General features: G+C 40.4%; 47 protein-coding genes and 1 pseudogene. 21 read left to right on the top strand and 27 right to left on the bottom strand.

The window, feature by feature from the left end; all coding sequences use genetic code 11:
- Positions 1-761 precede the first annotated feature (761 nt).
- On the bottom strand, positions 762-2057 hold the full coding sequence (tyrS, locus tag ABVT42_RS19635; RefSeq protein ID WP_353897575.1) for a tyrosine--tRNA ligase: 1296 nt from the start codon (positions 2055-2057) through the stop codon (positions 762-764).
- Between the two features lie 283 nt (positions 2058-2340).
- Here tyrS and ABVT42_RS19630 point away from each other — a divergent pair, with 283 nt between their 5' ends.
- Together ABVT42_RS19630 and ABVT42_RS19625 are read left to right on the top strand one after the other, a co-directional pair.
- Entirely contained in the window at positions 2341-3756 is a 1416-nt protein-coding gene (locus tag ABVT42_RS19630) for a peptidoglycan DD-metalloendopeptidase family protein (RefSeq protein WP_353897576.1), read from the top strand.
- A gap of 93 nt (positions 3757-3849) precedes the next feature.
- The gene (locus tag ABVT42_RS19625; RefSeq protein WP_353897577.1) at positions 3850-5016 is read left to right on the top strand and encodes an anhydro-N-acetylmuramic acid kinase; all 1167 of its coding nucleotides are present in this window, start codon (positions 3850-3852) and stop codon (positions 5014-5016) included.
- Positions 5017-5087: 71 nt separating this feature from the next.
- Here the strand turns inward: ABVT42_RS19625 and ABVT42_RS19620 are convergent, their stop codons facing one another.
- The 4 genes from ABVT42_RS19620 to ABVT42_RS19605 all read right to left on the bottom strand — a co-directional run bounded on the left by ABVT42_RS19620 (position 5088) and on the right by ABVT42_RS19605 (position 7868).
- On the bottom strand, positions 5088-5927 hold the full coding sequence (locus ABVT42_RS19620; protein ID WP_353897578.1) for an RluA family pseudouridine synthase: 840 nt from the start codon (positions 5925-5927) through the stop codon (positions 5088-5090).
- Positions 5928-6141: 214 nt separating this feature from the next.
- Positions 6142-6495 carry an iron-sulfur cluster insertion protein ErpA gene (gene erpA, locus ABVT42_RS19615; RefSeq protein ID WP_353897579.1) on the bottom strand — a complete coding sequence of 118 codons (354 nt, stop codon included), beginning with the start codon at positions 6493-6495 and terminating at the stop codon, positions 6142-6144.
- A 157-nt stretch (positions 6496-6652) separates the two neighbouring features.
- Entirely contained in the window at positions 6653-7156 is a 504-nt protein-coding gene (locus ABVT42_RS19610; protein ID WP_353897580.1) for a bactofilin family protein, read from the bottom strand.
- A gap of 10 nt (positions 7157-7166) precedes the next feature.
- Positions 7167-7868 carry a DUF6776 family protein gene (locus tag ABVT42_RS19605; RefSeq protein ID WP_353897581.1) on the bottom strand — a complete coding sequence of 234 codons (702 nt, stop codon included), beginning with the start codon at positions 7866-7868 and terminating at the stop codon, positions 7167-7169.
- A 360-nt stretch (positions 7869-8228) separates the two neighbouring features.
- Here ABVT42_RS19605 and ABVT42_RS19600 point away from each other — a divergent pair, with 360 nt between their 5' ends.
- Together ABVT42_RS19600 and ABVT42_RS19595 are read left to right on the top strand one after the other, a co-directional pair.
- The gene (locus ABVT42_RS19600) at positions 8229-10010 is read left to right on the top strand and encodes a chloride channel protein (protein ID WP_353897582.1); all 1782 of its coding nucleotides are present in this window, start codon (positions 8229-8231) and stop codon (positions 10008-10010) included.
- Between the two features lie 44 nt (positions 10011-10054).
- Positions 10055-10477, top strand: a complete 423-nt coding sequence (locus ABVT42_RS19595) for a CopD family protein (RefSeq protein WP_353897583.1) — start codon at positions 10055-10057, stop codon at positions 10475-10477.
- Positions 10478-10545: 68 nt separating this feature from the next.
- On the opposite strand, the gene ABVT42_RS19590 is transcribed toward ABVT42_RS19595, so the two are convergent.
- Positions 10546-11880 (bottom strand): hypothetical protein, encoded by a 1335-nt coding sequence (locus ABVT42_RS19590; RefSeq protein WP_353897584.1) that lies wholly within the window; start codon positions 11878-11880, stop codon positions 10546-10548.
- Between the two features lie 452 nt (positions 11881-12332).
- Here ABVT42_RS19590 and msrA point away from each other — a divergent pair, with 452 nt between their 5' ends.
- The 5 genes from msrA to ABVT42_RS19565 all read left to right on the top strand — a co-directional run bounded on the left by msrA (position 12333) and on the right by ABVT42_RS19565 (position 19873).
- Positions 12333-12857 (top strand): peptide-methionine (S)-S-oxide reductase MsrA, encoded by a 525-nt coding sequence (gene msrA / locus ABVT42_RS19585; protein WP_353897585.1) that lies wholly within the window; start codon positions 12333-12335, stop codon positions 12855-12857.
- A gap of 18 nt (positions 12858-12875) precedes the next feature.
- On the top strand, positions 12876-13280 hold the full coding sequence (locus ABVT42_RS19580; protein ID WP_353897586.1) for a hypothetical protein: 405 nt from the start codon (positions 12876-12878) through the stop codon (positions 13278-13280).
- A gap of 115 nt (positions 13281-13395) precedes the next feature.
- Positions 13396-14409: an aspartate carbamoyltransferase gene (locus ABVT42_RS19575; protein WP_353897587.1), complete on the top strand. Its 1014-nt coding sequence runs from the start codon at positions 13396-13398 to the stop codon at positions 14407-14409.
- Positions 14410-14464: 55 nt separating this feature from the next.
- Positions 14465-15751 (top strand): glutamate-1-semialdehyde 2,1-aminomutase, encoded by a 1287-nt coding sequence (gene hemL / locus ABVT42_RS19570; protein WP_353897588.1) that lies wholly within the window; start codon positions 14465-14467, stop codon positions 15749-15751.
- Between the two features lie 657 nt (positions 15752-16408).
- Positions 16409-19873: a PKD domain-containing protein gene (locus ABVT42_RS19565; protein WP_353897589.1), complete on the top strand. Its 3465-nt coding sequence runs from the start codon at positions 16409-16411 to the stop codon at positions 19871-19873.
- Between the two features lie 134 nt (positions 19874-20007).
- Here ABVT42_RS19565 and ABVT42_RS19560 read toward each other — a convergent pair.
- From ABVT42_RS19560 to ABVT42_RS19545, 4 genes and pseudogenes are all read right to left on the bottom strand, one after another.
- Positions 20008-20145: pseudogene (locus ABVT42_RS19560) on the bottom strand (GyrI-like domain-containing protein); the annotation flags it as partial.
- A complete protein-coding gene (locus ABVT42_RS19555; protein ID WP_353897590.1) occupies positions 20108-20380 on the bottom strand; it encodes a hypothetical protein in 273 nt (90 codons plus the stop codon). The gene ABVT42_RS19555 and the pseudogene ABVT42_RS19560, both read right to left, overlap by 38 nt.
- Positions 20377-20736, bottom strand: coding sequence for a hypothetical protein (locus ABVT42_RS19550; RefSeq protein ID WP_353897591.1), 360 nt, complete (start codon positions 20734-20736; stop codon positions 20377-20379). Before ABVT42_RS19550 ends, ABVT42_RS19555 begins: the two co-directional genes overlap by 4 nt.
- Before the next feature lie 885 nt (positions 20737-21621).
- Entirely contained in the window at positions 21622-21813 is a 192-nt protein-coding gene (locus tag ABVT42_RS19545) for a hypothetical protein (protein WP_353897592.1), read from the bottom strand.
- 303 nt (positions 21814-22116) lie between these two features.
- Here ABVT42_RS19545 and ABVT42_RS19540 point away from each other — a divergent pair, with 303 nt between their 5' ends.
- The 9 genes from ABVT42_RS19540 (at position 22117) to ABVT42_RS19500 (ending at position 26980) form a co-directional block, all read left to right on the top strand.
- Positions 22117-23067 (top strand): DUF5655 domain-containing protein, encoded by a 951-nt coding sequence (locus tag ABVT42_RS19540; RefSeq protein WP_353897593.1) that lies wholly within the window; start codon positions 22117-22119, stop codon positions 23065-23067.
- A 105-nt stretch (positions 23068-23172) separates the two neighbouring features.
- Positions 23173-23511 carry a hypothetical protein gene (locus ABVT42_RS19535; protein ID WP_353897594.1) on the top strand — a complete coding sequence of 113 codons (339 nt, stop codon included), beginning with the start codon at positions 23173-23175 and terminating at the stop codon, positions 23509-23511.
- A gap of 112 nt (positions 23512-23623) precedes the next feature.
- Entirely contained in the window at positions 23624-24106 is a 483-nt protein-coding gene (locus tag ABVT42_RS19530) for a Tse2 family ADP-ribosyltransferase toxin (protein WP_353897595.1), read from the top strand.
- Complete coding sequence (locus ABVT42_RS19525) at positions 24093-24320, top strand: hypothetical protein (protein WP_353897596.1); 228 nt, start codon at positions 24093-24095, stop codon at positions 24318-24320. Before ABVT42_RS19530 ends, ABVT42_RS19525 begins: the two co-directional genes overlap by 14 nt.
- A gap of 271 nt (positions 24321-24591) precedes the next feature.
- Complete coding sequence (locus tag ABVT42_RS19520; protein ID WP_353897597.1) at positions 24592-24957, top strand: L,D-transpeptidase family protein; 366 nt, start codon at positions 24592-24594, stop codon at positions 24955-24957.
- Positions 24958-25002: 45 nt separating this feature from the next.
- Positions 25003-25521 carry a hypothetical protein gene (locus tag ABVT42_RS19515; protein WP_353897598.1) on the top strand — a complete coding sequence of 173 codons (519 nt, stop codon included), beginning with the start codon at positions 25003-25005 and terminating at the stop codon, positions 25519-25521.
- A 113-nt stretch (positions 25522-25634) separates the two neighbouring features.
- Positions 25635-26207: a hypothetical protein gene (locus tag ABVT42_RS19510; protein ID WP_353897599.1), complete on the top strand. Its 573-nt coding sequence runs from the start codon at positions 25635-25637 to the stop codon at positions 26205-26207.
- Complete coding sequence (locus tag ABVT42_RS19505; protein WP_353897600.1) at positions 26197-26697, top strand: hypothetical protein; 501 nt, start codon at positions 26197-26199, stop codon at positions 26695-26697. Before ABVT42_RS19510 ends, ABVT42_RS19505 begins: the two co-directional genes overlap by 11 nt.
- Positions 26660-26980, top strand: coding sequence for a hypothetical protein (locus ABVT42_RS19500; protein WP_353897601.1), 321 nt, complete (start codon positions 26660-26662; stop codon positions 26978-26980). Before ABVT42_RS19505 ends, ABVT42_RS19500 begins: the two co-directional genes overlap by 38 nt.
- A 617-nt stretch (positions 26981-27597) precedes the next feature.
- Here ABVT42_RS19500 and ABVT42_RS19495 read toward each other — a convergent pair.
- Entirely contained in the window at positions 27598-28437 is an 840-nt protein-coding gene (locus ABVT42_RS19495) for an AraC family transcriptional regulator (RefSeq protein ID WP_353897602.1), read from the bottom strand.
- A 459-nt stretch (positions 28438-28896) separates the two neighbouring features.
- Between ABVT42_RS19495 and ABVT42_RS19490 the strand changes: the two genes are divergently transcribed.
- The gene (locus tag ABVT42_RS19490; RefSeq protein WP_353897603.1) at positions 28897-29409 is read left to right on the top strand and encodes a sigma-70 family RNA polymerase sigma factor; all 513 of its coding nucleotides are present in this window, start codon (positions 28897-28899) and stop codon (positions 29407-29409) included.
- The gene (locus ABVT42_RS19485) at positions 29402-30118 is read left to right on the top strand and encodes a DUF3379 family protein (protein WP_353897604.1); all 717 of its coding nucleotides are present in this window, start codon (positions 29402-29404) and stop codon (positions 30116-30118) included. The genes ABVT42_RS19490 and ABVT42_RS19485 overlap by 8 nt, the downstream gene beginning before the upstream one ends.
- Before the next feature lie 80 nt (positions 30119-30198).
- Here ABVT42_RS19485 and ABVT42_RS19480 read toward each other — a convergent pair whose 3' ends face one another.
- The 11 genes from ABVT42_RS19480 to glyA form a co-directional block, all read right to left on the bottom strand.
- On the bottom strand, positions 30199-30705 hold the full coding sequence (locus tag ABVT42_RS19480; RefSeq protein WP_353897621.1) for a GNAT family N-acetyltransferase: 507 nt from the start codon (positions 30703-30705) through the stop codon (positions 30199-30201).
- Positions 30706-30783: 78 nt separating this feature from the next.
- The gene (locus ABVT42_RS19475) at positions 30784-31530 is read right to left on the bottom strand and encodes a retropepsin-like aspartic protease family protein (protein ID WP_353897605.1); all 747 of its coding nucleotides are present in this window, start codon (positions 31528-31530) and stop codon (positions 30784-30786) included.
- Entirely contained in the window at positions 31521-32003 is a 483-nt protein-coding gene (locus ABVT42_RS19470) for a phosphatidylglycerophosphatase A family protein (protein WP_353897606.1), read from the bottom strand. Before ABVT42_RS19470 ends, ABVT42_RS19475 begins: the two co-directional genes overlap by 10 nt.
- A 127-nt stretch (positions 32004-32130) precedes the next feature.
- Positions 32131-33087, bottom strand: a complete 957-nt coding sequence (gene thiL / locus ABVT42_RS19465) for a thiamine-phosphate kinase (protein ID WP_353897607.1) — start codon at positions 33085-33087, stop codon at positions 32131-32133.
- Between the two features lie 213 nt (positions 33088-33300).
- Complete coding sequence (nusB, locus tag ABVT42_RS19460) at positions 33301-33735, bottom strand: transcription antitermination factor NusB (RefSeq protein ID WP_353897608.1); 435 nt, start codon at positions 33733-33735, stop codon at positions 33301-33303.
- Complete coding sequence (gene ribH / locus ABVT42_RS19455) at positions 33736-34203, bottom strand: 6,7-dimethyl-8-ribityllumazine synthase (protein ID WP_353897609.1); 468 nt, start codon at positions 34201-34203, stop codon at positions 33736-33738. It lies immediately after the preceding gene.
- 184 nt (positions 34204-34387) lie between these two features.
- Complete coding sequence (ribBA, locus tag ABVT42_RS19450; protein ID WP_353897610.1) at positions 34388-35503, bottom strand: bifunctional 3,4-dihydroxy-2-butanone-4-phosphate synthase/GTP cyclohydrolase II; 1116 nt, start codon at positions 35501-35503, stop codon at positions 34388-34390.
- Positions 35503-36156 carry a riboflavin synthase gene (locus ABVT42_RS19445; RefSeq protein WP_353897611.1) on the bottom strand — a complete coding sequence of 218 codons (654 nt, stop codon included), beginning with the start codon at positions 36154-36156 and terminating at the stop codon, positions 35503-35505. The genes ribBA and ABVT42_RS19445 overlap by 1 nt, the downstream gene beginning before the upstream one ends.
- A gap of 4 nt (positions 36157-36160) precedes the next feature.
- Positions 36161-37309, bottom strand: coding sequence for a bifunctional diaminohydroxyphosphoribosylaminopyrimidine deaminase/5-amino-6-(5-phosphoribosylamino)uracil reductase RibD (gene ribD, locus ABVT42_RS19440; RefSeq protein WP_353897612.1), 1149 nt, complete (start codon positions 37307-37309; stop codon positions 36161-36163).
- 40 nt (positions 37310-37349) lie between these two features.
- Positions 37350-37808, bottom strand: coding sequence for a transcriptional regulator NrdR (gene nrdR, locus ABVT42_RS19435; RefSeq protein ID WP_353897613.1), 459 nt, complete (start codon positions 37806-37808; stop codon positions 37350-37352).
- A 148-nt stretch (positions 37809-37956) separates the two neighbouring features.
- Positions 37957-39210, bottom strand: a complete 1254-nt coding sequence (glyA, locus tag ABVT42_RS19430; protein WP_353897614.1) for a serine hydroxymethyltransferase — start codon at positions 39208-39210, stop codon at positions 37957-37959.
- Between the two features lie 512 nt (positions 39211-39722).
- Between glyA and ABVT42_RS19425 the strand changes: the two genes are divergently transcribed.
- A complete protein-coding gene (locus ABVT42_RS19425; RefSeq protein ID WP_353897615.1) occupies positions 39723-41603 on the top strand; it encodes a type IV pilus assembly protein FimV in 1881 nt (626 codons plus the stop codon).
- A gap of 92 nt (positions 41604-41695) precedes the next feature.
- Here ABVT42_RS19425 and ABVT42_RS19420 read toward each other — a convergent pair whose 3' ends face one another.
- From ABVT42_RS19420 to ABVT42_RS19400, 5 genes are all read right to left on the bottom strand, one after another.
- Positions 41696-42865: a DUF1513 domain-containing protein gene (locus tag ABVT42_RS19420; RefSeq protein ID WP_353897616.1), complete on the bottom strand. Its 1170-nt coding sequence runs from the start codon at positions 42863-42865 to the stop codon at positions 41696-41698.
- Positions 42866-42944: 79 nt separating this feature from the next.
- Positions 42945-44120 carry an imelysin family protein gene (locus ABVT42_RS19415; RefSeq protein WP_353897617.1) on the bottom strand — a complete coding sequence of 392 codons (1176 nt, stop codon included), beginning with the start codon at positions 44118-44120 and terminating at the stop codon, positions 42945-42947.
- Positions 44121-44135: 15 nt separating this feature from the next.
- Positions 44136-45701, bottom strand: coding sequence for a di-heme oxidoreductase family protein (locus tag ABVT42_RS19410; protein WP_353897618.1), 1566 nt, complete (start codon positions 45699-45701; stop codon positions 44136-44138).
- A gap of 1 nt (position 45702) precedes the next feature.
- Entirely contained in the window at positions 45703-47493 is a 1791-nt protein-coding gene (locus ABVT42_RS19405) for a di-heme oxidoreductase family protein (RefSeq protein WP_353897619.1), read from the bottom strand.
- A gap of 155 nt (positions 47494-47648) precedes the next feature.
- Positions 47649-49100 carry an imelysin family protein gene (locus tag ABVT42_RS19400; protein WP_353897620.1) on the bottom strand — a complete coding sequence of 484 codons (1452 nt, stop codon included), beginning with the start codon at positions 49098-49100 and terminating at the stop codon, positions 47649-47651.
- Positions 49101-49771 lie beyond the last annotated feature (671 nt).

Genomic DNA, 49771 nt, shown 5'->3' with positions numbered 1-49771 from the left:
TGCTTTCGCTTTTCGTTGAAGCGGGGCGCGCATTATACAGCGCCTTTCGCCCTTGTCAACACTTTATTGAAATCTTTTTTCTTCAATAACTCGTTGACTTGCCAGAAGATTTTAGTCTTTCTCAATCTCCCGAAGTGGCGCGCATTATACAGTGCCTTCGCCACCTGTCAATCATTTAATGTCATTTATTTTTGCATTAAATCATTGCCTTTAAACTTCCAGTTCGTTTCTTCGTTTCCCCTCGAAGTGGACGCGCATTATAGGCACTCCTCACAACTTCGCAACCTTTTTATGAAACTTTTATTAAATTATTTTTATTCTGTTCAATTATCATTCTAGAAAACAATTTTTCGCTCAAAAAAGGTACAAGAACTGCTGTTAATTCGACCTTGGGAGATCATACAGAGTACTTTTTGAGCGAACAAACCTTGGATAATTTAAACGACTGCGCGACTGATTCGTTTAATAAAGATGTGAAATTTTTATTTTAATTCTCTAATTGTTGTTTTTTAATATCTAAACATCGCGATAAGCGCTAATCAATTCAGTCAATTTTCTAGCCTGGAATATTTTGGGAAAGAATAAACACGGAGGTATAGCTGTTTTATTAACCAGCCAACCTCTTTTTGCTTTAATTAATTATCCGTGACTTTTCGACAAACGCTTTTAATTGAATCTTTTTCAATTAATTTGGGTCTTTGGGAAAGAAAACCGACTGTTCTTCTCCGTTATCAGGCACATAAAAATCTCGTACATAGAATTTAAAGCGTAAATAAGTGATTTTTCTTGCGTCCCAGTTTAACCATGAAGAATCGCCCAAACAGTGCTTTATCTGCCGAGAAGCATTGATGGCTGTTCATATTGTCTTCAGCGCCCTTGGCTTCACCATTAATCTGTACTGCATTTCGACCCAGAGCATCTTTCACTTCTCTACCAGCTTTGACCATGCCACATTCCGCCAATAAGGTAGTTAAAGGTTTTTCTGCAAAATCAGCGGGTAGCTGACTTGTGGGCAACCCGTCTAGTGCAAGTTGCTCCAAATCATTTTCATTTAAATCTGCCAAAGTTCCCTGAAACATCGCTTCGGTAATACGCTGTGCAGCACTTAATCCTTCTTCTCCGTGCACTAATCGGGTTACTTCATTTGCCAAGATCCCTTGAGCTTTTGGACGTTCTCCTGAATTTTTATCCGCTTCTTCAATCGCTAGCACTTCACTTTCACTTAAAAAGGTGAAGTAGCGTAAAAACTTATAAACATCAGCATCAGCGGTATTTATCCAAAACTGGTAGAAAGCATATTGACTGGTTTTTTTCGGATCGAGCCAGATTGTACCCGTTTCAGTTTTACCAAACTTGGTACCGTCAGCTTTAGTCACTAATGGCAACGTTAACCCAAACACTTGCTGTTGGTTCATACGCCTGGTCAGATCAATTCCTCCAGTAATGTTGCCCCACTGATCACTGCCGCCAATTTGAATTGTACAATCGTGCCTTTTGTTGAGTTCGGCAAAATCATATGATTGTAGAATCATATAAGTGAATTCTGTAAATGAAATACCCGCGCCTTCACGCTCTATACGCTGTTTAACAGATTCTTTCTGGATCATAGCGTTTACAGAAAAGTGTTTACCGACATCTCTTAAAAAGTCAAGAACATCAACACCTTTAGTCCAATCAAGATTGTTGGCCACTACCGCTGAATTGTCGCCGCAATCAAAATCGACAAATCGACTGACCTGACGCTTTAAGCTTTCAACCCACCCCTCAACAACGTCTTGCGAGTTTAGCTGGCGTTCAGCCGCTTTGAATGATGGATCACCGATTAATCCGGTTGCACCACCTACCAATGCAATTGGCTTGTGTCCATATTGCTGAAAACGTTTAAGTGCCAGTAATGGGACCAAACTCCCAATATGCAAACTGTCTGCTGTAGGATCAAATCCGCAATAGACAACTTTCATGCCCTCTGCCAAATGTGCCTTAAGCTCATCTTCCGCAGTCATTTGCTGGATCATGCCTCTCCAGCCCAAATCTTGAATTAAATCTTGTTGTGCCATATTTTTACCAAAAGGAATTTATTCGAGTTAAATTTGTCAACATACTACAATTTTAATAAAACTCACTCAATGAGGAAATTTTATCATCGGATAACAGTCTGTTATGATTGTGCCTGATATCGCAATTTATATTTAATGTCGGTCTAAAGTAGATGAGCTGCCAGCAATATAAACATCAATATATCAGGCAAGATAACTCGTGATATAACAAGTTCATTTTTCAAAACGTTAAACTGACAATCCATACTCTAGCCATTGTGGCGAGTTAGATGATTTAAGCTGTATGATAAAACAAGATTACAAACCACAAAATAATAATGCGCTCTCTAAACGTTCGCATACTTTTAAAATACCAACCTGGATGACTCATCCGTTTTTGATTGGCGGCATGGCCGTATGTGTTTTAGCACTTGCCTGGGTGTTGTCAGTTGAACCGAGTGAATCAGAATCAATGTTAGTGGTTGAACAGGTAAATCAAGTCGTTGAAGAAAACAAACTATATAGCTCCCCTATCGAAATCGACCTCTCGTTAGAAAATAGTCAATCTTTTATACAAGCATTACCTGAAGACTCAGCCTCAACTCCGTTTATTGAAGATAAATGGCAAACAGAAACGATTAAAAAGGGAGATAATTTATCCCTGATTTTCAAGCGAATCGGACTCACCCCTCAACAGGTTCATCAAGTAATCTCGCTGGATGAAAATACCCAGTTACTGAAAAAGCTTATTCCTAGCAAAACCATTGCCTACAAACTTGATGATAACAACAATCTACAGGCATTAAAGTATATTATTAACATTCAGCAAACTTTGTACATCGATTCACAAAATGGGGAGCTCACCAGTAGAATTGACAATAAGGCTATAGAATATCGAACAGCCTATGCCTATGGCACCATTGATGATTCGTTATTTACCGCAGGTAAAAAAGCTGGGCTAACCGACTCTCAAGTCATGCAATTGGCAAATATTTTTGGTTGGGATATTGATTTTATTCTTGATATTCGCAAAGGTGACTCCTTTTCAATGTTGTATCAAGAAGAGTATATTGAAGGCGAAAAAATAGGTAATGGTGATATTTTAGCTGCTGAGTTTGTCAATCAAGGAAAGAGTTTTCAGGCAGTCAGATACATCGACAGTCGAGATAACAACAGTTATTACACACCCGATGGTATGAGTATGCGTAAAGCATTTTTACGTGCGCCGCTTAAATTTGCTTATATCAGCTCAAACTTTAAACCACGACGTTTTCACCCAATTTTGAAAAAGTGGAAAGCTCATCGGGGTATTGATTACCGTGCGCCAACCGGCACCCCGATACGTGCCGCGGGAGATGGGCGGGTGATTGCATCAAGCTATTCAAAGTATAATGGCAAGTATGTATTCATCCAGCATGGTCAAGGTATTGTCACCAAGTATTTGCATATGTCTAAGCGGGCAGTCAGTAATAATAAACGAGTTAAGCAAGGTCAGGTTATCGGCTATGTTGGCGCAACAGGACTGGCTGAAGCCCCTCATTTGCATTATGAATTTCTAGTTAATGGTGTTCACCGCAATCCACGGACAGTCAAATTACCCAAAGCAAAACCAATTGCCAAAGATGAAAAAGATCGCTTTTTAATCCATACTCGCCCTTGGATTGAGCAACTAGCTTCACGTAATCAATTAGTCAACAACACACAAAATATTGCCCCTTAATTATCCGGTATACTACTGAAATGATGCAACAGCCCAATAATATCGAAGCTGTTTTTTCACAAAGCTTGTCTACCTTATATACAGGACTCAACGATGCATCAACAAATTGATTCTCAATCAGAACGCTATATTGGTTTAATGTGTGGCACCAGTATTGACGGAGTGGATGTTGCGTTAGTCGATTTTTCAACAGGCCAGCCTCGCCTAGTCGATGCTTACTTACACCCAATTTCATCATCAATTAAGTCTAAACTACGTGCATTATGCAGCCTTGCCTCTCGTGAAAATCACTTACAGCAAGCCGAACACCGAATTGAGCTCCTTGGCGAGCTTGACCATGTGATGGGCGAAGTTTTTGCTGACTCAGTGAATGAATTTTTATTGCTTAAAAATATTGCCAAAGAATCAATTTGTGCCATTGGTAGCCACGGTCAAACAATTCGGCACCAACCGACCCTTCAATCCCCTTTTACGTTGCAAATCGGCGATCCCAACATTATTGCCTATCAAACCGGAATTATCACCGTTGCTGATTTTAGAAGGATGGATATGGCTGCTGGTGGTCAGGGAGCCCCATTAGCGCCTGCTTTTCATAATGCGACAATGCGTTCTTCACAAATTGACCGTTTAATTTTAAATTTGGGAGGTATTGCCAACGTCACCTGGCTGCCTAAAGATTCGGCCCAACAAGTGATAGGTTTTGATACTGGCACAGCCAATACGTTAATGGATGTTTGGTATTTACACAATCATCCGCAAAGTGAACAGGAATTTGATCAAGACAGTCATTATGCACGGCAAGGTCGATCACATCCCACATTACTCAAGCAACTACTTAAGGATCCTTATTTCGAATTACCGCCACCTAAAAGTACAGGCAGGGAATACTTTTCAATTGAGTGGTTACATCAACAGTTAAAGCAAGTTGGTGAAAATATATCGGCCGCCGATGTACAACGAACATTAATTGATTTCACCGCAATAAGCATTCGGTGGGCAATTGAGCAATTGGCGCTTCCTCATTATGAAATTTACAGTTGTGGCGGCGGCACACACAACCACTTTTTAATTGAACAAATAGAACAACAATTATCTCAAAAAATTAAGCCTACCGATGATATTGGTATCAGTGGAGATTATTTAGAGGCGATGACCTTTGCCTGGCTCGCCCGTCAACGGCTCAATCAACTCCCGGGTAACTTACCATCAGTTACCGGCGCTTTGGAAAAGAAGGTTTTGGGTGCGGTTTATTTACCCTAATCGATGTCATGATTTCCACCAATAAGTCGCTGAAAATTTGGTAGGCCACCAAGTCAACTGACGGCGTATGCTTAACTAATGTCAAAAGTTTTAACTTCACCTGAAACCGGGCAAGTAAACCTTAAATAAACTGAACGTAGCTGTAAATCTAGAGACTCAGAATCATCCTTAACATTTGCTACTGGCATTTGTGATTGGTAAAGACGATCACCAATAATTGGAAATCCGGCAGCAAAAAGATGCTGTCGAATTTGATGTTTTCGACCGGTTTCAATTTGCAGACGCAGCCAAGTTTGCTGCTTTGAATAGTCGTGTTTTATCTGTAAAACTCGGGTTAAGGCAGGCTTATTGTCAAGCGGCGAATCCAGCGTTATTAAACTTTCAGGCCAAAGACCGGCAACATTTGCCAGATAATGTTTTTCAACTTGTCGTTGCTCAAAAGCGTGTGCCAGCTGGCGGGCAATATTTTTTTGATGTGCAAGAATTATCAAACCACTGGTTGCTCTATCGAGCCGATGAACAAGAAAAGATTGGCGTTCAGGAAACTCATTGAGTTCAACCCACCGTGATATTGCCGAATGATCACCCCACTTTGTGCCTTGAGAAAACATACCAGCAGGCTTAATCCAGACACTGTAAGCGGCCTCATCGCTCAGTAGTTTAGCTGGGGGAACAGATAAAAATAAAATAGCCGTATCAAAATATAAATGAACTTCACTCCCCGCAGGAAGTACTTTTTTTGCGCGGCGTACACGCTGAGTCATTCGACCATTTGTTACCCAACAGGCACCATATTGCATAGCCAGCTTTAGTTTTTGTCGAGAAATCTGTGGCAGATTATTGGCAAGCACATCGATAGCTTGTTGCTCGTGTGCCAACACCCAGTGTTTTTCAAAACGCTCGGATTCCAAAATTCAGCAACCTGATGATGAGATTCTAATAGTATTAAATGAAGAAAGCATGGTGCAAATCAATTAAAATATTGCTCAATAAGCATTCAACGAGTCTCATGCTAGTCAATTTATACGATTGCCGAACAAGGCCAGCCATTGAAGTCATTAGCGCAGCGTTAAATGCCGTTGAATATAGAAAGATTAACGTAACAGTTAAGGTTAAGCTTTGTTGCTAAATTGAAAATGATGAGCCACAGCCACAGGTTGTTGTCGCATTTGGATTCTCCACAACAAATCGAGAACCATCCAAATCTTCTTTATAGTCCACTCTAGACCCAACCAAATACTGAAAACTCAGTGCATCGACAACTAACGAAACGCCATCCTTTTGAATAATCATATCGTCTTCGGCTTGTTTCTCATCGAATGAAAAGCCGTATTGAAATCCCGAGCAACCACCACCAGTTACATAAACTCGTAGCTTTAATGCTGCATTCTCTTCTTCGGTTATCAGCTCCTTGGCTTTTGAGCTGGCAGCCTCAGTAAAAATAATAGGACTGACTTTTGCTACGCCTGCATTTGACATTATTGGCTCTCAAATAAAATCGTGTCAAAGTTAATTATCGGAATTATTCCCTAAACATAAGGGTTTCGCAATGAGGAAATTACAGATCATAGCATTAAACTATTGATCTGCAATTTAACTACCAGAGAAGAATGAAAAATTAATTTTTTATCTCAAATCATTGATTACTGGCGTCAGCAGTAACTTCAGATTGCGGCTCACCCTTTATACTATCTTTTTTAGCGTCTTCTTTAGCACTCTTTAAATCTACTTTACCGTCTTTTTTCTGGTGTGAAATGAGTTTTGGCTTTTCTTCTTTGTGCAGCATTTGGCCGTTAACCTCTGCCCCCATCGCCATCTCAATCAATTTGTAGTAGACATTTCCTTCAATTCGCGCATCAGACATTAATTCAACATGCTCAAGTGCATGAACATCACCCTTAACGCGTCCAAAGATTAAAATATGCGGTACATTAATTTCACCTTCGATAAATCCGTTTTGCCCAACGGTTAATAGTGAGCTTTCAAACTCATCAGCGGTGACGTCGCCTTTTACATAGCCATCAATATAAAGCACACCTGTAAAATTAACATTACCAAGAATTTTGGTCTCTTTACTAATTAAAGTATCTGCCGCACCCGCTTTGGCGCGTGGAGAAGACTTTTTATTTCGACCGAACATTCGCTCTCTCCTAACTGTTCCAGTTAACTTGTTTTTGAACGGTTTGATTTTTGCGCAACCCGCGGGTTTTAGCCTGAATAAATACAGATTCTGCGGTGAAGCCTTCGGGCAATGAAAGCTCTCCTTCAATATTTTGAAAATATCGAAATTGAAACTCAAAATCTTTTGCTCCAAAAGCACCTAATTCATCAAATGTATATTCTTTATCAATACCTTGTAATTTACCGATAAGCCGAAGCTTAACTTCCCCTTTAAGAAATTGTTCCTGCTTTCCGGCCTGAGTAAGTACCAGTTTAAATTTAGGTACACCAGTCACCGTTTTATCAACATCAAATTCAGCAATTGTTAGCCCTTGAGCATCCAATTCAGGTGCCATAATGTTACGATAAAAACGTAGTTCAGACTCCAGTTCTTGCTGAACTTGCTGTAAATTTTTTACTGTTTCAACCAACTGTTGATTCGACAGGTTGTCGACTTTGGCTGATTGGGTCTGCATCACTAAGTGTTCATTGACTTCTTGATAAGCCTGCTGAAATTTTTTCAGTTCTTTTTCGAGGAAATTAGCTCTTTGACGAGCATTTTCCTGTTCAGCAAGCGCAAAATATTGTCCTAAATAGTAACTGATAACCAATAAAATCAGCGCGATCAAGCCAAAGCCAACGTACCAGCCCATAGTTTTTTGTTGGGTAATTATCAGCCCTGAATGTTTCATTCTTTACCTTTGAATATCCAAACTCGATATGTAACGTCTAAGTTTAACCTGAATAGCTAACAAAGCCTATGACTGTTCGACAAAAATCACATAAATTAATAGAATTCGCCGTTTTCATTTGTCTTTTTTATCAATAGGTTATATGCTCTTCTTAAAGTTAATTAGATAAATCATACATTTTGTAGTGATTTTTTATTTTTATTGTGACCCGTTGCGATAGCCCGTGCAGTAATAAATCGAACGATAAAATTTATATTTCGCTTTAATCCTGGACCGCGTCCCAAAAAAAATACGTATAATTGTTAATATTTCTGACAAAATCAACTTTAACAGACAAGAATTGTACAGATAACCAAGTCAATGCCTTTGATTGAAACCATAAGATTAAAGCTCGGCAGCCTAAACGCCCTCCCCATTCTGGCAGTCATGGGATTAGTCAGTGGCTTGTTGGCTGGTGGTGTGGTTATTTTGTTTCGACTATTTATCGAAAGCGGTGTTATTTTATGGCATCGAGGCGATGGCAATGAAAAGCTCGAGTTCGCACCTTGGTGGATACGCCTGTTACTACCGTTAATTGGCGGTTTTTTAGTCGGCTATGTATTACATAAAGTTGGTAAAGAACGCCGACAAGTTGGCGTAGGGCACGTCTTAGAAAGAATGACCTTTCACCAAGGCTACTTATCCTGGCGCAACGCTGTCGTTCAGTTTTTGGTGGGGGGATTGACCATCGCCACTGGCCAATCAGTAGGGCGCGAAGGCCCCAGCATTCACCTTGGCTCAACTGCCGGGAGCTGGCTCGGTCAACAAATGAATCTGCCCAACAACAGTATTCGAATTCTGGTCGGCTGCGGCACAGCGGCAGCCATTTCAGCAAGTTTTAATACGCCCTTAGCGGGAGTAATTTTTGCAATGGAAGTGGTGATGATGGAATATGCCGTTACCAGCTTTATTCCACTCATTTTAGCCTCGGTTTCTGCCGCCATTTTATCACGAATCGTCTTTGGTAATGATGTTGCCTTTATCGTGCCCTCGCTTGATTTAGTATCACTCTGGGAAATTCCCTACTTTATTTTTCTCGGATTAATAATAGGCTGTGTCGCCAGCGTATTTATTATTGCAACTCGCATAGTCGCCAGCAGAACCATAAGTTGGCCCAGTTGGCTAAAATGTGGTACCGCAGGGACTTGTGTTGGCATACTCGCCTTAGGCGCACCACAAATTATGGGAATTGGCTACGATACGGTTAACTCAGCATTGCATTCAGATTTGTCTATTCAAATTTTAGCCATTGCCTTCATTGGTAAATTACTCGCCACTATTATCTGCTCGGGTTTATCACTTCCTGGGGGAGTCATTGGTCCAGCTATGTTTATTGGCGCAATGATAGGTGGATTGCTTGGTAGTCTTGGTGGATTGATTTTACCGGAGTATGCCTCTGAATATGCTTTCTATTCAATGATTGGCATGTCGTCAATGATGAGTGCGATTTTACAAGCACCCTTGGCAGCATTAATGGCGCTACTTGAACTGACTAACAATCCTAATATTTTGCTCCCGGGTATGTTGGTGCTGGTTATCAGTAATCTGGTCGTTTCACAGTTATTTAAACAGCCTTCAATATTTCAGTCTCAAATGAAGGTAAAAGGGTTAGATTTAAAAGTCAGCCCTCTTTCTCAGTTTTTGCGCAGCGTTGGTGTTGCCGGATTAATGGAAAGAAAAGTTGCTGTGAGTAATCGCATCATTTCATATCAGGAAGCCGAAAGTCTACTTGATACCACCCCTCGTTGGATTTTAATCAAAGAGGACAATGCGCCAAAATCACTCATGGCGGCCAACGATTTAGCTCGATATTTTATCGCTCAAAAAGAAGCAGATGAACAAGCCCGGCAAAAAGCTGAGGAGCAAGAAGAAGAATTTAAGTCGGAATTAGGTGATATTGATTTATTAAGTATTCCAGCAGACAGACAAGATATTGCTTCAGTTTATTTACAAGGCAATCTGGAACAAGCACTCGACACCATGGAGCGAGAGCAAGTCGATGCCGTGTACATTTTTAGAACAACCACCCCAACAACGGACAAAATTTATGGTGTATTAACTCGTGAGGTTATAGAATCCCACTACAGTTACAAAAGTAGCTAACGTGATAAGATTAGCAAAATCAATTTCAAAGTGACGAAATCACAATGAGTTATCTGTACATCAAAGCCTTTCACATCATTTTTTTCACATGTTGGTTTGCCGGATTATTTTATTTACCCCGTTTTTATGTCAATTTGGCAATGATTGACAACGATACAACTTATCAACACTTATTGGTAATGGCGCGCAAGCTGTACCGCTTTATCACACCTTTTATGCTGATTACCATTGCCTTAGGTGTCTGGATGTTAATACTAAATCCCGGATTAATGAAAGCAGGATGGATACATGCAAAGCTCACATTAGTTGTCATTTTAATAGGCTATCATTTTTTGTGTGGTCACCATTTAACCAAATTCACCCGATTAGAAACCACCAAGGGCCATGTATTTTATCGCTGGTTTAATGAGTTTCCGGTATTAATTTTATTTGTGGTCGTTATTCTTGCCACAGTAAAACCTTTTTAGTCATAAACTTTTTTAATCAGCTTATCACCAGAAAGTGCCGCATTTTTTTACAATGCAAACTGATGTGTTTATTGGATTTGAGGCTCAGGGTCTTTTTTATACACTTCCAAGCGTTTCACTCTGACTCGATCGACCGGGATAATCACTTCACCACTCTTTTCTCTAACACTAATCCAAATGGTTTTTGCGGAAACTTTGTTCAATCGGCCTTCATATAGTGTATTATCATCCCGCAATAGTTTTGCACGATAGTCTATATACTGTCCGGCCTGTCTAACACTAACGGGTTGGAAAGAATAAGTGACAGTAATAATGTTATAGCGAGATGACTTTTCCGGATCTTTTTGGGCCAACTTTAATAATTCAATTTCAGCAATATTCGCAAACTTTTGACTGCTCCAATTTTCAACAAATTCTTCAACAGGTTGATTATTAACACTGACTTTTAGCCCGGTTTTGTCGATAACTTCATCCAACTTATAGTCTGCAATTTTGTGCCAGTTAAACTCCTCTTCTGGCTGAAGAAACCAGTGAAAAGTACTTTGTGGTTTAATCAAGTGAGTGTAACCACTTTTCAACGAATCACTTAAAGTCATACCTGCCTCAGAAAACAGTTCACTGACTTTATTCACATGACCTTGATAGTATTCATCAACAGTGACTTGCTGTTGCTTGGCACAATACTGTGCTTTTTTCTCAAAGAATCCGGCGTCTTTGATACGCAAATCAAACAATGACAAGCGCGGCGCAACCACTTCGCTGGTAACTCCCAGTGCATTATCCTGAACCGATTGCACCCAGTTAAGCACTCCCGCAATATTAATTTGATAACTAATATTTAAGAATTCTTCTATTTCTGCATGCCCATTTAATATCGCACTGCCACTATACTTATCGAGCATGTAAAAGTCTTTGCTGGAAAATGCCAAATAGTCATATCCCATTGCTTCAAATTCATTCATTCCTAAATGATCGATATCACCACAATAAGCTGCGTCCAAAATATCGATCGTTGTTGGATTGGCATCAGATTCAAAAACATTCATTAAGGCAGGTGTAAAAGGTATGAGTACATTTGAAATAAAAATATGTGCCTTTTGCGGGAGCTTATTTTGACGGATATCTGATTCAAAAAAGGCCAGATCAAATAAATTACCTGCTTGAAAAATGATTTCACCAATTTCAACTGTACTTGATAAAGAATCAATATACAGCGAAATAGAACTAATTTTGACTTCTCCCGACATCCCTATTCGCGCCGACTCATAGCGGAAGTCTGCATAGGGACTAATTACATCGGCAAATGAGCGGATATCCTTTTCAAGCTTCCATTGCGCAGTCAATAGGGTAATTGCCCCTAAAACGATGACCAACAATAAAAATTTTATTAGAAATCTAAGCATTTCAATTTAATCCTAATCCGCAATCAATTTTTCGTTATTAAGCGTGTTTCATTTTATTCAAGCAGTATTTATTTAAGCAATGTTTAATTCGGTCATAATGTCTTGTTCGACTTTAGGTTTAATTTCGTTTTCCCTAAGTTGGTGTCTTAAATTTGATTAGACAAAATTTAACCCGATAACATTCACTGTTTTATCACCGCGTTGCTTTAAGCTTGATATAATCGCCATCAATATTAGCTACCAACATTTTATCCTTTAAGCTGACCGATTTAACGGATTTCTCTCGTCAGATGAAATACGCTCTGCAGAATTCTCAGCTATGATTTATTCGATAGTTAATATTTTAGTATAACCAATTAATTATATTGAGTTTTTCTTAATTGGTTACAACATCGTACCTTGTTAGCCCAATAAATACAAAATTTGAACTTATCAGATGTGAGGATTGTGAAATGGGTAATAAAAATTGTTCAATCATTCTTGGCGGTGGATGCTTTTGGTGTATCGAAGCGGCATTACAGCGGCTTGAAGGCATATTACAAATTACCTCAGGTTATGCGGGTGGCTTTGGCGACTCACCCGACTATCGCAGTGTATGCAGCGGGCAGACAGGGCATGCCGAGGTGGTTTTAGCCGAATGGAACGCCGCTCAAATCTCTTTAAATGAAATTTTGACCTGTTTCTTTGCGGTTCATGATCCGACCAGTCTCAATCGGCAGGGTAACGATGTGGGGACGCAATATCGCTCATTTATTGGATATTTTACTGATGAGCAATTACGTGTTGTCGATGCATATATTGGAAAACTCAATCAACAGCTTAATGCTCCGATTGTAACCGAGAAACAACTTGCTCCCACTTTTTATCCAGCAGAAATAGAGCACCAAAACTACTATAATTTAAATTCTCAGCAGCCCTATTGCCAAATCGTCATCAGACCCAAAGTAGAAAAGATCGAGCAAATACTCAAAGGTTAACAAATCAGCGAGGCATCATTGGATAACAAGCAGCTATTTAAAAATTTAAAAGCACTGGAAGATGCCTCATTTCCTAAATATTGTTCAAAATGCAAAACTGAATTTGCTAATGAGCAAGACTATATTCAAAATACCATCCCCTGCACCGCAACCTCGGGACTATCAGCCTCTACCGACGATAAGGGACGTGCTTTTGTCAAACTCAAACGCCAGTGTCGTTGTGGCCAGCCTATTTTAGATCATTTCAGTGATCGGCGTGATGTTTCACGGCAAGGTGAGCTAAGACGTCAAGCATTTGAAAAAGTCATTCAAAGTTTACTCAAAAAAGGACTGTCACGAGAACAGGCCCGCAAGGAATTACTTAACTATATGAATCACAAGAAAAGTAGCATCCTTGAAAAAATGGGTATTTTTAATCGGTAAAATAAGACCGGCCACCACAAAATCGACAAGCAAATTGCGATTATGGCAGGTGAACTAGGCATTGTGATGAAAAGGTAATAGAATACCGCCAATCAAATCAGCGAGGTTTTTACACTTGAAACTAAAAGGTCAACACCTACTTTCCGTTAAAGATATCTCTTTAGACCTAATTGATGAATTATTTATTGTTGCCGAATCGATGCGTCCCTATGCCGGTCGACAAAAAGTAACTCGCGTATTAGAAGGTGCCGTATTAGGCAACATGTTTTTTGAACCTAGCACTCGAACCCGAGTCAGCTTTGGCAGTGCTTTCAACCTGTTAGGCGGTGAAGTGAGAGAAACGACCGGCCTGTCCAATTCAGCACTGGCCAAAGGCGAATCCTTATACGATACTGCCCAAGTACTTTCGGGTTACAGTGATATTATTGCTATGCGACATCCTAAAGCCGGCTCAGTTAAAGAGTTTTCACTCGGTAGCCGTGTTCCGGTCATTAATGGCGGAGATGGCCCTAATGAACATCCGACTCAAGCTTTACTGGATTTATTTACCATTAAAAACGAATTGGCCAGACAAAATAAATCGATCCAAAACTTGAGCTTAACCTTACTCGGCGATCTCAAACATGGCCGAACGGTCCATTCACTTTGCCAATTGCTCGCGCTGTATCGCAACTTAAAAATTCAGTTAATTTCACCTGCCGAATTGGCAATGCCAACGAAATATGTCGATCTTTTAGTCAATGCAGGCCATCAAGTTGAAGTTGGTACAACCTTAGAGCAAGGACTGCCACAAGCCAACATCATATATCAAACACGCATTCAAGAAGAACGCTTTAGCTCACAACAAGAAGCCAATTTGTATCGCGGATATTTTCGCTTGAACAAACAAATATATGCCCAACACTGCCAGCCAGATGCAGTCATTATGCACCCACTGCCACGCGACTCGCGTAACGAAGCCAATGAGCTGGATAATGATTTAAACGCCATGCCAGGACTTGCAATTTTTCGGCAAACAGACAACGGTATACTCGTGCGAATGGCACTTTTTGCCTGTATTTTAGGTGTCGAAGACATTATTCAAAATTATGAGCAAACGGTTAACTGGTATAGCGGCTTACGTAAATAATGGCCGAAAAACCCAACCGTTCACACTAGCAACGAATACAACAGAGACCAATTGAATGACCAAATCTGAATCTTTATTTAATCAAGCGAGTGAATTTATTCCGGGCGCGGTAAACTCTCCGGTCCGCGCATTTAATGGTGTGGGCGGCACGCCCGTATTTATTGAAAAAGCCGATGGCGCTTACTTTACTGATGTTGATGGCAAAACTTATGTTGATTATGTTGGCTCATGGGGCCCAATGATTCACGGTCATAACCACCCGAAAATTCGCGAAGCGGTCATTGCAGCAGCTAGCAACGGATTGAGCTTTGGCGCGCCAACCGAAATAGAGCTGATCATGGCTAAAAAAGTCTGTCAGCTTATTCCATCGATTGAACAAGTCAGAATGGTAAGTTCCGGCACCGAAGCAACTATGTCAGCCATCAGACTGGCACGCGGTTATACACAAAAAGATAAAATTATTAAGTTTGAAGGCTGCTATCATGGCCATGCCGACTGTCTATTGGTTAAAGCCGGTTCAGGGGCGTTAACGCTTGGCGAACCCACCTCGCCAGGTGTGCCAGCAGATTTTGCAAAACACACACTCACCGCAGAATTTAATAATTTGCAAAGTGTCGAACAATTACTGCAAGCCAATGCAAACGAAGTTGCCACGATTATTGTTGAACCCATTCCAGGCAATATGAATTGCATCCCTCCCTCCCCCGGTTTTTTACAAGGACTGAGAACATTGTGTAATGAGCATCAAGTCGTCTTGATTTTTGATGAAGTGATGTGTGGCTTTCGTGTTGGTCCAGGTTCGGCTCAACAACTTTACAATGTGACTCCCGATCTGACCACGCTAGGAAAAATTTTAGGCGGTGGAATGCCGGTTGGCGCATTCGGCGGTAAAAAAGCCATTATGCAACACTTGGCTCCTGCGGGTCCGGTTTATCAAGCCGGTACTTTATCAGGTAATCCAATTGCCATGACGGCAGGTTTAACGGCATTGACGTTATTAGAAGCAGAAAATTTTTACGCACCTCTTTATGATTACTGTGAAAAGCTTATGCAAGAATTACAGCAACTTGCCGATAAACATCAAGTACCATTTACCACAAATCATGTGGGCAGTATGTTTGGTTTATTCTTTACTAAAGAAAAACAAATTACCCATTTTTCTCAAGTTGTAGAATCTAATCAGCAAGCGTTCAAGCAGTTTTTCCATGCAATGTTAAATGAGGGGATTTATCTTGCGCCTTCAGCATTTGAAGCGGGCTTTATTAGTGCTGCGCATGATGATGAGACTTTTGAGAAAACTCTTGCTGCCGCAGATATTGCTTTTGCAAAAGTCGCCAAGTAGCCTTGTAATTTTTGTTAAATACCCACACCATTGCATGGGCATTTAACAAGGCAAAGTTGCTAATTAAATATTTGAATAATTGATTAGTCACCCAAAATTTTAGTGCTTAAGTTACAGCTTTGAGCAAAGACAAACATTAAAAGAGAGTGTACTTTAGCCGAGTTGAATAATCGCTCGGCTTTTTTACTATCTATAATTTACTTTAAATATATAACTTGCAACTCTGAAAAACTTATTATCTTGACGCCCCCAAAGTAATCAATGATACCGCAGAGCGCAATTAAAATATTTGTTAAAAGCTCATCCGATTAAGCAACAGAAAATCCTTCGGTTAATCAACACAAACAGTAAACTTTCAATTATCGTATATGTGATTCTAATCATTAGATTACAATTACCAACACTTTCCTAAATTACTTTCCTGATTTTTATTCCATCTGATTCATTTTTTCTGCGTTTACGGTCAAGTTTGCTTCTCTTTCAAAGACTTTTAGAAAATATTTGATCAGTCACACGTGCATATTTACATATTAATTTTGTGTACAATAAATGATTTATAGCTTATTTTTAAAATAAGTCGATCACCTTGATAGATTTATTAGACTTTTAATTTATTAATAGTGTTCAAAAAAACAAAAATAGAGTAGGAGAAATAACATGTTGCTTCATACAAAGCTTAATAAGCTTGCTATCGCACTGCTGGCATTAAGCCCCGGGTTAGTGATTGCAGGTGAAAAGCATTCCCCCCCCCAATCAGATAATTACCATTCCATATTAGGTATGCAATCAGCGCCCGTTAACATCTGTGGCACAGATAAAAATAACCAGGACTGGTCATTACTACAAAAAAATAATGCTAGGGCATTGGCAGACAAAGGGAGTTTTGCTAATAAAATCTTGAACCAATTAACGTCAGCTAAAATAAAATCGATGGCGGTTGCAGGAAATGGGGAACCAGGCAGATATTACATTCCCGTAGTTTTTCATGTTTATGGTTCAGAATTTAACTGTAACAATGGCGGGGTCTGCCTAACAGACGAAAAAATCATTGATGCACTAAAAAAAACCAATGAAGATTTTCGAGGACTAAACACCCAAGACGGACCTATTGATCCGCTCTTTCAAGCCGTACGAGAAAATCTTGATATAGAGTTTGTGTTAGCTAAAAAGGATCCTAACGGTAATCCAACCAACGGTATTGTACGCCGCGCAGATAAAAGGGGTTACGGTGACGATGAAAAGAAAAATAGCGAAATAGCAGCTGACTCCTGGGATAACTTCAAATATATGAATATTTATATTATGAAGGATCTTTATGATGATGGCTCAACTAACAACTCAGGGGTGGCCTGGTATCCTGATGTTAATATGTCGCAAGCAGGAACAGCTCGCGTCGTATATAACGGCAGCTATCTTGGCACCAATACCGATGAAAACTTTCGTTCGGTATTAACTCATGAGTTTGGTCACTGGCTCAACCTTCCACATACCTTTGATGGAGATACCTGTTCAGTACACAGCGAAGCTTTCTGTGCCTCAACGGGTGATAGAAACTGTGACACACCACAAATCAGCGCCAGCTTTATTCAAGATAACAAGCCTAACTGTGTGGGTCAAAAAACCAATACAGAAAACTTTATGCACTACTCCAATAACTATGCCATGTTCACCAAAGGGCAAGTATCACGAATGGTGGCAGCTTTACATGGTCCTGCCCGAAAAACTTTATGGAGTAATAACAACCTGATAGCAACAGGCTTAGAAGATCTAACCAGCAATTCCGATCACCCGTGGGATGGTTCAGGTGTCGATATCGAACCTCAGGGAACCATTATTCAAGAAGTTAATAATATTTCTGCACAAAAAGGTGAAATCAAAAATTTTCAAACCAATGTTCCTAGTGGAACCGAAGCTGTTGCCTTTTATCTTAGCGGCTATACAGAAGATCCTGATATGTACGTATCAAAAGGGACTGCCCCAACAAAAAATGGCGATAAGTGGAATGCCGATTATATTTCCTTTATGCCTACGGGTACGCCAGAACTGGTTGCAGTGACAGCACCGTCAGCGAGTGTGACTTATCACACGGCAGTAGATGCATTTTCATCATTCAGTAATGCCAATTTTAAGGTGATTTCAGCCGAAGATCCAACTTTATGCGATGGTTGTGAGCGTGTTTTCTTGATGGAAAAGTCTGGGTTGAGCGGTAACAAAGGCGATGCACCATTGAGATTTGAATTTGATATTCCCAGTGATGCAACTCGCACCGTAATCGCAATCCCCGGTGGATATCTAGGCGAAACGGCATCTGACGGCAGCGAAATCAAATATGGCGATCCTGATCTCTATGGACGTATCGGTCAAGCACCAACAACAACAGAAGGTGAATATGATTGCCGCCCTTGGGCCGCGCCAAAGTTAAGTGAATTCTGTGAGCTAGACTCCGCAGCTTCAGGTAAAACACTACATGTCATGATTGATCCTTATATTAATTATAAAGATGCCATGCTAAGAGTTTACTATGAACGCCCAATTACCTCAGGCTTACCCATAGCACAAGCTAATGGCCCTTACACTGTGGCTGCTGGTGATAGCTTGCAGTTAAGTAGCAGCGGTTCAAACGATCCTGACGGTTCAATTACCGATTATAATTGGAATTTTGGTGATGGTAATTCCAGTTCACAACCCAACCCTCAACATACCTACCGTCAAGCAGGTAGCTACAATATAAAACTGACTGTCACAGACAATTCAGGTAACCAGGCATCAGACGTTGCGTCTGTAACAGTAACAGCCAGTAATGACAAAGCGCCTGTTGCAGAGGCAAATGGTCCTTATAATGGCAGCATTAACAAAGATATTGCATTTAGCAGTTCAGGTTCCAATGATCCTGATGGATCAATTGTCAGTTACGCTTGGGACTTTGGAGATGGCGCAAGCAGTAATAGTGCTAATCCAACCCATGCGTATACAAGAGCAGGCAAGTTCACCGTTACACTAACCGTGACTGACAATTCAGGCAATACCAACCGAGATAGCGCAACCGTAACAATTACTGACACCCCCGAATATTGTGAAGTCAGTGGTAGTACGCAATATGAGTGGATATCCAAAGTTGTAATTGGCGCATTTGAAAATACCAGTGGTGCTTCGGCCAGCGGTTATGAAGACTTTTCATCTAAAACGGTTGCTCTAAAGGTTGGCGACAATGTGGCAAGTTTAACCTCAGATGGCGGCTATAGTGAAAATTGGACGGCTTGGATTGACTTCGATGGTAATGGCCTTTTTGACAGTAGCGAAAAAGTGCTCCAAAACCTATCAGGTCTAGGAGAAGTCAGTGGCAATATTTCTGTTCCAGCGAGCGCAAATGGCATCACAACCAGAATGCGTATTAGCATGACTTACCAAACTCAGGCTTCATCAGCGTGTGGTAACTTGGGCGACTCAGAAACCGAAGATTACACCGTCGTTATCGGTTCAGATACTAGCAACCAAAAACCAATTGCCAATGCTAACGGGAATTATCAGGCTAAAGAAAATGAGTCGATTCAGTTTAGCAGCCGAGGCTCAAATGATCCTGACGGAACAATTACACGATATGATTGGGATTTTGGTAATGGTGACATCAGTACACAGGCAAACCCCACTTATCGCTATTCAACGGCAGGCAATTATACCGTTACACTGAAAGTAACTGACGACAAAGGAGCCACCCACTCAGATACGGCAACTGTGACTATTGTAAAAAATGATACACCTACGAGCAATGTACCTGATGCCTGCGCCACAGAATCACCCATTAGCAGTGGTACGAGGCTTGTCGCTGGCCAGGCGGTCTGTTTAGGTCAACAAGACAGACTAGGTCTATACATTGCTAATGTTAGCGCTCATCAAAGTATTGCCATTACCAGCGCACATGGTCAGGGTGACTTAAAGTTAACCTATCGAAATGGCGGCTGGCCAACAAACACTAACTATGATGGCATATCAGATACGGCAGGGAATACAGAGTGTATCTATTTAACCGGTAAAAATAGTTCTTATTGGTCATATTTATATGTAGAAGGGAATGCAACAGGCGCCAGTCTAATTGTTGAATTTGACACGGATGCATGTCGCTAGAAGCATTTTAGTTTGCAACTAGCAATACCGCTGTAAAAAGAATACCAAGCTTAATTGACTGGTATTCTTTTTTTTTCTTTGAATAGTTCATCGATTGCAAAGGCTAAATACAGCCTCCTGTATGTAATATTGATTTATTTAATCGGAATATACACTTCAGTTCTCAAATTTTCAGGCTTGGTTCGACGCGGATCACGATTCAAATACTTTTCAAACGGTGGCAAATCACGCAGTTCATATTGGCTTTCGGGTAACCATTGATAAAACAAATATTGATAAGTCGAATTTAATTGAGCATAAGCCCCCTTCTGTAGCGCTCTGGCATAAGAACAGCTTAAGCAGGCAGCCTAAGTAAAGCTTAAAAATACCAGCAATATTGCGAGAATAAATCAGCGTTTGGTAGTACTGTCGATTTTGCAGTTCAAGCCGATTTTGCAGGTTATTCTGGCTTTGCAGTTCAATCTGGCTTTGCCGGTTTGGTTGGGTGTTTATGGTTTCTTTTTTCATAAGGCAGTGATGTCTTTGTTGGGTTGTTGGCTAAATACAATGGTGTTGCAGGTAATTTCGGCCAGCACTATGTGTTTGAGTTGTTGCAGTACACTGGCGGCGTTTTCACTGTAAATGGGATTGGTTGTGTTTATGCCCAATAATTGCAGTTGTTCATTGAGTTGTTTTTCCAGGTTAAAATAGTTGTTGGCTGTGGCATAAATTAATTGGTGATGCCTAATGCTGCGTGAGTCATTTAAAAACTGACAAATGCTTTGTGCGGTTAAACCAAAGTGGTCGCGTGATAAGGTGAGTGTGTCGATGAGTTGCTTGACATTACTTTGGGTTAAGCTAATGTGGTCGTAGTTTCCAGGCATAGTCTTGGGCTTCCTTTTGCATTTTTTTCAATTTAAATTTGAAATATCTTTAATATAAAAAACTGGCCGTACAACGGATGAAGTGACAAGCGTGCAATGGCGACAGGCAAACGTTCGCCGTGTTTTTAAAACGCATGATTTTAAACGCATGACTTTAAAAAACTTCATCTGGCCAGAAAGCTCGTGCTTTTTTGTAGCGCTTACGGCTTAACGGATTGTTTTTAACCTTTCAAACGTTCACCCAATTCCTCAAACTGGGTTAAAACTGACCAAAGAATTGTTAAGCTTTTAAGAATTTTGGGCATAACAAAACTTTATTTGAAATCTCAAATGTCAATTAATCAGCTTAAAAGTGATGGTTAAAATTAAAGAAAAACTACTTTTTCTTTAAGAAACAATAGGTTAAACGTAAAGCATAAAAAGAAGTGACTATAGAACAACCCCTAAAGGGTTTGAGAAACCGGGCTCGCGCTGATATTAGCAACGTTGTATAATTTAAAAACGTCATTGTTGGTCTCCTGTAGAGAGATTAACCTTGACCAATTCTTGAGGGAGTTGGCGCTCTCTCTTGAATGGCCGCTAACTGAAAGGTTGGCGGTTTTTACTGACCTGCTTTTCGCCGAAACAATTAAATTAAAAAATAATCGATTGATTCAGTTTTTTAATCAATCATTTTAATCAATTATTCCTTCACAAGTCGGCTTAACCTTTTCCAACCGTAAGCTTAGTTAGACTATCATAAAAAGCCATTTTGTGCATAACATTTTGTGCATAAAAGATGGGCTGAAAAAATAAAAAAGTGAAATGACTTTTTATCTTTTATTTTAAAAATATTGTTTCTTTTTTTAAACTTAAACACCTTAATTAAATTATGGATAAAATGAATTAAAGATTATCCAAAGGACTTAAAGTGCCAGTTGGATTTCTATTGAGTACATGCGTGTAAATTTGAGCCGTCCTCACATCTGAATGCCCCAGTAATTCTTGAACCGTTTTTTCTGTTTGGAGTGAGTAATTTAAAGCACGAATTTTATTTCTAACTTGGGTAAGTCGCTTGGTTTTTTGTTGACTATTCATGGTGAAACATCCTTGTTTTAGATTATTTTATACCACTTGAATAAGTTGTTACGTTCAAGCGATTGCATGATACATTGCTTAATTATTTTTTAACTGATTGAAAATAAAATTATATTCTTAAATGCGATTGTTGTTTATAAGCAGTAAAGCAACCTTTCCGCACTTTGCTAATCGGTTAATTTAAGGTAAACTTTTGAAATAATTAATGAATTTCAAAATGAAGTGAATGTCTATTGCAGATTATATTGCTTTGGTGCATTTAATAAGCGTTAGAAGCCAAAGAGACTATGGAGTAATCATCAAATGCCGATTTTCGACATGTCAGGAGACAAGCTATCTGCCGTAGAGCAGAAAAATTTTGCGCTAGAAAAGGATTTGCAGTCCCTGATTGAGAAAAACCTCGAAACGGTCTTCAATTGCAGATTCGTTGCCAGTGAATTTTCAACCGGTGCTCAACATGCAGGGCGAATAGATAGCCTTGCCTTATCGGAAGAAGATAATCCGATAATTATCGAATACAAGAAAGTCGAATCATCTGAACTTATTAATCAGAGCCTTTTCTACTTGCACTGGATTCAAGATCACAAAGGTGATTTTGAAATAGCAGTACAAAAGCAGTTGGGAAATGGTGTAAAGGTCGATTGGTCTGATGTTAGGGTTATATGCATCGCTCCAAACTATAAGAAATATGATTTGCATGCCGTTCAGGTAATGGGCGCAAACATTGAACTATGGAAATACCGCTTATTTTCAAACGACTCTCTTTATCTGGAAGAAGTTTTTCATACTGTAAAATCATCGGCAGTAAGAACTTCTTCGCCCACCTCTGATAATGGATACAAAAATCCTGTTATGGTCGAGGCGGGTAAAAAAGCCGCGCTAACCCGAGCCACGGCAACCTATACCTTTGATGAAAGGCTCGAAGGAAAAAGCGAGGAAATCCAAGAGTTAACAGCGATCATACGAGAGTTCATCATTGGACTAGATGAATCAATTGAAGAGGTCCCCAAAAAATTCTACGTTGCTTACAAAATCTCCCAGAACATCGCGTGTATGGAAGTTAAAGGTAAGTATATCAAGCTGTTCTTAAAGCTCAAGCCTTCGGATATTCCAGAGGGCACTAATAACTATCGAGATGTAACATCAATAGGCCATTACGGTACTGGTGATGTTGAGTTGACTGTATCTTCGGAGGCGGATTTTGAACCAGTTAAAGAGTTTATAACAATGGCATATAACAAGGTTGGTGGCTGATGGCTTCTAACAAGTTGCTGCTAGGGACAAACCTACGCTGCGTTTCGGTTTGCCCCAGAGCGGAACGTTAGACTACAAATTTTTAATTGGAGGGTATTCGAAAATATGAGAAGTATATTAATTAGTACGGCTTTAGCATTAAGTTTCTTATCCAGTGTTGATGCTAGTGATATGCACAATGCTGTAATAGAGAAAATGATGGTAGATACAGCTAATGGTGAAGTACTTTTTATAAAAGCTGCTGGTGATGTAAATGCTGCCCCTAGCTGTTCGACTAATCAGGGTTGGCAGTATGTTTTACCTCTTACATCTGATTTAACTAAAAATAATATGATGTCTTTGCTTCTAAGTGCTCGTATGGCAGGTACGAAAGTTAGATTGCTTGGTAAGGGTGTGTGCGATGCATATAGCTCAATCGAAACACTTCAAAGAATTGAGGTGTAAAATAAAGTCTAACAATAAATTGCAAAATATTCAGGTTAAAATACAGCCTGAATTTTTGAATTGAGCGTTAGGCAGTAGAACCTTCTGCAATTGATAAAACTAAGGAGATAGTATGATTACGTTAGAAGAGATAATAATTTCGAGAGGAGATTTGGAAAAAATATATCGTTCCAATATCTCGTTGACGTTATGGCGAGCGGTTAATAAGTCGGGAGCTCAACCATCAAATCCGCTTTACCCCGACTTGAAAGAAAGAAATCTACCTAATGGCAGAGTAAGATTGGCAGATGTAGCTACCTACTCAAAAGATGGAGTTCTTTACGTTAAATCTGAAGAAAGTCGAGGTACCTCCCTATCTGATAAAGAAGGTCTATTTGGCCACAAAAATTGGGATTATGTAGTTATACCTGCTGGTACAGTTGTTCCCCCAGAACTGGTAATTACAAAAGACCACTATATTCCCAAGAAAAAAAGTTGGCACTATTCAATCTCTCCAAATTTTGATATGCCGGTTACGAAATTCTTAAAGGCTCTGGATCAGCTGGCAATAAATGCCAAAATTAAACTAAGGGCTCGTTCACATGCCAAATATTGATATAAGAACTATTTCGGTGTGTATCCAAGCACTCGAAGACGCCATTCGTTACTACGATCTTCTTTCTCAGTCTGAAACAACCGACAGTGATGATTATGAAGAGTGTAAATACATGTATGAAGTGGAGCTAAGTAGAATATGTGAAATCTACTCAAAAGAAGAAGAAAAAGGTTTGGTACCTGTCCCGCTCAATAAATTACTAAAAAATGCCTAACACATATGAGCCATTCTCGACCCCTTTAACCGCAGAGCAACGTAGGATTCGAGAGCTTGAAAAGCAATTACGCCAAGTGGAATTGGAGAAAGACATTTTAAAAAAGGCTACCGCTCTCTTGATGTCGGACTCAATGAGAGGTTCCAAATAATAGTTGAATATAACAAATCAAATCACGCGGACTTGGTAAAGCTGTCACTTTTTTGTTCCAAAAAAGTCGCCAACTCTACCATTCCGGTGTTTAAGGCGTTGTAAGCTCTAAGGAAAATAAATGAAACTTTATCGCGATGGAAACATTGGAGCATTTCGCTGCTTAGGTAAAAAAGGTGTCAGATACCCCAAAGACCTTACAATTAATCCGGCCCTGCCAAATGTTAAGCGTCACCCTTACTTTAGTCAGGAATATGTTTGCGATTATCCCGGCATTGGGCAGATTGGTGTGCCTTGCCGAATGAATTATTCTATTTTAATTTGGGGGCAGCGTGGAATATATATTCATGAATGGCCAGGAAGAGCCACGTACGTGGGGAACGGAGGATCAACAGCAGGTTGTATTCACGTTGAAGTGGGTGATGCCAAAAAAATATACGACTGGGTTGATTCAAAAACAAGGATCGTAATTAGCTACCCTTGGTAATTGATTTTATTTCAAAAATAACCCGTTCGATAAAGGTTTAATCAAATGCTTATTTCCAGGTCTTTTATAGGTAAAACAATACGTATTTTAGTTGCTATCGCCATTCTAAATGGGTGCGCGACTACAAAAAACACTAGCATTGAGGATTATATTGGGCTGTATGAAATTGTAAATTCGGAATGTGAAGTGGCTCCAGATGGTTTCAATCCATGTAAAAATACACTATTTTTTGAAATATTGAGGGGGCAGTTTATAGGGGTTAAAAACGATGAATTAGCCTATGTTTTTTGGAGCGGTGATCCAAAAATAGACTCCGAACTTCAATACACATCCCATTTGATAAAAAATGAAAATTTAAAACGTATAAATAAAAATAGGTATTTCTTGGATAATGATTCTGAATCCCAAGAATACCTAGAATTTAATGGTGGGAGGTTAATTGGGTACTACGTTGCATATAACTCTGGAGATGGATATAGGCATCGTACTATTCACTACAAACTAAAACCTGTGCGACGTGGTAATTTGCCACAAGTTCGTCTGAATTATCCGGGGAATGAATGATGGCTTACGGCTCAATTTATCTGTGTGCAAGTGCTAACAAGTTTGTCAAAAGGACGCTCCTATCATCGCGCCTTTTACAAAAGCGTTAGATTTAAATACATATAGGAGAAAGAATGGCTACTAAAAGTGGAAAATACTGGGTTACATGGGCTAATGCCCATGCAAAAAACAGCAACAAAGTTGATGATCTCGAAGTCACATTTAGAGCTGCTGTAAAAGCGTTTATAAAAGCATTAAAAGATGCTGGTGCTACAGTGGATGTTTCAACAACAAAAAGAAGTGATAAAAGGGCCTATCTTTTTCATTGGTCTTGGAAGATTTCACAGGGAAAGTGTAAGCCATCCGATGCAAAGAAAATGATTGGAGTTGACATAGAGTGGAATCATGGAGACTTGGCCAAGAGTAAAGCAGGTGCACTTGAGATGGTGACTGGATTTGGCTTAGCTGTTCCACCAAGAAGCATCAATCCTCCATCTTTAACAAGTAATCATATAAGTGGTAAGGCTATTGATATGACCATAATATGGACTGGCACCATCAAAATCAAGAAAAAGGATGGAAGTGAGGTTTCAGTTACATATTCTCCAAATGTAAACACCAATACGGTACTTCACTCTATTGGGGATTCCTATGGCGTGAAGAAACTTAAAACGGATGCTCCTCACTGGTCATATAATGGACGATAAAATGAAATTAATTTTTTCCTTCGTAATAGCTATATTGGTAGCATCCTGCTCATTGGCACCAAAGGTGAATAGCGATAGTTTGGATAGTGAGGTTGGCTGGTTGCATGGAAACTGTCTTGCTATAAAAAATGCTAATGTCTTCCCTGGTTCTCAACTTACGTTGATGTATCTTGATAGCGAGAACATTTCTGAAAAGGCAAAAATTATAAAAAAAGCAACTGACAGCGAAGAGTGCTACCCACTTTCAGATGATAGAGTCAGCGTTAACAAGAGTGCTGGATATTTTTTTTATACAGTTAAATCAAAGAAACCTGTGAATTTAGCAATCGGAATATTTAAGCCGGAAGAAGTATCGGTATATAAACTTAAATTTTCTTATTGTAATACTACAGAGGGGATAAACTTTTCAATATCAAAAAGTAATTCTAAAATTTGGGAAGGTTATTATTATCTTGGGTATGAATCAGAGCCAACATGCACGCCTGAATAAATTTGAGTTTGCAGAATATAGCTTCTGTGGTGGAATAGATGATGGCTACACGATATTTATGTTTGTACATCCTGAAGATGAAAATCAAGGTTTTACTCTTTCTTTGAGGGATCATGAAGGTTTTGATGATCATGATGATGTCAATTTTGAAGGTGATTCGGCAGTGCCAGAATACTTGAAGAAAGGCATTCTTGAAAAGCTGAGAATTACGATGGAAGAGCAAAAGGATGATGAAGAAGTTTTCAATATCATTAATCGTTGCGTACTTGGAGTAAGTCCATAACAAAACGCGTTTATCAAAAATTTACACCACGTTTCAATTTCGAAAACGCTAAGCGTTAGTGATCAAGATTAAATATGGATAGAGATGCAATAACTCTACTAGTACTTGAAACTGCTGACCGAAAAGGTTCGGCTGATGTTAAAATGTTAAAGCATATGGACAGCGGTTAGATTCATGTGAATCCGAAGAACTATATTATGGACTGTTTCAGATATTTCTTAGCGATGATGGCGATTATTTTAATCGACAGCAGCTGGCTGAAAAGATATTGCATAAAATAAAACCTAGGTTACATTTTGATTTGGTGAGAGATCTTAAAAATTGTTTAGAGACATACAATTTAAGCATTGAACAGTTACCACTTTACTATCGTGATCTTATTGGAATGAAAAGGCTTAAATCTACAATAAATAAGGTGGAGTCTATGGTTCTCAATGAAAGAGAAGCCGCAAGTATGAACGCAATAAAGTTTTGGCTACGCTTACATAATAATCACTAATCGGGTAGCTGAAGCTCTCCAGTCTCCAAACCACCCTGTAAGCGGATCTGCACAGGACGGTTCATTTAACTTATCCGTTAAGATACTCAACATTTCAGAAAAGTCGCCCCAACAAAACTTAACGCATAACCGGAATATATACTTCAGTTCTCAAGTTTTCAGGCTTGGTTCGGCGCGGATCGCGATTTAAATATTTTTCAAACGGTGGTAAGTCACGCAACTGGTATTGACTTTCTGGTAACCATTGATAAAACAAATATTCATAGGTTGTATTTAATCGCTCATAAGGACCTTTGTGTAGCGCTCTGGCATAAGTCCCCCCTTGAATGATGCTGTTGGCCAACTCTCCCGAAACGGTTAATTGCTGATCATTTGAAACACAGGCATCATAACGAATATTATCAGGTTCGGTCACAGAAGGATCGTCGTAGGTAATACCAAACATCCGAGTCTGCTTTTGCATGTATCGATTTGAATACATAAAATGCATTAAACAACTCCATGCCTGATTAGCCGCAGTTGCATAGTCTCCTCGTCCTCGAGCAGAAATAATTGAAATGGGCTGTAACTGAATAATATCGACTTGCATTGTTTTTACCTTATTTGTCAGATGTGAAGGTGAACAATGTAAATTTTTTTGCTGTCGGCACTGAGTTGGTGTTTGCCCAAACATTTGCCGAAACGCTTTATTAAATGCTGATTGATTTTCATAACCGGCATTTAAAGCAATTTCAGTGATACTTTGCTGACTATGAACCAGTTGCTTAACGCTTCGTTCAAGCAACAAGCGCTTTTTATACGCATAAACACTTTCGCCAAAATAGGCTTTAAATAAACGATGAAAATGAAATACCGAATAACAAGCTTGTGCAGCCAGTTTTTCCACCGACAAATCTTCGTCAAGTGACCGTTCAATATACTGTTCTACTTTTTTGATGCGTAACAAAGTATTATTCATAAGCTATTTATCATTGACCTGAAAGTCGAGGTTAGTACCAATTAGTCACGGTTAGCCAAGGCTATCAAATTAACATTGTTCAAGATGTTTCAGTTGAAATATACCTTGGCAATCCATTAAAAACTTATCCAAAGCTGCTATTTTAAACAAGTCATTTATTAAGGTTAACCTTTTCTATTTGCCGAATAAAGCTTGACCACCTACCGAGTGCTAGCGTTTTATTTAACAGAAACAACAAATTTCTATCAGTTTGCATTGTCTATCACTTTGTTTTATAAGCTAATATTAAAAAACATTGATTTATTTGAAAGAAATCAGCTTTGTATTGGGTCTTTTACTGTGAACTGAAATAAATTTGAAACCAAAGCGCGACTAGTTAATCGCCTTCAAGGAGAAGCCATGCATATGAGTCAGATAACGCTATCAGGCCCCTACAACCATGAGTTAAGTTGGTAAACCGTGTCCAATAAAGATCAGCAATTTGAGAGTCTGGTAAAAAGCTTTTATCAACCGCTTTTTTGCTATGCTTTTTGGATTTGTAAAAATCATGCTGTAGCCGAAGATCTGGTTCAGGAAACCTTTACTCGAGCCTGGAAGAGTTTGCATCAGCTCAAAGATATTAAGGCGGCAAAGTCCTGGTTATTTACTATCTTAAGCCGAGAAAATGCCCGTCGGTTTGAAAGAAAGCAATTACCTGTGAGTGAATTGAATGATGATTGGCAACTTGAACAAATTTCAGATAACAATCAAGCCATTAATCAGATGTTGCTAAGAAGAGATATATTCAAACTTGATGATCACTTTAGAATTCCTTTAGCGCTACAAATTATTGGCGGCTTTTCTACTGACGAAATTGCGGAGGCTCTGAACACTAACGCCAATACAATTTCAACGCGCTTGTTTAGGGCGCGCGCTCAGTTAAAAAAGCAATTAACTGATTCATCCACTTCGCAAGGAGAAAATCATGGATGAGCTTGAAAAAAAACGTGCTCAAAGAGTTGATCCATTAACTCAGCAACAGCAAATTGATAATCAGACTTATCAACAAATGACGCCCGCACAGCAGCAACATCTTAGGGATGAGCAACGTTTTGAAAAACAATTACAGGATGCATTTAAATTTGAAATAAATCCTGCGCTTGCGAATAAAATTTTATTTAATCAGCACTTACAAAACCGTAAAAAGCTTGGTGTAAAATGGGCGATAGCCGCTTCAATTGCCTTCATTTCAATCATGACATTCTGGCAAGCCAGCAACATGGATGACTTACCTCCGATGCAAGTAGCGCAGCAAAATGTGATTTTAGAAGATGCCTTATTCCATGTGCAAAATGAAAGCGAGTATCTTGCATTAGAGTCACTTATGTCGCCCGAAGATATCAATCGTCAATTATCACGCTTAAATATTGAACTCACCGGCTTACCTGACAAAATTACCTTTGCGACAAAATGTAAAGTTGCCGGAAAAACAGCGCTCCACATGATTGCTCAAGTCGATGGTGCGCCGGTGACTTTATTTATTGCACCGAAAGCAGTCTTTTCGCCAACCGATTTGCCTCAATCATTTTCAAACCCAACGTGGCAAGGCGAACTGCAAACATTTGCAAACAACGGTATTATTGTCATTGCCAAAGATCGCGCTGTGATTAAACCGGTACTCGAGAGAATTAAAGACGTTTAAGCAAAAGTAGTTTAAATGACTCTTAGTTTCAATAACTCTTAGTTTAAATGACTCATAGTTTCAATGACTCTCAGTTTCAATTAGTCAGTGCGAATCAATCGATACTGTTGCCAGGTCATCTGATTTTCAATAAAAGTCTGCTCTGGCTTAAAACCAAGCTTGGTAAGTATGCGATGGGAGCCGATATTTTCATTCACAGCTCGCCCAATAATAGAAGCCAATTCGTATTTATTAAATGCCAACTCAACTGTTTTTTGTGCCGCTTCGGTTGCCAAGCCTTGATGCCAAAATGCTCGTTGCAAGCGATAACCGATATCGGTTTCGCCAGACTGTGCATCAAAGCGTAACCCGCAAAATCCAATATATTGCTGACTTTCTCTTAAATAGATTGACCAGCGACCATAACCATATTGTCGATAATGGGAATAATTTTCGATAAATTGCGCCGCCTCATCCACCGACACAAATGGCTTATCGCCCGTGTATCGAAGTACTTCAGGATCAAGATTCATTTGATAGAATCCTGGTGCGTCAAACTGAGAAAACGCTCTTAATTCTAAGCGAGGGGTAATTGCGATGAGCGGCATAGTTGTCAATATTTTTCAGCTTTTTAATACTTATGTTTAGTGAAAGGAACGTTTGTTAGGCAATAACAACCCAGCCAATTAATATTGCTGAATTAACTCTAATGTCGCACCTTCATTGACTAATTTGACCCGGTTAATAAACGACATACCCAGCAAAACATCCCCCATGGCAAAGTTATCACTGACACCTGCTCGTACATTATAGAGCTCGATATCGCCCACCCGAACACTATCAAGCGTCACGATCCAGGTCCTGACTTCACCATTAGCCGTCGATGCTCTGCCTTCGATTCCTTTTTGCAAATAAGGAATCCCTAATCGATTAGCAACATTCCGACTCATCGCCACATAAGTTGCACCAGTATCCACTAAAAAATTGACTAACACGCCGTTGATTAATCCTGGTGTTTCATACATGCCATTTAAACCACGCTGTATTTTAACTACTTTGCTGGTGCTAGTTGTAGATTGTGAATTCACCTTGTTTACCAAATCAGCATTTGCCAAAGCGGCATTTGCCACCGCATTGTCTCCACTAAACATCAACGGCTTATGCAGTGTCAGAATTTGTTCTTTACCATGAATGCTAAAAGTGGCGGAGTGTGTGTCGGCTTTAATTAATTGAATATCTGCATTAATTTTTTGCCCTGCCCGATACAGTTTTTGTTTACCGGCAAAGTCAACCATTGCGGCATTTTTAAAAAGACCTATCACGCGCAGTTCATTTTCTTGCGGAGATTGTGCTAAAATTTTTTGCGGAGCAAACAGTTGAAAGGCTAACGCCAGTATCAATCCAATAAAGTAGTTTGATGTTTTTAAGGCCATAATATCCTCAATCCATAAAGGCTAATCCAGGCAAAAATACCTGCAATTATATCGTCCAGCATAATCCCCACCCCACCAGAAACCTGTTTATCTATCCAGCGAATTGGCCAAGGTTTAACAATATCGAAAAACCGAAATAAAACAAAACCTAACATAATATTTTGCCAGCTAAACGCAACTCCTGCCATGGTTATCAAAAAACCGGCGAATTCATCCCAAACTATTGCAGGATGATCATGAACGCCCAGCGCATCAGCAGTATAACGACAAAAAAAGATACCCGCTAAACAACACACTAAACAAACCAGCAGATAAATAGGCCAACTAAATGGTGCAAGTAAGCAGTACAGCGGCACGACGGCAAGCGTTCCGAATGTACCCGGTGCAATTGGCGCTAACCCGCTACCCAGCCCCATCGATAAAAAATGTATCGGGTTGGTTAACGCTAACTTTAGCAGTGTTTTGTCAATCATGAATACTGGCTCAATAACCGCTATCAGGAATAGTATAGTGGCAATAAAAGTTGTGTTTCTCTGATAAGCTAAATCAGCGCTCAGACCAGCCAGTTATCTTAGCCAGCCATAAGCTTAGTCATATCAGCTAAAAATGGGTGTAACCCAACTCGTCAAATGTCATTTCTTGTTTGTTATCTAATATTTTTACGCCAGACTTTCCGGTTAACCGGCCAATCGGAATACATTCGTTACCAACGGTTTCCAATGCATGTCGTGTGGCTTCTAAGTCATCTTCATTGACGGTAAAGCACAATTCATAGTCGTCACCGCCTGACAATACCGCTTTTTTTAACAATATTTTATCGTCAATGGTTTGCGCTGCAGCTGATAACGGAATTTTATCCCAACGTAATAATGCGCCCACATTACTACTTTCACTAATGTGAAAAACATCGGCCAATAATCCATCTGAAATATCAATAACCGCGCTGGCTCGGCCTCGCAGCGCAATACCAGCAGCAATTTTTGGGTATGGCGTAAAATATTTTTTGAGTAACTGACTGGCAACATTTGGAGGAACCTGCAATTCATTTTGTGCCACTTTCAATCCTAATGCAGCGTCACCAATAGGCCCTGTGACACATATTAATTGACCAGGCTGTGCTCCACTCCGAGTATGAAAAACCGTTTCAGGCACAAAGCCGTGCGCTTGAATGGTGATTGAGAGTGGTCCGCGGCAGGTATCGCCACCCACAACTTGAACACCAAAAAAATTAACAATCCGTTTTAATCCAATATGAAATGATTCGAGCCAATCCTCATTATATTCTGGCAAGGTCATCGATAGTGTGATCCAGGCAGGCTCAGCACCTGCGGCTGATAAATCACTTAAATTAACCGCCACCGCTTTGTGTGCAACATCGGCAGCATTGGTTTCTGGTAAAAAGTGAACGCCCGAAATTAAGGTGTCCATCGACACCGCTAAACGCTGGCCTCGCGGAACTTTTAATAAGGCGCAATCATCGCCGATTCCTTTTAAAACATCTTTTCTCTTGCCACTATCAACCGCAAAATAGCGATCAATAATTTCAAACTCGTTCATGAATATCCTTCAGAATAATAAACTGATTATCGGACCTTCTGATACGCTGAGGATTAAATAATAATCGACTTCTTTGCCAATCTACAGCAGTGATAAACAACATGACAGCTCAACAACATTCGTGCTCTATGTGTCTATTTTGTCGGTTATTTGTTACCCATAATTTTTCTGGTAAAAATAACCGACAACAAGGTCAGATAAACTATCTTTTGATTAGGTGGGTTTAGCTTCCAAGGGCCTGGTTTTTCGGGCCAACTTATCCAAAATCCCATTGACAAACTTATGACCATCAGCTGCGCCAAAAGTTTTGCTTAATTCCAATGCTTCATTAATAACCACTTTGTAAGGTATATCCATACGCTCTGTCAACTCATAACAGGCTAGTCGCAAAATGGATAGTTCAACGGGGTTTACTTCACTAAAGTCCCGATCTAAAAAAGGTTTAAGCTGTTCATCCAGCTGATTAATCAGGCGCAAAGTATTGACTAAGATCTCGCGAAAATACTCAACATCTACCTTTGCCTGATTCATTGACTCAAGAAATTGCAATTCAATTTCTTCAATCCCGGAACCACTCATATGCCATTGATAGAGCCCCTGAATCGCATAACGTCGCGCTTTTTTTCGAGTTGATGGTTTTTGGAGCATTTACTTATCCAGTTCGTTAAATAAGTTAACCATTTCTAATGCGCTTAATGCGGCTTCTGCGCCTTTATTACCCGCTTTAGTGCCTGCACGTTCAATGGCTTGTTCGATGCTGTCTACGGTTAACACACCAAAGGCAACAGGTAAGTTATGATGCAGAGAAACTTGCGCCAAGCCTTTAACACACTCACCCGCAACATACTCAAAGTGAGGCGTACCGCCACGAATCACTGCGCCAAGCGCAACTATAGCGTCGTATTTTTGTTTTGCCGCGATACGCTGTGCAGCAATTGGCATTTCAAATGCGCCAGGTACACGCACAATATCAATATCTGACTCTGCAACACCGTGTCTTTTGAGCGCATCAATTGCTCCTTCAACCAGACTTTCTACAACAAAACTATTGAATCGGGCTACCAACAATACAAATTTGCCGCCCTGACCAATCATATCACCTTCAAATGTCACCATTTTCTCTCTCTTTTGTATTTGTTTTAATTACACCCGATTAAGGGGTTAGTTTAAAACTGAATCAAGTTAAAACTTGCGATTGCAGCCTGCGTAGGCTGTATTAATCTGTTGCTGCTTTTATCCGGTTTGTATCATTGAGCTTAAATCATTAAACTGCCTGATCAAACTTTGTCATTCAACGTTATTATTGGTCTTCAATGTATTCGACAACTTCCAACTTAAACCCTGACAGAGCGATAAACTTTTTCACCGGACTGAGTAGACGCATTTTATGTACCCCAAGCTCCATTAAAATCTGTGAGCCAATCCCGACCGTGCGTGATGCTCTGCTGGCTTTTGCTTGTGCTTTTGGACTAATAACTTGTTTACCTGAAATTACGGCAATGCGATCAAGTAGCATGTCTGGAGAAGCATGATAACCTAAAAGTACTACCACTCCCTTGCCTTCTGCTGCTACTTTTTCAATTGCTCGGCGCAGGGTCCAGTTACCAGCATCGCGTTTTTCTCGAGCCAGCAAATCCGAGGCAACATCAGCCACATGCACGCGTACCATCACCGTTTCATCAGGTTGAATGTCACCTTTCACTAAAGCTATATGAGTTTGTCCATCAATCTTGTCGCGAAATGCATGAAGTTTAAACAGTCCAAATTCTGTGGGCCATTCAACACATTGAACTTGTTCAATAGAGTGTTCTGTATTCATGCGATATTCAATTAAATCGGCAATCGTACCGATTTTCAAATTATGCTGCTCAGCAACTTTTTCTAGATCCGGACGGCGAGCCATAGTGCCATCTTCATTTAAAATTTCAACTATCGTCGCGCTAGGCTCGAGCCCAGCCAAGCGCGCTAAATCGCACCCGGCTTCAGTATGTCCCGCTCGATTTAAAACACCACCAGGCTTGGCCATAATCGGAAAGATGTGTCCCGGTTGAACAATATCTTCGGGCTTGGCATCCGCCGCAATAGCAGCCTGAATAGTTCGTGCACGATCTGCCGCAGATATACCGGTAGTAACGCCCTGTGCGGCTTCAATCGATAAGGTAAAATTAGTTTCAAATGACGCAGAATTCCGTTCTACCATTAACGGCAAACGCAATTGTTCACAACGTTCCTGAGTTAATGTCAGACAAATTAATCCACGCCCATAACGTGCCATAAAATTAATATCTTCCGGCCGAACCATTGTCGATGCCATCACCAGATCACCTTCATTTTCGCGATCTTCATCATCCATCAAAATGACCATTTTACCGGCGGCGATATCCTCAATTAGCTCTTTAGCTGTATTTAATTGCATTATTTAATAAACCCACTTTTTACCAGTAATTCATAGTTTAGTCTGTCAGGTTGAGATTGCGCTTTCCCCTGTAACAAACGTTCCAGATAACGCGCCAGCAAATCGACTTCTAAGTTGACTCGATGCCCCACTTTGTAGTGGCTGGCAGTAGTCTCTTGGAGTGTATGTGGCACTAGATTCAGTTTAAAAATATCCTGCTCAACTTCATTTACAGTGAGCGAAACTCCGTCCACTGTAATCGATCCTTTTTTGGCAATATATCGCGCTAAATCGGCGGGCGCTTGAATATCGAATTGCACACTACGTGAATCATTAGCAATACCGACAATCTCACCAATACCATCAACATGTCCACTAACAATATGACCGCCTAATCGAGAACTCGGGGTCAATGCCTTTTCCAGATTCACCGGTGCACCAACTTGTAATGCGCCTAAGGTGGAAAGTTTGAGTGTTTCGCCAGAAACATCTGCAATATAAGTGTTTTCATTAAAATCAATTGCCGTTAGACACACCCCGTTACAAGCGATACTGTCACCTAATTTAACATCGCTCATATCGAGCTTACCAACATTGATTGTCAATACTTTATCGCCACCTCGCGATTCCATTTTGGCAATTTGCCCTGTTGCTTCAATTATTCCAGTAAACATTTTTTCACCCTGTCTTATTCACTTGGTAGATCAAACGAATATCTTCACCCAGTTGGCGAATATCTTGCAGCGCCAATTGCGGCGTATTTTGCATGTGTTCAATATTGAGTTCAAATAATCCTTTGGCGTAATTTCCCATGAGTTTTGGCGCCATATAAATATGTAATTCATCAATTAATCCCTGTTGCAAAAACCCCCCCGCTAACTGATGACCCGATTCCAGCATTAAGTAATTCATCCCTTTTAAAGCCATTTGTTGCAGCAGTGAATAAAAGTCAGACTGATAATCCAGTGTGTTCACCTGTTGGCTAGCGTGTTGCTGTTGCTGCTGGTTAACCCAATATACTGATGCATCATCATTAAAGACTTTTGCCTGTGGGCTCACTCGCGCCTGAGGATCAATAATCACTCGAGCAGGCTGTTTAAATTGCAGCTTATTGGTTGAGTGCTGCATAGGTAAGTCAGATAACTCAGTCAACCTGACAGTTAAACTGGGATTATCAAATGTCACTGTGCCTGCACCTGTAATAATGGCATCTTGGGTTGCGCGTAAACGATGTACATCCTGGCGGGCCGCAGCGCCGGTTATCCATTGACTTTCTCCGGACGCCAATGCAGTCCGGCCATCAAGACTCATAGCCAACTTGCAGGTAAGCCAAGGAAGCTGACGCAACATTCGAGAACAAAAGCCTCGATTGAGTTGTTGAGCCTGATCTTCATATAAACCATATTCCACGGCTATTCCCGCATCGAGTAGTCTTGCAAAACCTTTACCTGAAACCAGCGGATTTGGATCTTCCATTGCACAGATTACTTTACCAATTCCGGCTGCAACTAAAGCCGTGGCACATGAACCCGTTTTCCCCTGATGAGAACAAGGCTCAAGAGTGACATAACAGATTGCTCCTTTAACATCAGCTCCGTTAGCTTTAGCAGCAGTCAGTGCATTGATTTCGGCATGTGCCATGCCTGCTTTTTCATGCCACCCCTGGCCAAGTATTTGGCCATCTTTAATAATGACACAACCAACTAACGGGTTTGAGCGCACGGTATAACGCCCTTTTTTTGCCAACTGTAAAGCCAGCGACATCCACTCACGATCTTGAGTAGACCATTGTCTCGTATTTTTAATGAGTAAGTGTTCAGGCTGCATGATTGGCTATAACGAGTGTTTAATTAAATGGCACATTAAATCATGAATCTTTCGATTCCAGGCGAGCGATTTCATCTCGAAAATCACTCACATCCTTAAATCGTCGATATACTGATGCAAACCTTACATAGGCCACCTGATCGAGCTTTTTAAGGGCATCCATCACCATTTCACCAATCACTTGTGCTGAAACTTCGCGTTCCCCTAAGGCTCGTAATTTCGATTGAATACTGAGAATTGACTTTTCGACATCTTCAACAGAGACAGGACGTTTTTCTACTGCTCGCAAAATACCCGCTTTTAGCTTGTTATCGTCAAACGGTTGGCGAGTACCATCACCTTTAATGACTTTTGGCATCACCAATTCGGCACCTTCAAAAGTAGTAAACCTTTCTCCGCATTCGTTACATTCGCGGCGACGGCGCACCTGATCGCCTTCGGCAACCAATCGAGAATCGATAACTTTAGTATCTTGAAAAGAGCAAAATGGGCAACGCATGGGTAGCTCCATAAAAAACGTACAAATAGAAATAAAAAAAGCCATTCCGACTATGTCGAAATGGCTTTGCTATTATAACACTAACTTAAGACTAAATTACACGCTTAGTCTTTTTAACGCTATCTTTTTAACACCGATTCGCGTCAACTTACTTTGCATATACTGGGAAACGCGCAGTTAACTCCAGTACTTTTTGCTTGGTAGCCGCAATAACTTCCTGGTTAGTAATATCATCTAAAATATCACAAATCCAGCCAGCCAGCTCTGCCGCTTCGGCTTCTTTAAAGCCACGAGTGGTGATTGCCGGGCTACCTAGACGTAAACCGCTGGTTACAAATGGCGAGCGAGGCTCATTTGGTACGGTGTTTTTATTAACCGTGATATAAGCTTGACCTAGTGCAGCCTCAGCATCTTTACCAGTAATGTCTTTATCGATTAAATCTAACAAGAACAGGTGATTATCGGTACCACCAGAAACAATTTTGTAACCACGCTGCATGATAACATCGACCATTGCACGTGAGTTAGCCAGTACCTGCTTTTGCGTTGCTTTAAACTCATCGCTTAATGCTTCTTTAAAGGCAACCGCTTTACCAGCAATCACATGCATTAATGGACCACCTTGACCACCGGGGAATACCGCAGAGTTAAATTTCTTTTCCAGCTCTTCATTGGCACGCGCTAATATCACACCACCACGAGGACCGGCCAGGGTTTTATGTGTTGTAGAAGTAACAACATCTGCATGAGGAACCGGATTAGGATACAGTCCAGCAGCAATTAGTCCGGCAACATGTGCCATATCGACCATAAAATATGCGCCTACTTTATCCGCAATTTCACGGAAACGGGCCCAATCAACAACACGCGAATAGGCAGAAAAACCCGCTAAAATCATTTTAGGTTTGTGCTCAAGCGCTAATGCTTCAACCTGCTCATAATCGATATAACCTTTTTCATCCAGACCGTACTGAACAGAGTTGTAAAGCTTACCCGAAAAGTTAACTGGTGATCCATGAGTTAAATGACCACCTTCGCTCAAGTTCATACCTAAAACGGTATCGCCAGGCTTTAGTAAAGCCATATAAACAGCCGCATTAGCTTGAGAGCCAGAATGTGGCTGAACATTGGCATAATCAGCCCCAAATAATTCTTTTACTCGGGCAATGGCTAAATCTTCAGTCACATCAACAAATTCACATCCGCCATAATAACGTTTATGAGGATAGCCTTCGGCATATTTGTTTGTTAACACAGAGCCCTGTGCTTCCATTACTCTGGCGCTGGTATAGTTTTCTGATGCGATCAACTCAATATGTTGTTCCTGGCGTTGCTTCTCCGCTTCAATGGATTGCCATAATTCTGAGTCATATTCTGCTAAAGATTGTTTATTATCTAACATGAAGCTAATTCCTAAAGTTGTAGTTTTAAAATTCGATGTTTGAAAGCAGCGTTCAAATTTCGAGCGTATTGTATAGCAAATCATTTGGTGTGTCGCTGATTCACCTAGGGATCGACATACCGATTTCGCATTAGAACCAAAGTGACTATTGTTATGCACTTAAGCATTAATTTTAAAATTTCTTAAGCCAAACGTGTATTTTATCGATCAAAATTAAGAAGACACTAATTATTTCTCTAGTTTAGCCATAAGTGGCCGATTATTAGCGATATTGATAGTTTATCGTCTGATCAAAATTTTTGTGTAACGGTTTACCCATAACGGTAGCGGCGATGTTTTATTAGTTTCAATATCAAACCAACTGTTAATAACCAATTGTTATTAAATAATGAGGACGAACCGAGTGTTAGCGGCCATAATTAGAAATAACAGAAAAAACTCACATAGAGATTAATCGAATAAGGCTGTAAGTATCGATTAAGGCAGTAGTTAAAAGTCAGGAGATGGCAATTATGCCCCGATTGAATTTATTGTCGCTAGCGATTGCTGTTTCGCTGACGACACCAACAACCAATTTGCTTGCCATTGGTTTTGGTAATCCCGATACTGCGGCAATACTTAATCGGCCACTGAATATCAGCTTGCCGATCATTGCCACTGAATATGAATTGCATGATATTCGTGCCCGTATTGCCAACGAACAACAACATAATCGATTTGGTCTGAATTATCCTTTATGGATACCTAAACTCAAATTTAATGCCGTTGAAACCAATTCGGGGCCAATGTTGCAAATTACCAGTCACTATCCAATTAAAGAGCCTGTCGTTAATTTTGTCGTCGCCATTGATTACAAAGGCACCACTATTTTCAAAGAAATAGCGCTTTTTATGGATCCGGCGGAATTGTATGCCAATAATCAACGCTTGGCGAATGTGACCAATTCGCAGCAATCCACCGCAGCGAATGCTCAGACTAATCGAATTACAACCAATCATAACCTGGCGAAAGATATTGCAGTCAATCAAGATACGCCGAAAAATACTTCGATAATTCCCCAGCAAACGCGTTTAAATCAGCCTTCAATTGTCGTTGAGCAAGGACAAAGTTTGTGGCGTATCGCTCGGAGTTGGGAAGTTGAACACTTGACCCTAACTCAAAAAATGCAGGTGATTTTTGACAATAATCCTCATGCTTTTTTAAATGAAGATAAAAACCAGTTAAAACTTGGGGTGACCCTGTATTTAGATACAAATGCGCTCGACTCGCATAGCCCCAGTGTAAACGAACCGAATTTAAATAAAACCAATATAAATACACCAGTCGCTAAGCAACAGCTTGCTGCAAGCAGCCAACCTGTCGATCAACAGCGATTAGCAAACCGCACCGTATTTATTGAGCAAGAATTATCTAGTCTGAAAGCCGATATAGAATATGAGAGAGCGCAAAATGCGCAAATGAAACAGCAACTGGCCAAATTGGAAGGCTTAATCGCTCAATTGCAAAATCCACAGCAAATGCGCCAATATACAGCTCAAATCGATCCCATGCCTGCCTTTAAGGCTATAAAAGATTTGTCTCACTCTGCTTTATCGGTCATTAGTGAATCTTCCGCAGAAACACCAGCAGAGACAGATGGCAGCAATAACCAATCAGCCACTCAGCTTAGTACCAATGCTTCGACCAAAGCAGAAACAGTCAACGACAAGCCGCAAGTCGTTCAAATTGAAAATGCGGAAAATACTACTTTAAACAATAGTAGCAATAGCGCGTTGTCAAATCGGAATAATCTGGTACCTTCTCCAGCCAGTCAAAATTCTGATCAGACATTGACAACTTCTACTGATAATGGGCCATCGTTTTGGCAAACTTTCAGCTGGTTAGTTATTGCATTACTTCTGGCATATTTAGGTTCACGCTACACCACTCGGCGCAAGGTTAAGCGCTTTACTCAAGAACTTGATGATCAACTGGAAACCATTGCCAGTAACCAGCAGCAAGATCAATCCAAGCCACCATCGGTACGTGAATTATCTATTCCTAAAAATGTGTCGACTTCGGCACAGATTAAATATCTTCGCTCAGCCGCTGACTTTTATTTGAGTTGCAATCGCTACGACCTGGCTAAAGAATTAGTTAATGAAAGTTTAATTCAGTATTCTGGCAACACGCGAATTGTGCAAGCCTTACTAGATATCCGTAAAAATATTTATACCGAACTAGACAGTAACTTAAAAACCAATATAGTCGCAAAACTAGACACTCACGGCAAAAATGATCAGTCTATCGACAATTCAGGCTTAGTATTCACCGACGATGAAGATGTTGACTTGGATACACTCAATGATGAATTTATTCGAGAGTGGAACGAAAAAGTATCCTCTTTTAAATAACACAAGCGCCTGCTTTTCAAATTTAGTATGCCGGCGAGTCTATCTCGCCAGTGCAATTTTTAAATAACGATTTGGCTTTCCATCAAAATAAATTAAACGGATACTGGTACCACATGGTTATCCCACTTGAGCTTGATTTGCTGTGAGCCAGTTAAGGATTGAACTCCCGCTTGTTGCCCACCATACTTGGAAGAATTTAAATCGCGAATTGAGGATTGCTTACCTTGTTGTGGTTGATGTGCGTATTCATAAATATTACCATATCCATTAGTCAGCAAGAGCCTGTCACCATGCCGATCATAGGCAACACCAGCAGAATCTTTTAACTTCAATGAATCAACCAATGTTTTATTGGCAATATCCCACACCGTAACCAGATTACCTCGTGGTGCAGTTAACACCGCTTGATTCGCTACCGGATTAATTGCCACACTGGCAACATACTGTCGCATAGCCATCAATACTTCAGGGGGCGCCTTCATAATCTGTAACTGATTTTCACCTCGATGGGTTAATGCCAGTGGGACTTGATGAAAACGATCGCCCTGGTATTGGAGTCCCATTACCACCGTATCATCAGTAGATACCGCTAAATGACGAATGCTTAACTGGTGATGTGGAGGCTGATAGCTATCAATAATTTTGCCCGATGCCAGCTCAAGATAACTCAGATTGGGTTGCATCGTATCCAGATTAAGTTTTTTTCGACCTTGTTCTGGATGGGTTAATATACCGCCATTAGCAACAACCAAAATATTATTTTGGCTTAATGGGGCCGACTCATGTGGGCCAATACCTCCACTTTGGTATTCAGCGACAACCTGATAAGTTTGGCTATCGCGAATAACCATCAGCCCCTGCTGGTTAATATAATTATTTTCAGATGTTATCAAATATTTGCCATCTTTAGAAAAGCAGCCGTGCCCATAAAAATGATGTGCTGACTGAGCATTAATTTGTTGAATAACTTCACCCGTTTGTAAATCAAGTTCCAGCAAAAATTGTCCTGGCCTTCGTGCAAATACGATTGCCGTTTTATTGACAGGATGTGGGGCAAATCCGTGGCAACGCCCCGGCACTGTCGTCTTAAATTGAATTTCACCGGCGTGGCTAAACAGAGCGACAAAGTGTTGATCTTTTCCTTGGGTGCAAGCACTCAAAAAACCATTTACCGATTGCGATTTTTGTTGAGTATTACAGCCAACCAGGCTAGCAGCAGCACCTGCCAACAGCGCTCGATATATAAATTCTCGACGGTTCATCATTTCTCCTGACTTGTTCAGTTCGATGTAGACATTTGCTTGTTAAACTAAATTTCTTTTAACACAAACCTTCAAACTATCAATCGCCATCATTACCATTAAAACCAACAGTTGCATTCATTGCCTTGGCTAAGTCACCTTCCAGCTTTACAATCAAAGACTGCATTAACTCAACCAGCTGACTTATTTTTTCTCGTTCTGTCTGCGAAGCTAATGCCTGCGAATAGGTTCCTTCTATTTGCTCACTGATATCGACTAGCTGTTGTAATCGCTCTTGCATATTGGCATCTAATACATCGGCTTCAACCACTTCATTTAAATATCGGCTAAATCCGAAGTTATTTTCACCGTAAACAACCTTAAAGGCTTTCAAATTATTCACCAGATTAGCTTTAGAATACTCGCTACGCCAAGACTCAGCCGCTTGTGTATAACCAGGAATATTATCACCTAAAGGCGCTTGTAATTTATTTAATAAAATAAACTGGGCTTGCTCGATCAAAGTATTGACGACATCACTGACCATCTCATCCAGCTTCGAAGTATCGCCACTACCCGCAATACCTTTTCCGGTAAAATCACTGATAAAATCTTCACCCGAAGCCAACCATCGGTCGACCAAATCAGCCGTAATAGTCTGCAGGTTTAAAGTAATAGCATTTAACAGCTGGCAACGGCGAGCCGCAGTATTACTGTCGCTAAATTCAGCAAGTACTTGCTCATCTGCTTTAAAGATCAAATATTCGATAGCAGGTAATCCCTGTGCGCCAACACTGGTATTTGCCACAACTGACTCGGTGATAACCTGTGTACCAGATAACAGGTTTTCAATATTATTTGTGACTGCATTATTGTCATCTGGCCAAAACTGAATTCGATATTGGTAGTTATTTTTTACGATCGGACCAAAACGCATAATTTGTAATAACTGCCACTTATCCATAACGGTTAACCAAGCATGTCGAAGTTGGCTCAATTCGGTTGCACTTAAAGATGACGAACTACAAAAAACCTGAGCACTATTTACCAGCTCAACAGAGGCCTGGGCAAGTGATTGATACCCAGGAACAAACACATCATTACCAAGGTAACGTAACAGCGCAACTTGCTCATCAACTTTATTACTGCCTGCGGTAAAATCATCATCATTTGGCTCACTACCGCCACCACCACCGCAACCATATATAAAACTCAACATGAGCAGAGCTGCAGCCAAGCTCATACTGCTGACTAAGTTTGCACGAAAATTAAACATAAAAAACTTCCCCAATTAAATCGAATTTAAAAAATATAAAAGTGCATCTCTTTGTGATTTTTGGCTACGTATAAATTGATTACGCGCATTAAGTGCTTCGCCACCATGCCATAAAATAGCTTCGCTTAGACTTCTCGCCCGACCATCATGCAAAAAGGCATTTTGTCCAGTGATTCGCTGTTGTAAACCAAGTCCCCACAAGGGGGGAGTTCGCCACTCTCGACCGGTTGCCAAATATTCGCCCTGATTATCTGCCAGTGCATCTCCCATATCGTGTAACAATAAATCGGTATAGGGATAAATCACTTGTCCATCAGCCAGTTGATAGCTGGCAACATGACAAGCTTCACATTGCATTTGTCGAAATAGTTGTTGCCCTTGCTTAAACTGTTTACGCTGCTGATTACGCAGCGGCGGGACTCGCAAGTTTTCCGTAAAAAAAACAACCTGTTGTAATAAATCGTCAGCAATGTCTAATATGCTGTTTTTTGAAGCTAATAACTCCCTGTGTTTTTGCATCTGGCAACCAGTTTGCTGGTTAGTACATTCTTCTTGCGGATACAATGAGGAGGTTATTCCCATATCATGGTTAAAGGCAGCAGCAGTTTGCTGTGCCACACTCGGCTGCGCCGCTTTAAAACCAAAACGTCCCAAGGCTAATTCATCGTGTTTAATTGAGCGCACCCAATTTGCTTTTCCCGAGATTCCATCTTGGTTTTGATCCAACAAATCTTGACGTTTTAAAATTTGCTGTGCTGAAATTTGTTGTAGCAATCCCATGCCAATCAAAGGTGGAGCTAAACGCGGAGAAATTTGTGTTGATGATTTCATTTCGCCATAACTTAAATGGCTCACCTGATAGCTAGGCGAACACAAAGAATAAGCTTCGCCATCAGCAAAGTGTCCAGATTTAATGTCACAAATTCGCTTAACTCGTCCCTCGGCCAGTAATACTTTTTTATCTGACAATTCGGCTAAATGATACGTTTGCTCATTTGCAGTCAAGGTTGGTTCTGGTGCAATCCCCTTGGCAATCTGCCGATGAATACTGCGCAGTTGCAATTGGCGTCCATAAACAGGATCGCCAATATTACCTATCTGTTCATCTCCTTGCTCAGGACCGAGTTTTAACACCAGCGCAACGGGTAAATCTGATGTTTCATCAGGCAACGCACCGCGCCCCCCGTTGATATGGCAGGTGATACAAGAGCGAGCATTAAATAAAGGGCCAAGTCCATCGCGCGCAGTTGTTGTTGCTGGCGCGACCACCCAAGGATCACGAAAAAACGATAATCCAACCCAAAACGGCATTTGCGCTTTTAAATCTAGCTTTACAGCAGGTTGAATAAATGTATTGTTACGGTATCGTGGTACAGCAGTATTAGACTGAATATAGGACGATTCCTGCGCGGCGTTAGGTCTCGGTTTATTGTTTGAATTTTTTTCTGCTTTTTTTTCTAAATTATGTTGTGACAGATCCGCACCATCATGCCAGAAAGTCTGCGCAGAAAAACACACCCAGCCAGACCAGCCGATAGCTAATATAAAAATAACTTTCACCAACTGGTCTAATACAGGCATTTTACATTGACTCCAAAAAGGCAATTACAGCGGCCCGCTCATTTTTATTAAGCAGTTTAAATTGTTCTAGTGAGGTTTGAGCCTCGCCACCATGCCATAAAATCGCTTCTTCTATTGTGCGAGCACGACCATCATGCAAATAAGTTGCTCTGGGGTTAACGGTTTTCACCAGACCTAATCCCCATAATGGGGCTGTTCGCCATTCGCTGCCGCTGGCTAATCCTTCAGGTCGACCATCAGCTAAACCATCGCAACGCAAAACATACTCACACATTTCACCGCCCGAGCAAGATTCTCCGGTAACTAACTCTCGGGTTAATGGCTGACAACTTCCCCCCATATCATGTAACAACAAATCGGTATACGGCCAGATCACTTGTGATGACAAAGCTTCAATTGGTGCTGCATCAGGTGTTAATTGGTTTAATTGAATTTCGCCCAACACACTGCCAGCCGCCTCTCCGGTTTGATGCCGTGGTACATGGCATCCAGTACAACCAATATTGAAAAACTTTTGCCGTCCTAACCAGATATCTGCTTGCCAGGTTTCACTAGCAGCATCATATCCTCGCCGTTTTGGCACCGCTAACGTGCGCGAATAAAACTCAACCAAGGCCAGTTCAACATGAGTGATATCACTCCCTTCATTGCCGCCATTTGGCTCATCCGCGGCTTTATCAATACAGGCTTGTTGCAATACAGTGCAAGGCTCATCAGGCACAATACTGCTAGTTATTCCCATATCACCTCGATAAGCCATAACAGTCTGGTGCAATACACTGGTGGTGAAAGCTTTACTACCAAATCGCCCGAGTTTAACTTCATCCGATAAAATGGTTTGTTGTTGGTTAACTCGACCAGAAATGCCATCATTGTTAGCATCATTTGGATCTGCTAAGGCACGAATATCAGTTTCAGCAATCGCACCCAGTAAACCTAAACCAAAGAGTGCAGGCGCGACTCTTGGCGATAGCAAACTGCCTGGGGAAATATCCCCATAAGATAAATCTTTAATTCGATAGGTAGGCTGACGTAAAACGTAATTTTCACCATCGGGGTATTGCCCATTAATCTCAGTAAACTCAATATAAACATAAGCTTCACCCAAGGCTTCACCCGTATTAATAGCACCGTTATATCTGGGGAGCCCAGCGGTTGGATCATTGCCTTCAAATGAAGCAATACCAAAAGTCTGAATTTGCCCGCCATAAGTTGGCTCATCTTGTCCATCTACCGCACTTATTTTGATCAGCATCGCATCCATTGGTTCACTGCTATCCATTGGAATATGTCCACGCCCATCTTTTACATGACACCCTTGACAAGTGGCCGTATTGAGAATCGGGCCTTGACCAGCATGAGTATTACGAAATAACATATTTCCCGCTTTAAAGTTGGCATCGAGATTAAAATCACTGCTTACCTTTGGCGCAGACTGTCCGAATGCATCTTCATCACTACGCGCAACAGTAACCTCACCGCCAGCATTAACTTCAGACGGGTCAACCACATCTGCCGATACTTCGGGCAGTTCATTTTTGGGTGGCTCAATGACAATTGGTGGATCTTTAATTTCTGGTGGCTCAGGTTGAGTCGAGCCGCCTCCTGAACCACCGCACGCAACAATTAAGCCTAGCGATATTGCACCGGCAAATGGTGCTAAGCGACTAATCCACTGCAAACTTCGCGGCTTAAAAATTGGCATAAGAAACTGTACTAAGTTTGTTTGCTTCGTTGGCTTTTTAGTCAGCAAATTAATTATATTTTGTTGCTTACAAGAATAATTTTTCATTGGTAATTGCTCTCCCATCCCCCGATTAAAATGAGCAAATTGAGCTCGATTACCCTGTTATATTTAGTAGCAAAAAACCATTGACGCTATTGGTTGGCCAAACTAAAAAAAGTCCGTTAAAAAAACAGACTTTTTATCAGGGTATCCACAATCATTTAGTTACAAGCGTTACCAATATTTTCTTCGGTATCTTGGCATAGATCACCCGTTGCAACATTTAATGCTGTAATTGCTTGTTCAATCACTGATGTTTGTGCCACTAATGCGTTAATTGAGGCAGTAATGTTAGGTTCGTTTATTCCCAGTTGAATCTGATTATCAAATGGCAAACCTGATTTAGCACGGACATCTATAACTCTGACTTTTGCCATCGTATCTTCCAGATGTGCGCGCAATTGATTAGCTAATTCAGCGTGACCGTTAACGACCAATAGATCATCGATCCCCGCCCCCTCGACCAGTTGTCCGTCAATTCGCGTGTATTGACCTAAAAAGGTATTTTGAATCCCTAAGGCATCTAAATAAATATCACGGTGAGTATTATCGCTAAAGCAAGAGTGTTCATCTTCTTGTGAATCAGTTAGTAATGCAATATTCATTCGCTCACCGGCTAATTCGCCGTAACCAAGACGCCCCATCCCTTCAAGAATTTTTGCTAAAGAATTGTCGCCACCAGCAACAAACGAATGATAATAATTATTACTACCTGATGGATTCCAAGCGTCAACCAAACGTTGTAAGTCATCTACCAACAAGTCTGCTGCTGCCATTAAATAAGCTGCGCGGCGAACACAAGTCTCATCGGCACTGCCTTGGCCTGCACCACTGGTACATTGACCTAAATGTCCATTATCTTGAAAATAATAATCAGAAACCGGACGCGTGCCGCTGCTGGTATCGCGCGGTCCACCGCCACTGCCATCTAGATTTAAATCTTGGCCCCACAATAAAAATTCAATCGCATGATAACCAGTAGTGACATTTCGCTCATCACCATTTAATTCAAAATTATCTTTTAAAATTGCTTTATTAATTTCAGGAAAGTTAATGCTGTCAGCAATAATATTAATATTGATGTTAGCCGTTGAACTAATATTTTCGGGGTTAGGATCGCCATCAACAGCGTTAGCAACATAGTCAATGATTGCTTCGCCAAGTGGCCAGGCATTAATTTGACCTTCAGGCCCATCACCATCTTCCCCCATTGTGCCATCATCTTTTAAAGCATCGATTGGTCCTGAACGAAAACGATAAACTTCAGTTTGTAAATAAGGTTCACGCGATTCAACCCAAGCAATTTTTGCCTGATTCAATGTTTCTTCAGTTGGATTTTCAATTAAGGCTTGTAACGCACTTTTTAAACTGATTGCACCAATCAGCGAATCACCATAGCTGGCGTATGCAATATTCGCATTGGTTTTAAGCACATCTTGTTGTGTCACTAACTGACTAACACCATCGGTCCCATTCTCTCCAGCAGGCCCTTGTACACCATCGGTCCCGTCTTTTCCATCGTCGGCACAACCACTCAAAACAAGTGATGAAGCCACGCCTAGTGCTAGCCAATAAGGCTTAAGATTGAATAAATTTTTATTACGCGTTTTCATTTTATCTCTATTTCCAATACTAACAAACATTAAACCAAATGATAATGAGATCGCTTATCACTTTCAATCGCATATTTAACTATTTACTGATCTAGATCGTATTAGTAAAAGTAACCCTTTGATTTAAAAGATATAATATTTCATTTCAATTAAATGAATTTGATATGACCACAGAGATTGTGTCGTTTTAAGCCTTAGAGACGAAGAGGTTCAGTTAAGTCTGCAAAGAATATTGCACTAAAACGGTAGTCACATTTGATATTTATTGAGATATATAAAGGTCTGACATGTGAAAGAAATCACAAAATTAGCGAAACCACATTATCGAATGATTATTGTCGGATATATTTTATCCCGCAAGAGGACTACGACAACCATAAGCTATTAGACAAGGATAACAGGATTTAATGAATGATCTAATAGCACTCTTCATAAATGAATAATCTACCCAATTAGTAGACGCTTTATTGCTTTGTTACAAAGCTGTTTTGCTGTGCGTCGTTAATCACATGTTTGATAGTGTGCTCTTGCCGTTTTAACGCTCAAGGCTAAAACGTTCGAGGCGAATATGTTGGCTAATCATGGATAGATTAACGTTGAATCATTGGTTTTCTTAATCACTTTATTAGTTAAGAAAAAAGAACTTATTTAACTCAACCGTTTAAGGAAGT

The organism is Aliikangiella maris, assembly GCF_040719265.1.
GTDB classification, from domain to species: domain Bacteria; phylum Pseudomonadota; class Gammaproteobacteria; order Enterobacterales; family Kangiellaceae; genus Aliikangiella; species Aliikangiella maris.
Note: the sequence above shows the minus strand (reverse complement) of the source record. Positions and strands in the feature narration are given on the sequence as shown.

Coding starts and splice junctions, on each gene's coding strand:
- nrdR (WP_353897613.1), bottom strand. CDS start 37,808: ATGCGTTGCCCATTTTGCTCTTTTCAAGATACTAAAGTTATCGATTCT.
- ABVT42_RS19495 (WP_353897602.1), bottom strand. CDS start 28,437: ATGAATAATACTTTGTTACGCATCAAAAAAGTAGAACAGTATATTGAA.
- ABVT42_RS19470 (WP_353897606.1), bottom strand. CDS start 32,003: ATGATTGACAAAACACTGCTAAAGTTAGCGTTAACCAACCCGATACAT.
- ABVT42_RS19505 (WP_353897600.1), top strand. CDS start 26,197: ATGGACGATAAAATGAAATTAATTTTTTCCTTCGTAATAGCTATATTG.
- ABVT42_RS19410 (WP_353897618.1), bottom strand. CDS start 45,701: ATGCCTGTATTAGACCAGTTGGTGAAAGTTATTTTTATATTAGCTATC.
- ABVT42_RS19420 (WP_353897616.1), bottom strand. CDS start 42,865: ATGAACCGTCGAGAATTTATATATCGAGCGCTGTTGGCAGGTGCTGCT.
- hemL (WP_353897588.1), top strand. CDS start 14,465: ATGACCAAATCTGAATCTTTATTTAATCAAGCGAGTGAATTTATTCCG.
- ribH (WP_353897609.1), bottom strand. CDS start 34,203: ATGGTGACATTTGAAGGTGATATGATTGGTCAGGGCGGCAAATTTGTA.
- tyrS (WP_353897575.1), bottom strand. CDS start 2,057: ATGGCACAACAAGATTTAATTCAAGATTTGGGCTGGAGAGGCATGATC.
- ABVT42_RS19565 (WP_353897589.1), top strand. CDS start 16,409: ATGTTGCTTCATACAAAGCTTAATAAGCTTGCTATCGCACTGCTGGCA.
- ABVT42_RS19525 (WP_353897596.1), top strand. CDS start 24,093: ATGCCAAATATTGATATAAGAACTATTTCGGTGTGTATCCAAGCACTC.
- ABVT42_RS19520 (WP_353897597.1), top strand. CDS start 24,592: ATGAAACTTTATCGCGATGGAAACATTGGAGCATTTCGCTGCTTAGGT.
- glyA (WP_353897614.1), bottom strand. CDS start 39,210: ATGTTAGATAATAAACAATCTTTAGCAGAATATGACTCAGAATTATGG.
- ABVT42_RS19605 (WP_353897581.1), bottom strand. CDS start 7,868: ATGAAACATTCAGGGCTGATAATTACCCAACAAAAAACTATGGGCTGG.
- ABVT42_RS19610 (WP_353897580.1), bottom strand. CDS start 7,156: ATGTTCGGTCGAAATAAAAAGTCTTCTCCACGCGCCAAAGCGGGTGCG.
- ABVT42_RS19540 (WP_353897593.1), top strand. CDS start 22,117: ATGCCGATTTTCGACATGTCAGGAGACAAGCTATCTGCCGTAGAGCAG.
- ABVT42_RS19480 (WP_353897621.1), bottom strand. CDS start 30,705: ATGCCGCTCATCGCAATTACCCCTCGCTTAGAATTAAGAGCGTTTTCT.
- ABVT42_RS19545 (WP_353897592.1), bottom strand. CDS start 21,813: ATGAATAGTCAACAAAAAACCAAGCGACTTACCCAAGTTAGAAATAAA.
- nusB (WP_353897608.1), bottom strand. CDS start 33,735: ATGCTCCAAAAACCATCAACTCGAAAAAAAGCGCGACGTTATGCGATT.
- ABVT42_RS19590 (WP_353897584.1), bottom strand. CDS start 11,880: ATGCTTAGATTTCTAATAAAATTTTTATTGTTGGTCATCGTTTTAGGG.
- ABVT42_RS19600 (WP_353897582.1), top strand. CDS start 8,229: ATGCCTTTGATTGAAACCATAAGATTAAAGCTCGGCAGCCTAAACGCC.
- ABVT42_RS19510 (WP_353897599.1), top strand. CDS start 25,635: ATGGCTACTAAAAGTGGAAAATACTGGGTTACATGGGCTAATGCCCAT.
- ribBA (WP_353897610.1), bottom strand. CDS start 35,503: ATGCAATTAAATACAGCTAAAGAGCTAATTGAGGATATCGCCGCCGGT.
- ABVT42_RS19535 (WP_353897594.1), top strand. CDS start 23,173: ATGAGAAGTATATTAATTAGTACGGCTTTAGCATTAAGTTTCTTATCC.
- msrA (WP_353897585.1), top strand. CDS start 12,333: ATGGGTAATAAAAATTGTTCAATCATTCTTGGCGGTGGATGCTTTTGG.
- ABVT42_RS19415 (WP_353897617.1), bottom strand. CDS start 44,120: ATGTTTAATTTTCGTGCAAACTTAGTCAGCAGTATGAGCTTGGCTGCA.
- ABVT42_RS19400 (WP_353897620.1), bottom strand. CDS start 49,100: ATGAAAACGCGTAATAAAAATTTATTCAATCTTAAGCCTTATTGGCTA.
- ABVT42_RS19595 (WP_353897583.1), top strand. CDS start 10,055: ATGAGTTATCTGTACATCAAAGCCTTTCACATCATTTTTTTCACATGT.
- ABVT42_RS19555 (WP_353897590.1), bottom strand. CDS start 20,380: ATGAAAAAAGAAACCATAAACACCCAACCAAACCGGCAAAGCCAGATT.
- ABVT42_RS19445 (WP_353897611.1), bottom strand. CDS start 36,156: ATGTTTACTGGAATAATTGAAGCAACAGGGCAAATTGCCAAAATGGAA.
- ABVT42_RS19425 (WP_353897615.1), top strand. CDS start 39,723: ATGCCCCGATTGAATTTATTGTCGCTAGCGATTGCTGTTTCGCTGACG.
- ABVT42_RS19530 (WP_353897595.1), top strand. CDS start 23,624: ATGATTACGTTAGAAGAGATAATAATTTCGAGAGGAGATTTGGAAAAA.
- ABVT42_RS19630 (WP_353897576.1), top strand. CDS start 2,341: ATGATAAAACAAGATTACAAACCACAAAATAATAATGCGCTCTCTAAA.
- ABVT42_RS19515 (WP_353897598.1), top strand. CDS start 25,003: ATGCTTATTTCCAGGTCTTTTATAGGTAAAACAATACGTATTTTAGTT.
- ABVT42_RS19625 (WP_353897577.1), top strand. CDS start 3,850: ATGCATCAACAAATTGATTCTCAATCAGAACGCTATATTGGTTTAATG.
- ABVT42_RS19475 (WP_353897605.1), bottom strand. CDS start 31,530: ATGGCCTTAAAAACATCAAACTACTTTATTGGATTGATACTGGCGTTA.
- ribD (WP_353897612.1), bottom strand. CDS start 37,309: ATGCAGCCTGAACACTTACTCATTAAAAATACGAGACAATGGTCTACT.
- ABVT42_RS19405 (WP_353897619.1), bottom strand. CDS start 47,493: ATGAAAAATTATTCTTGTAAGCAACAAAATATAATTAATTTGCTGACT.
- ABVT42_RS19550 (WP_353897591.1), bottom strand. CDS start 20,736: ATGCCTGGAAACTACGACCACATTAGCTTAACCCAAAGTAATGTCAAG.
- thiL (WP_353897607.1), bottom strand. CDS start 33,087: ATGAACGAGTTTGAAATTATTGATCGCTATTTTGCGGTTGATAGTGGC.
- erpA (WP_353897579.1), bottom strand. CDS start 6,495: ATGTCAAATGCAGGCGTAGCAAAAGTCAGTCCTATTATTTTTACTGAG.
- ABVT42_RS19485 (WP_353897604.1), top strand. CDS start 29,402: ATGGATGAGCTTGAAAAAAAACGTGCTCAAAGAGTTGATCCATTAACT.